This is a genomic window from Candidatus Margulisiibacteriota bacterium (genome assembly GCA_041650855.1).
In the GTDB taxonomy this organism is placed as follows: Bacteria; Margulisbacteria; WOR-1; order O2-12-FULL-45-9; family XYB2-FULL-48-7; genus JALOPZ01.
The window spans coordinates 794,118-851,788 of record JBAZKJ010000001.1; the positions used below are offsets into that span (position 1 = coordinate 794,118).

Consider the following 57,671-nt stretch of genomic DNA (forward strand, 5'->3'; position numbering starts at 1 on the left):
GTTCGCCGCCCGCCAGGGTGGTGCAGATCTTGTAGACCGGATATGAAGGATCGGGGATCAGGGCAACATCGCCCGGATCGATAAAGCAGAGCGGCAGGTGCGCGATGCCCTCCTTCGAGCCGATCAGACAGCAGATCTCGTCGCGCGGGTTCAGCTCGACCTTGAAACGCTTCTGGTACCATTTGGCAACGGCTTTGCGGAAAACGAATTCCCCTTTGGAAGTCGGGTAATTGGCCGCCTCTTTGCTGTCCAGCACCTCGCGCATTTTGGCGATGATATGCGCCGGGGTCGGCAGGTCGGGATCGCCGATGCCAAAATCGATGACGTCGACGCCGCTTTTGACCAGCTCCGCTTTCTTTTCCTCGATCTTGACGAACAGATAGGGCGGGATCAAATCGAGTCTTTTAGCTGTTTTCATAATTCCCCTCAAAGACGGTCTGGGCCGGGCCGCGCATTAAGATATGCTCCTCGTCGTTCAACTCGATGTCCAAATTACCCCCGGGGAGACGGACTAACGCCCGCCGGCCGGTCTTGCCGGCCAGGTGGGCGGCGGCGACGCAGGCGCAGGCGCCGGTGCCGCAGGCGAGCGTTTCGCCAGCGCCCCGTTCCCAGACAATCACCTCGAGCTCCTTGTCGCTCAAGACCTGGACGAACTCGACGTTGGTCCGGTTCGGGAAGTGGGGATCGTTCTCGACCCGCGGGCCGATGACCGGCAAGTCGATCGCGTTGACATCGGCGACGAAAGCGACAGCGTGCGGATTGCCCATGGAGATCTTCTGGAATTTATGGCCGGCGAGGGAGACTTCCCCTTCAGCTTTGGGTATGCCCATGTCGACTTCAACGGCGAGGACCTTGCCGCCGTCCAGGATAACGGCCGGCAGGATCGTCCCGGCCAGCGTTTCGACCGAGATGACCTCTTCTTTGAGCTTATCGGTCTCGTAGACGTACTTGGCGAAACAGCGGATCCCGTTGCCGCACATCTCGGCCTCCGACCCGTCGGGGTTGATCACCTGCATCCGGTAGTGCGCCTTCTCCGACGGCCAGACGATCAGCAGGCCGTCCGCGCCAACGCCGAAATGCCGGTCGCAAACCGCCTGGGCGAGCTGCTTCAGGTCGAGCCCGTCCAGCTTGGTTTTGCGGCTGTCCACGAGAACGAAATCGTTCCCGAGGCCGTGCATTTTAATAAAAGGCAGCATAGGTTGTCGTCGACTCCCAAACGACCACTTTGGCGATCGTTTTAAAACGCTTGCGCAGCTGTTTGAAGATCGTTTCCGCCAGGTTCTCCGAGGTCGGGTTCTTGATCAGGAACGGCGCGACGTCGTTGAGCAGCCGGTGGTCGAACGGCCGGAGAACGGCGGACAGTTCTTTCTTGACCACCTTAAAGTCTTCCATCAGGCCGATCTTGTTCAGCCTGGTCCCGGTCAAAAAGACCTGGACCCGCCAGGTGTGCCCGTGCAGGTTTTCGCAGGCGCCTTCGTAACCCCGGAGAGCGTGGGCGGCGTCAAAAGTGTCTTCCACCATCAGCTCGAACATCACTATATTATAACATGTTTGGCGTGGGTGATCGGTTTGCCAAGCAGCCGGGAACCGACCTCCTGGAACTGCAGGACGGGGCCGGTGACCAGGAACTCATGCTTGGGGGGCGGCGAGTTCTTTCCCTTGACCGTGCCGGCCTTTTCCAGCAGTTTTCTCGCCTCGGCGACCGCCGTCTCCGCCGGGTCGACAAAAGCGACTTCCGGGCCGGTCCGCTCGCGCAGCAGATTGGCCAGGTGCGGGTAGTGGGTGCAGCCGAGGATCAGCGTATCGATCTTTTCGTGCAAGAGCGGCTTTAAGTATTCCTTAACGACCTTCCTGGTCTCGTCCGCCTCGGTAAAGCCCCCTTCGATCAGCGGGACAAAGAGCGGGCAGGCCTGGGCGAAGACGACCGCTTCTTGCTTCAGCTCGGCGATCTGTTTTTGGTACGCGCCGGAGTTGACGGTGCCGGCGGTGGCGATCAGGCCGATCCGGCCGGAGCGGGAAGCGGCGACCGCCGCGCGCGCGCCGTGCTCGATCAGGCCGATCAGGTGGACCTTGTAGCGGTCCTTGAGGAGCGGGTAGGCGATGGCGGACGACGTGCCGCAGGCGACGACGATCAGCTTGACGCCGTGCTTGTCGATCAGGAAGGGGATGATCTCTTCGTTGAACTTGACGATCTCTTCGGCCGGCCGGCCGCCGTACGGCACGCGGGCGGTGTCGGCCAGGTAGACGACGTCTTCGTGCGGCAGCTGGCGGAGGAGCTCGCGGTAAACCGTCAGGCCGCCGACGCCGGAATCAAAGATCCCGATCGGCGAAGAGGGCGGGACCTTGCGGTCCTCGACCTTGCCGGCGCTCTTGCCGACCACCCGGTCGGTCGCCACGTGCCTGATGATCGTTACTTCAGAAATAGTTGATCACTCCTTGCGCGATCGCCGCGGCGACCTTGGCCCGGAACGACGCCGAGTTGACCAGGTCGTTCTCGTCGTTGTTGGACAGGTAGGCCGGTTCCAGCAGGACCGACGGCATCCGGACGTTCTTGACCGTGTAAAAACTGACCCGGTGGAGCCCCCGGTCTTTCCGGTCGATCCCCCGGACGACCGCTTCGTGCATCACGGCGGCAAAACGCCGGCTCAGCGGATTGTAATAGTAACTCTCCGAACCGGAAATGCCGCTCTGATAAGTGGAATTATAGTGGATGGAGACGAAAATGTCAGCGCCGCTCCGGTTGGCGAAATCAACCACGTCGTACAGGTTGGAGCGGCGGTCTTCGTTGCGCGTCAGCAGGACCTTGGCGCCGGCTTCCCGCAGCAGCTCAGCCGCTTTCTGCGCGGTGTCCAGGGTCAGGTCTTTTTCCGGCTTACCGCGGCCGTTCGCCGCCCCGGGATCGTCGCCGCCGTGGCCGGGATCGAGAATAATCGTTTTGCCGCGCAGCTTGGCCGTTGGCGCCGCGGCGGTAGGCGCCAGTTCGAGCGGTTTGAGCGCTTTGGCTTTGCGCCGGAAATAGACCTTTTCCGCCGCCACCTGCTGGGCAAAAATATTGTCGAGCCGGTCGCCGATCTCGATCACCGACTTGTCGCGGCCGAACACGTTGACGATGTCGTAATCGATCGTCCGCTTGAGCGTGACCACGATCCGGGCGGTGCGCGCGTCTTTCCGGACGACCTGGATATTGGCGATCCGCCGGGAGGCCTTTTTCGCCAGCCTCAGTTTCTTGCCGACCGTCGCGCCGGGAAAGTCGAGATAGAGCTTGTCCTCCAGGAGCAGCCCTTTGGCGACGACGTAGCCGGTGGTGTAAACGTCGAGGTAGTCATAGCCGCGGTCGCGCTTCATCTCGACGGAGCAAAGCTCGACCTGGGCGGCGAGCGCGAACGTTTGCAGGCAGAGCAGCGCGAAAAACGCCTTCTTAACCATGCTTTTTGATCAACTTCAGCAAGGTTTGGCGGTCATTCAGCTCGGGGTCGTCGAGGACTTGTTCGAGCAGGGCGCGCAGGACCTGGCCGACCTTGGGCTCCGGTTTGATCTTGAGCGTCTTCATCACGTCTTTGCCGTTAACTTTCAGATCGCCGATGTGGAGGGCGTTCGCCTCGGCGACGATCCGGTCGATCCGCTGCTGCAGCTCCGCCAGGTAGGCGTTGCCGATCGTCTGCCGCATCGCCCGCGTGTCGGCCAGGCGGAGGGCGAACAGGTCGGGGACGTTGGCCGGGCCGCCGATCCGCCGGATAAAGCGGCGGACCGCCGCGTCGCTCCAGGCGCTCTTATAGTCGAACATGTGATTGGCGATCAGGTTGACGGTCTGTTCGATGTCGGCGTTGCTGAACTTCAGGCGCCGCAGCAGTTTCTCCGCCATTTTGGCGCTGACCTGGTCGTGGTCGTAAAAGGTCATCCCCTCCTTGCACGACGGTTTGCCGATGTCGTGGAGGAGGGCGGCGAGCCGGACCGTTAACCGCTCCTGGGGGGCGGCGTCGCAGGCGTAGAGGCTGTGCCAGTAGACGTCGTGCTGGTGATATTCCGGCGGTTGTTCGACCCCGCGGCACTTGGCCAGCTCCGGCAGGAAAAGCGGGAGCAGGCCGGCCTGCGCCATGTAGTCAAAACCGACCGACGGTTTGTCCGCCGCGAGGAGCTTGACCAGCTCGTCGTGGACCCGCTCCAGGGCGACTTTTTTCGCGATGCGCAGCGTCTGGGCCATGCCGGCCAGCGTTCTTTCCTCGAGCCGGAAGCCGAGGGTCGCCGCGAAGCGGCAGCCGCGGAGCGGCCGCAGGCCGTCCTCGGCAAAGCGGGCGACCGGGTCGCCGACCGTCCTGAGCACTTTGCCGGCCAGGTCTTTCCGCCCGCCGAAATCATCGAGCAATTCGCCGCTCTCCGGGTCGTAGGCGAGGGCGTTGACCGTGAAATCGCGGCGCGCCAGGTCGCGATGGATGTCGTCGGTGAACTTGACGTTGTCCGGGTGGCGGCCGTCGACGTACCGCTCGTCCGACCGGAAAGTCGTCACTTCGTAATGGCCGTCCGGCAGGATAACGGTCACCGTGCCGTACTTGAGCCCGGTCGGGACGACCTTGGCGAACAGTTTTTTGACCTCGGCCGGCCGGGCGCTGGTGGTAATGTCCCATTCGTGAGGCGTTTTGCCGAGCAGGGCGTCGCGCACGCAGCCGCCGACCGCGTAAGCTTGATGCCCGCGGGTTTTCAGCTCCCGGATAATAGCGGCGGCGCCGGCCCTGATCTCCATAGCTGGTTTTAGTTTAGCCCAAGGCAAAACTATTGTAAAGGCAAGGGGGGTATAATATAATAACCGGCATGAAGCTCTCTGATTTCCAGAAGGGCCTGGTCATTGTCCTCACAGCTTTTGTGGTCCTGGGCGGCCTGCTTTTTATCAATCGCGTCCTGCTCGGCGACGCTTTCGCCAAAGAAGAAGCCCAGCACGCGCTTTACGGCCTGGCGCTGGCCAAGGATGTCCGGGCGCTCGACCTGAGCGGCTTCTGGTACGACACCCAGCGGCAGATGTTCTGGCCTTTTCTCCACTCCTGGGTGCTGTCGGTCTTTTTTCTCTGTTTCGGCGTCAGCTATTTTTCCGCCCGCTTTCTCAGCTTCGCGATGTTCTTCGCCACCCTGCTGATCACTTACCTCGTTTCGGTCAAATTTTGCGACCGCCAGGGGTGGCGGATCGGGGCGCTGGCCTGCGTGCTGGCCCTGACCTCGCCGCTGATGGCCCGTTTCGGCACCGAGAACACGCTGGAGGGGCTCGGCGCGCTGATCTTTATGGCGGCGTTCTATTTTTACATCCTGACCGAAGAGAAAAAATTGACGGTCAACTACCTGATCCTGGCCGTCCTGCTCGGCCTGTCGATCTACACCAATTACCTGTACGCTTACCTGATGGTCCCGGCCTTTATCGTCATGACGCTCGGCAAGCTCGGACCGCTGGGCGCGGAAGTCGTGACGCTAAGCAAAAAAGGGGAGAAGGCGGCGGTGCCGTTCTTCTGGTGGGCTTACCGGAAACTGGTGGTGATCGGCGTGCTGGCGGTCCTGATCGCCGCCTGGTTTTTTACTTCCACCTTTAACCGGAAGATCATGCTGCTGCTGCAGGCGATCTTCCGCTATTCCGGCGGCGAGCAGGTCGCCGGGATCGGCAATATCCTGCTTTACTACCCGCGGGCGATCATCAGCCACTTCAGTTTTTCTCCCTGGCTCGGCCTGCTGATGGTGATCTCGCTGTTCCTCCCCTGGGTCGCTTTCCGTTTTCCCAAGACCGGCAAGCTTTACACTTTTGTCTGGACGGCGCTGCTCCTGGCGACCCTGACGGTCCCGACCAAGGCGCCGCAGTTCATTTACATCATCGCGCCGTTCGTTTTCATTATTTTCGCGGCGACGGTATTCTACCTCCTGGAAAAATACCAGCGGGCGGCGGCCGCCGGACTGGTCGTGATCCTGCTGCCGGCGCTGATCTGGCTGCCGCAGCTGGGCGGCCTTTACCAATCCGGCCGGTCGGGGGAACGGATGATCCAGGTGCTCGGCTTTTTCCGCGGCAACATCCTGCCGCGTTACCCGATCGCGGCCGGCATGAACCTGCAGCGGCTTAATCCCGAAGGGATCGCTTTCCATTTCTGGGACTGGAACGCGCCGGTGCTGGCCGATCCGATCGTCGGCGAGGCGGAAATGTTCCGCGCCGCCCGGTATTTCCTGGCGGTGGAACTCGATCCGGCTATCCCCTATACCGAAGAGGTGCTTGATGACTCGGTCCACCGCTGGAACAGTTTCCTGAGGGAAAAATCCCAGCTCGGCGAGATCAAAGAGGAGCTGTCGCAAAGTTTTCCGGGTTTAGGGCTGGTAGCCCGGATCTACGTCAAGAGCCGCTAACCGGCGCCGCGCCCGCTATTTGCCCGTTTTTGCTTGAAATTCCCCCCTTTTTTTGCCGATAAATACCCGGAATGGTAACAGGAACACCAAAAGCCGGGGGATACCGGACGCTGGCGGCCGTCAGGGAGCGCCTGCAGCCGCTCGGCATCAGGGCGGGACATGAACTGATCAAGCGGTTTTGCCGGTTGAACGAGAGCTCTTATCGGGAAATTCTCGGTTTAGTCGATACGGCCAAACGGCTGAATCCTAACCTTGATACCATTGTCCTCCCCACGCGCTTGCAGGAAAACCAGAGCTTTGCCGGCATCTCGGAGATGCAGGTCCGCGAACATATTTTCGGCAATACTTTTAACCTGCGGCGCCTGATGGCCGACATGAACGAAGCCATCCGGTTGGCGAGCGTTTTCACCAAGGAAACCAGCCGGAGCCAGCAGACGCAGCTGGTCGACCTGGTCGACGCGCTGGGGATCGCGAAACAATTGTTCCGGACCATGGGGCCGGACGCGACCACCGAAACGGTCGTCGACCGGATCCAGGCGGTGGTCAATCTCCTGAATTTCCGCAACATCCAGATCTATTTCCCGGCCGACGGCGGCAAATGGGAGCGGAAATATTCTTCCTCGCCCTGGATGATGAACGGGCACTCCAAGTACGATCCGGCCGGCGGGGGGAGCGAACCGCAGACCACGCTGAAAAGCGTGATCGAGGCGCCGGGGCAGCGGTTCATCGTCGATATCGCCGAGCCGGGATCGTTCCGCAGCCAGGGGCTGGTCGCCGACGAGCATTCGATCAGGAACGACCTGGAGCTGTCCAAGGGCCCGAGCCAGATGATCTTCATTAAAGTTGTTTCCCCGCTCAGCGGCGAGCTGGTCGCCGTGGTGCAGATCCATAACCGGGTTCAGCTGACGGAAAAAGCCGCGCCGAAGCGGCTGCTCCCCAACCAGGAAACGGCGGCGACCCGGGTGCTGACCCAGCTGGAAGCGATCTTTGACGAAGCGGCGCTGGCGCTGGCGAGCGTCCGTTTGAAAGAAGGGAGCCAGACCAAACCGGAACTGAACGAATTGGAAAAACGCGCGGTGCTGGAACAGGGCGAGCTGCGGGTCTTGCAGGGACAGCGGGTCCGGTTGTATGAAGCGCCGGCCGAGAAGTTCTACACCCGCCTGAACGGCGTGATCAACTGGCTGCGCGACACGATCCTGGGCGTCTATCACGGCACCCGGACAGCCGCGGGCAAGACTAAGCCGGAGCTGATCAAAGCCCTGTCGCTGGAAGACGAGAAAATGAACGAACGGGTGATCTACTCGCGCTATACGGCGCTGATCGAGGGGGCGCCGGGCGAGGAGCACGATCTGCTCGGCATCGTCTCGTACAACCTGTTCGACGTCAAAGTCGGCGATCATAACGTCGGCGTCCTGAAAGTGCCGGAGGCGATGATCAAGAAAGAGGCGCGCGGCCGTAAGATCCTGGTGGGGCTGACCCTGGAGATCGGCCGGCGGCAGCTGCTTAAATACTGGTTCGACAACGGCCTGTTCAAGGGGTTCTGGCTGGCTTTGACCCACGGGATCCCGATCTACGGAACGACGCAGAGCAAGCGGGCGATCAAAGACATGATGCGGCTGGCTAACCTTTCGGTCCGCAACACCGTGGAAGGACGCGGGCTGACGGCCGAGCAGAAAGGCATTATCGAGCACAGTTCCGCCGGCAAGGCTACCAAGGACGGGGTCGAGCCGGAGGCTTACGGCGGACGGATCGCGATCGACGAAGAAGAGCAGGGGATCGTCGTTTTTGGCGGGAAGAAAGAAGCGGCGCTCAACAAACTGCTGGCGGAGCTGGGCGTGAACGGCCGGCTGCACATCGTCGGTTATATGACGATCGGGGTCGGGATCAAGGTCGCGCTGGAACTGCTGTGGACCAGGCTCTTCGGGAGGAAAAAGAGATCATGACCATGACCGGCGGAATTAAAAGGAACTTTTGGCGCGGCTATTTCCACGTCTACGACCGGAACCGGTCCACTCCGTACCTTAAATTGCTCAAGCAAAACGCCGCGCTGGTGGTCAACGACCATCGCTACGGCACTTTTCTTGACCTGGGCTGCGGCACCGGCAATTCCACGGCCGCCGTGGCGGCGGAACTGATGGGCGGGCGCGTCCTGGGGCTGGACAACTCGCCGGAAGCGCTGGAGCGCGCCCGGGACAAGTTCCCCCGGCTGCGCTTCACCTGGGCCGACATGCAAAAGGCGTTGCCGCTGGGCGACGCCAGCGTCAACGGCGTGCTGGCCAATAATTCGCTCTATCTTGTTTCCGACCCGAAACAGACGCTGCTGGATATCCTCCGGGTGCTGAAACCGGGCGGGCGGCTGGTCATGACCAACCCGGTCGACAATGTCGATACCACCCGGATCTTCCGGGAACACATGGCAGACAAACGAGCCGATTACCGGCTGCGCTACGGCGCCGCCATGGGCCGGGTCTTTACCGCCGCGCATTCGGTGGAAGCGATCATGAATTACCTGCTCCTCCTGCCGTTCGAAATGGTCCTGAAATATAACGTCAGGGTCGGTTCCCACTTCTGGCCGCTGGAAAAGTGGGAAGCGGTCATCGACGCGGCCCGGCAGGAAGGCCCGTACCGGTTCAGCGTCCAACCGCCTTTTACCGCTTACGCGGGGACCAACTACACGATCGTCATCGATAGATTGCCGGCCTGATCCGTACTATAATAGCGCAGTATGGATCTTAGTGGCCCGGTACTGCGCCGGCCGGCTTTTAACCCGGCGCTCCTGATCCTGATCGCCGCCGCCGCGCTCGGCACGCTCTGGCTCATTATCAAACAGCAGGACCTGCCGGTCATTTCCAGCTTTTACCTGGTCATTACCCAGCTCTATCTCGGCTATTTCCTGCTGGCCAACAATCCGCGTTCGCCGATCAACGTCTCTTTCGGTTGTTTTTCTTTTTCCCTGGCGATCTGGAACCTTTTTTCGATCCTGGTCATTCACGTTCCCCCGGCGGCGCCGCTTTTCTGGGCGGATTGGTACATTTTTATCCCGGCCGCGCTGATGATCTATTTTCTCTTCTACTTCACGATGGTCTTCCCCAAGCGGCAGGAGTTCTTCCGCCCCTGGGCGCAGGCCCTGTCGATCTTGCCGGCGCTGCTGCTGATCGGGCTGGTCTTGGCCGCCCCGCAGTCGATCATCAGCAAGATGGTGATCGCCAAAGGGGTCCGCTCGCCGGTCTTTGGCCCGGGGTACGACCTGTTCGGGATCTACGGGCTGGGCTATATCTTGATCGGCGCCGTTAGCCTCTGGCATTCCTACCGCCGGGCCAAGGGCTCGGAGCGGGCGCAGATGTTCTATTTCCTCATTGGCGCCCTGTTCTCGGTCACCGGCTTCATGCTGACCAACCTGATCATTCCCTGGACCATGACCTCCGCGCTCGAATGGATGGGGGCCTGGTTCTCGCTCAGCTTTATCGCTTTTACCGCTTACGCCATCACCAAGCACCAGCTGATGGACATCTCGGTCGTGATCAGCCGGACGGTGGCCGAGCTGATGGCGATCTTCCTGCACGGCGCCTTTTACCTGCTCCTGGTCGGCCTGTACCGTACCGTGACCGGCGCGGTGATCGAGCCGCTGTTCCTGATCTTTACGGTGCTGTACGGCGTGATCGTCGGCCAGACGCACCAGCCGATCCGTTTGTTCCTGCAGACAACTTCAGAAAAATTGTTCCTGCGCGGCAAGTACGATTATTATACGGCGCTCTCCGCCGCCAGTTCGCGCGTGGTCGAGAAACTTTCCCTGCCCGACATTCTCCGGGTCCTGTACGAGACTTTCGGCGACGTGATGGAGATTTCCCGGCCGCGGATCATGCTGCCCGAGGCTTTTACCGAACCGGAAAAAGAATCGGGCGGTTACGTCGTGTTCGACCGGCAGGGGAGCCGGTCCCAGGCGGAAAGCGAACGGATCGGCCTGGCAGATCCGCTGGTGCCGCAACTGATCGCCCGGCGCGCCCCCCTGCTTGATCCGCACCACCCGGAACACGCCCTGATCGTTCCCTGCCTGCTCGAAGAGCGGCTGATCGCCCTCTTTGTCTTTGGCCCCAAGCTGTCCGAAGACCCGTACACCGAAGAGGACCTCCGTTTGCTGCAGGCGCTGTCTAGCCAGGCGGCGGTCGCCCTTGACCATACCCATTCGTACGCCAAGATCAAGGCGGACCTGGAGGAGGCGGAGCGGCACCTGGAGCGGTCGCGGCGGCTTGCGTCGCTCGGCACGCTGACCGCCGGCGTGACCCACGAGATCAGGAACCCGCTGACCGTGATCCGGGGGGAAACGGAACGGCTGGCGAACGAAACGCGCGACCTGGCCTATCTCCAGCAGTTCCGCGACCTACTGCTCAAGCACATCGACCGGATCGCCGGGATCGTGGAGCGGATGCTCGGCCTGGCCAAAGAAAAGCCGCGGCACGAAGTCCCGGTCGACCTGAACGAGCTGATCGGCGCGACCGTGCCGCTTTTTACCGCCGAACAAGTAGCCATCGGGACGGAGATGGGGAATATCCCGCAGATCCCGGGGGACCCGACGGCGCTGCAGGAAGTGATCGTCAACCTGATCCAGAACGCGATCGAGGCGATGCCGGGGGGCGGGCAGTTGAGATTGCGGACTTTGGCCGAAGACCATCGGGTGATCCTGGAGGTCAGCGATACCGGCAAGGGGATACCGGAAGAGATCAGGGAAAAGATCTTTGACCCGTTCTATTCAACGCGGCACGAAGGCGTCGGCCTGGGGTTGTCGATCGTTTACCGGATCGTCCGCGAGCACGGCGGCGATATTAAAGTCTCCAGCGAAGTGGGGAAGGGGACGACTTTCCGGATCAGCCTTTCGGCCGCTTGAACTCCTCGCGCTTTTCGATGTGCTTCTCAAAAGTGTCCAGCACCATCTTGGCGTCCTTGCCGGCGAAAAAGTTGTCCAGCGTGGTCAGCAGCTCCTGGGTCTTGAACGGTTTCTTGATGTAGTTGACGACGAAGCCGGAAGTGGCTTTGTCCCATTTTTCCTCGTCTTCCCAGGCGGTCAGCATGGAAACCCCGATATCCTCGCCGAACTCCTTGCGCACCTTCCCCAGGAACGTCAGCCCGTCCATTTCCGGCATCTTGATGTCGAGGAAAATGAAGCGGATCCGGTTGCCGCCGAGGCCGAAAAAGACCTTGTTCTTGGCGAGATGCCCGAGCGCTTCCCCGGCGGAATTGGCCGTGAGCACGTCGTACTTGCCGCTGTCCCGGATCACGCTGTTAATGACATTGGCGACGTCAACTTCGTCATCGACGACCATTACTAAAGGCTTTGCCATGTTGGGTCCCTCCTCTGTTCGGTCGGGCATATTTTCCCACGAAAAGGACGCCGCGTCAACTTTGTGCTAAAATGGGAGCGTGAAAAAAGCGGTTTTACTGGTCATTCTGCTGCTGGCGGCCTTTGCCGCGCTCTCCTTTGATTTCCAGGCCAAGCTCGGCGAGGTCCTGCCTAAACAAAAGCGGACTTCCGACAAGGGGATCTACCTGACCGCCTACACGGTCCAGCTCCCGGTCAAGTTCGGCCGGATCAGGGAGCAGTGCAAGCAGGCGGGGATCAATACGCTGGTCATCGATGCGAAAGAGATCTTGAGCCGCGATTTTTTGGAACTGGCGCGGCAGAGAAAATTGACGCCCGAAACTAAAGCGAGAGTCAGCCCCTGGCTGGCGAAACTGACCGAAGAGCTCCACCGCGACGGTTTTATCGTGACCGCCCGACTCGTCGTCTTTAAGGACGACCATCTCGTTCTGACCCGGCCCGACCTCGGGATCCACCTGGCCGGGGGCGCCCTTTACCGCGACCGGAAAGGGGGGAAATGGGTCGACCCCTACATTGCTGAAGCGCGGCTGTACAACTGCCTGATCGCCGAATCGGCCGCGCTCTCCGGCGTGGACGAGGTCCAGTTCGACTACATCCGCTTTCCCGCCGAAGGGACGGCGAAATACGCCGTGTATCCGCACGCCTCGCCCGAAACGACCCGGGTCGACATCATCTGCCAGTTCCTGAAAGAGGCGCGGCAGCGGGTCGCCAAATACAACACCGCGCTGGCGGTCGATATTTTCGGCGTCACCGCCTGGCGGAGCGAATACGATATCGAGATCCTCGGCCAGGACCTGAAGCGGATGGCGCCGTACCTGGACACTCTGTCGCCGATGCTTTACCCGTCGCATTTCCACAGCGGCTACGACGGCTTTGCCAATCCCGGTTCCTATCCTTATTACTTCATGGGAACGGGGGTCAAGAAAGCGCTCGAGATCCTCTCCGGCGAAAGCACGGTCCTGGTCCCGTGGATCCAGGGTTTTAACATGCGCTCGCCCAATTACGGGCCGAACTATATTTTGGAACAGGTCCGCGCCTGCAAGGACGCCGGGGTCGACCACTTCTTGATCTGGAACGCCGGCAACGTTTACGATGTCTCCTTTTCCGCGCTGAAACGCTGAAATCACGACGTTAAACCGCCGATAATAGGCTATATGGGGGGACTGTCGTGACTACTCTTGCCAGGCTGAAATGGTCGGCGGCCAATCTGTACCGGGCGCTGCCGCGCAGCCGCGCCGAACTGGCGAGCGACCTGGACCGCCGCTGGCAAGTGGCCAAGCAGGCCGGTCTAAAGCAGATCGTGATCGACGCCGGCGTGACCGCCGCGCATCTTTTCCGGCTCGGCCAGGACATCGCGACCCTGGTCCTTCCCGGCAAAGCGGCGCCGCGCTACGGCAGTTTCGCTTTCGGCATCCACCCGCGCGACCTGGCCGACGTCTACCGCCATTATCCTTTCTTCCGCTACTTGCCGGAAAGCCTGACCAAGGAGATCTGCCGCTATTTACCGCCGACCAGGCTCTCGACGATCGAAGGGCTCGTTTCGCCCGTTAACGGCAAGACGCTGATCGGCCAACTTCTCACCACGGCGCAAACGCCCGACCTGATGCTGGAGGATGGCCGCTGGGCGGCGATGCACGCGGTCCTGTTGGCCAGGCTGGCGGACAAGCTGGGGATCGGGATCCTGGGGCTCGGCGCGCTGCTGCCGTCTTTGACCCGTTACGGCACAACGATCAATAAACACGTTCCCGACCTGACCATCACGACCGGGCACGCGTATACCGCGCTGCTTGTCGCGCAAACTGCGCTCAAAGTTTCCGGCCTGGTCGCTCCCAACCGGAGCGAACTGATCGCGGTGGTCGGCGCCGGCGGCTCGATCGGCGCGGCCGCCAGCCTGATCCTGGGCGAGAACGGGGCCGACCGGCTGCTGCTGATCGACCGGGATATGAAACTGGGTAAGGCGCAAACGACCGCCCAGGCGCTGACGGCCAAAGGGGTCGAGGTCGAAGTGACGAGCGACCTGGCGCAGGTCAGCCGGGCCGGCATTATTATTTCGGTCACCAACGCGGATAAGATGCTGATCAGGGAAGAATTATTGCGGCCGGGGATGATCATTATCGACGACGCCCAGCCGGCGAACGTCAGCCAGGCGCTGGCGGCCCGGCATCCGGAGATCGCGGTCCTGAAGGTGCTGGCCAAAGTGCCGGGCCTTAAGCCGAACTTCGATTTCGGGCTCGGCACGCCGCCCGACGTGACCTTTACCTGCCTGGCGGAGACGACGCTCCTGGCCGCGGCCGGCTCGCGGCGGAATTTCGCGACCAGCAATATCGACCCGGCCTGGATAGAGTTCCTGGCGCAGATCGCGCAGGAGCAAAAAGTGGCGCCGCCGGACGTTTTCTACGGCTTCAACGGGCGGGAGATAACCTCAGCCGAGCTGCGCGACAAATTCGGCCGCTTTTTCGACGCAGCCAAGGCATGATAATTGCCGCTGCCCCCTGATCTCTGTGCAGTTTAACGAACCGGCCTGCTCGAGGAAGAATTTTTCCAGGTCCGCGACTTTATCCGGGTAATGTTTGGCGAGGATATCCTTGGCCGCGGCGTAGGCGCCGCAGAGGCCGCCCGGGGCGTTGCCGCTGCCATGACCAAGATATTTGCCGACTTCGGCGTCGCTGAAGCCGAAGCGCTCCTGGAAAGCGGCGACGACCGACTGCGCGCAGTTCAGCCGCCCTTTACCGCCTTTACCGATATAATGTTCGCGGGCTTTTTTGCCGTACATATAAAAATGGTGGAGCTGAGGGGAGTCGAACCCCTGTCCGGAAAGGTAGACACGAGAGCTACTACGAGCGTAGTTTCAATTATTTAGTTCGCTTAAGGTTTGACCCGAAACGAGGAGATCCCTAAGCTATCCGTTCTATTTTTTAGCCCCCCGGCCGGCCGGAGAAACCGAAAGGCGATCCGGATTATAGCGTCCGACTCAAGCTTACCGGAGAGCTCAAGGGACGGGCAACTTAATTAATTAAGCTGCGACAGCGGCGGGCGCGAGCACTGAAGTATTAGTCCAGGCCCACTGCACGCCAGCTAGTGCTTCTTTTACGTCTGCATTTAGGACGTTGGCGACCGTGTTTAACGAGGCTTATCGCACCCTCGGCTCGCAACTCGCGCGGCCACACTCCCCGTCAAAACCCTTACAGCCCCACGCGGATGGTCTCTTTGAGGAGACCGAGAAAACCTTCGACCTGGTCGGCGTTCATGCGGCCGAGGATCTCGGCGAACTCCTGCCAGGCCTCGGCCTCTTCCATCAGTTCCTTGTTGCTCTTGATCTTGACGATCTCGTCCTCGATCTCTTTCTGGAGCTTCCGGTTCGCTTCTTCCAGCGCCCCCTGGGCGTTGGTCATGCCGGTCTCGGAGATGACGCGATCGATGATGTCCTCGAACTTCAGCTCTTTTTCCTTCGCTTCGGTCGCCAAAAGGGCGAGCCGGGTGGCGAGGGCGTGGGTGTCGAGCTCGGGGCCGCGGCCGATGCCGGGCTGCAGCGGCGCCTTGACGGCCGGCTGCGGCACCAGCTTTTCTTCCGGCCCTTTCTGCGGCTTGATCTCTTTCGGGCTGATCGGCGGGGTGAACGGCCGCTCGCCCGGTCCCTTGATGCTCATACCACTCTCATCTCCTTTAACACGGTCTTGGAGATCGTTTTGGCCAGCGCCTGGATCTTCTCTTCCTCGGCCGGAGTGACCGGCTTGGTCTTCAGGGAGAACATCTCTTCCCGGACCATTTTGGCCTCTTCGGCGTTTAGGTCGGCGACGGTATATTTACGGTTTGTGCTGATCTTTTCCACGGTGAGCTTTTCCTTTAAAAGCGCTCGCAATTTCTCTTTCAGCTTCTCGACGTCTAAGGGTGTCACGTTTTTCGTACTTCTTTTTGGCTTTGGCGAGGGCCAGGTCAACCTTTGCCCAATTACCATCAAAGTATACCTTAAGAGGTACGAGAGTCAATCCTTTTTCGGCCGCTTTTGACGACAATTTCACCAGCTCTCGCTTATTCAATAAAAGCTGGCGCTTGCGCAGCGGATCGATCTTGTTCTGGTCGGCCGCGGAGTAGGGGCTTATATGCATATTATGGAGCCAGATCTCCCCTTTGTCCGCCCGGGCGAAACTGTCTTTGAGGTTGGCGTTGCCGAGGCGGATCGACTTGACCTCGTTCCCCTGCAGGATCAGGCCGGCCTTGAAGACCTCGATGATCTGGTAGTCGAAGCGCGCCTTGCGGTTCTCGGCCGCGACCTTAAAGTATTTGCTCAAGGCCGTAGACCAGGCCCTTTAGCCCCTTGATCTGGCGGATCGCCATGATCACGCCGGGCATGAACGATTCGCGGTTCAGCGAGTCGTGGCGGATGGTCAGCGTCTGTCCCAGGCCGCCGAAAATAACTTCCTGGTGGGCGACCAGCCCCGGCAGGCGGACAGAATGGATCGGGACCTGTTTCCCCATTAAATGCCCGGTCTTGATGGCGGTGCCGGACGGTTTGTCCACTTTGCTTTCGTGGTGGAACTCGATGATCTCCGCGCTCGGCATATACTTGATCGCCTCTTTGGCGAAACGCATCATCAGAACGGCGCCGATGGCAAAATTGGGGGCGACCAGGCAATTGACCTTGAAGTTCTCGCACAGCATCTTGATCTCGTGGAGGTTCTCTTCCGTCAGGCCGGTCGTGCCGACCACGGCGTGCGCCCCGCTTTCCAGGATCGTCCGGATATTCCCCATGGCCGCTTTCGGCAGGGTAAAATCGACGACCACCTCCGCTTTGGCCTTTTTGACCGCGCCGGCCAGGTCGTCGCCCAGGTCGGTTTGCGCCACGAGCTCGAGGTCGGACTCGTTTTGCACGGCCTTGACGGCCTCTTGCCCCATCTTGCCTTTGGCCCCGTTCACGATCACTTTAATTTTTGCCATGTTTCACCCCTGTTGATCCGAACCCGCCGGCGCCCCGGTCGGTGGCGGGCAGTTCAGCGACTTCCTCGAACGCGATCCGCTCGATCTTGTTAATGATCATCTGGGCGATCCGGTCGCCCCGCTTGATGACCAGGTCGGCCTTGCTGTGGTTCATTAATATGACCCCGACCTCGCCGCGGTAATCGGCGTCGACCGTACCCGGCGTGTTGAGGACGGAAACACCCTGTTTCAGCGCCAGGCCGGAACGCGGCCGGACCTGCGCCTCAAAACCAGCGGGGATGGCGATCGCCAGGCCGGTCGGCACCAGCTTCCAATCGCCCGGGGCAATGACCAGTTCCTTTTCCACCCCGGCGTAGAGGTCCATCCCCGCCGCGTGCTCGCTCATGTATTTAGGCAGGGGAAGCCCCGCGCCGTGCGGCAAGACTTTAACCTGGACCTTTAACATTTGATCTCCTTGAACGGCAGCTCCGCCAGATCGCCGATGACGGCCAGCGTCAGGTACTCGTCCCGGAAATACTGGTTGGCTAACTTAATTATATCATCATTGGTCACTTTATCGATCTTCGCGAAGAGCTCGTCGATGGTGACGTTCCGCCCGTAATAGAGCTCCGATTTGGCGATGTAGCCCATTCGGGCGGAACTCGATTCGAGGCCGAGGACGGTCGTCCCCTTCAGGTTCTCGACCCCCTTGGCCAGTTCCTCTTTGGTGATCCCCTCTTTCTTGATCAGCCGGAACTGCTGGAGGATCAGGTCGACGACCTGGGCCAGGTTTTCCTTGCTGGTGCCGGCGTAGGTGTAAGCCAGGCCGAAATCGCGGAACGGCGAGGTGGTGGCGTAGATCGAGTAGGCGAGCCCCCGTTTTTCCCGCACTTCCTGGAAGAGCCGCGAGCTCATGCTGCCGCCCAGGATATTGTCGAGGACGGCAAAGGCGAAGCGGTCTTCACCCAGCTGCGACGGTCCCCGGCTGCCGAGGCAGAGATGGGTCTGCTCGGTCTTTTTGTACTTCAGAGCGAGCGTCCCCTCGATCTTAGGCTCCGGCTGGAAATGGGGGACCGGCCCGCCGTTAAAACTTTCCAGGTACGGCTTGAGCAGCTCGATGACGTTCGGCGGGATCGCCCCGGCCAGCGACACGATCAGGTTCTGGGGCGAGTAGAAGCGTTTGACGTAGCTGACGATGTCGTCGCGCCCGGTTGCCCGGATCGCCTCGGCGTGGCCGATCGTCGGCGCGCCGAGCGGATGGCCGTGCAGGATCTGTTCGGCGAAGTAATCGTGGATCAGCTCGTCGGGAGTATCCTCGTACATCTTGATCTCCTCGAGGATGACCCCCTTTTCGGTCTCCATCTCCTTGGGGTCGAACACCGAGTTCATGATCATGTCGCAGAGGACGTCGATCTGGACGTCGAGGTGGCGGTCGAGGACGACGGCGTAGTACATGGTCACTTCTTTGCTGGTGTAGGCATTCATCTTGCCGCCGACGGCGTCTAAGGCGTGGGCGATGTCGAACGCGGAGCGCTTTTTCGTCCCCTTGAACATCAGATGCTCGATGAAGTGGGAGATGCCGGCCTCGGCGGGGAGCTCGTTCCCCGAGCCGACATTGAACATCAGCCCCATGGCGATCGAGCGCATGGTCGGGATCTCCTCGGTCACGATCCGGACCCCGTTGGGGAGGATAAACTTATTAGCATTCGGTAAAGCGTTCATTGGTATAGTCCTTTCGCCTTGATGTAGGCGGCGATCCTTGCCGGTACGAACTTACTGACAGGTTTACCGGCTTTGAGCCGGCGGCGGACCTCCGAAGCCGAGACCGCTTCTTTCAGCTTTAGCCAGTGGACTTTGTCGGTCTCTTTCAGCAATATCCGGCCCCTGGTCCCCGGCCGGGTGGCGACAATGAATTCGCAAAGCGTAAAAAGCTCGAGCGGCTTTTTCCAGCCGCGGATCTCATTCAGCGAATCAAGCCCCATGAGATAAAAGAGCTTTGCCCGCTGACCGTATTTCTGCCGGAGCGCGGAAAACGTGTCGACCGCGTAGGAGAGGCCGGGGCGGTCGACCTCGAGCCGCGAAACGGACCAGCGCTTTTTTCCTTTAATGGCCAGCTTGACCATGGCCAGGCGGTATTTCTTGTCGATCACGGTGCCGGCCGCCTTGTGCGGCGGGTTGCCGGAGGGGATAAACACGACTTCATCGAGGGCGTATTGCGCCTGAGCGGCCATGGCCAGGGCCAAATGCCCCTTATGCACCGGGTTAAAAGTCCCGCCCATGATGCCGATCCGTTTCATGCGCGGACCTGGCCGTTCCCTTCCACCAGGTACTTGTAGGAAGTCAATTCCGCTAATCCCATTGGTCCCCTGGCATGCAGTTTTTGGGTGGAGATGCCGATCTCGGCTCCCAGGCCGAACTCAAACCCGTCGGTAAAGCGGGTGGAAGCGTTGACGTAGACCGCCGCTGCGTCGACCTCCGCCTGGAACCTGGCTGCCGCTTTCTTATCCTTGGTAACGATCGTTTCCGAGTGCTTCGTCCCGTATTTGTTGATATGCTCGATCGCCGCCTCAACGCCGGAGACGACCTTAACCGCCAGGATCAGCGCCAAAAATTCCGTTGACCAGTCTTCCTCCGTTGCCGCTTTAACCATTGGATCGATCTTCCTGACCTCTTCATCGCCGCGGAGTTCCACCTTGGCTTCCTTCAGTCTGGCAAAAAGTGGCGGTATGAATACCGCCGCTACTTCCTGATCGATGAGCAGCGTCTCGATCGCGTTGCAGACCGAGGGGCGGGACACTTTCGCGTTATAGACGATCTCCGTTGCCATCTTGAGGTCGGCGCTCTTTTCGACGTACGCGTGGCAGTTCCCTTCGCCGGTCTCGATGACCGGGACTTTCGCGTTCTTAACGACCGACTGGATCAGGCTCCGGCCGCCGCGCGGGATCAGGACGTCGACGTATTCCCGCGCCGCCATCAGCTCTTCCGCCGTCGCTCGCTCGGTATTCTCGATCAGCTGGAGGCACCCTTTGGGCAGGCCGGCGTCGTGGGCTGCCCCGGAGATGACCCGGGCCAGCTCGATATTTGATTTGATCGCGTCGCTCCCGCCGCGCAGGATGACCGCGTTCCCCGACTTGAGGCAGAGCGCCGCCGAGTCGACCGTGACGTTGGGCCGCGCTTCGTAGATGATGCCGATGACGCCGAGCGGGACGCGGACCTTCTTGATCTTCAGGCCGTTCGGCCGTTTCCCTTCCGCCAGCACTTCGCCGACCGGGTCGGGGAGCGCCTTGACGGCGTTGAGCCCCTCGATCATCCCGGCGATCCGCTTGCCGTCCAGCGCCAGGCGGTCGAGCAGCGCCCGGGATAGACCTTTTTTGTCGCCCGCTTCCAGGTCAAGCGAATTGGCGGCCAGGATCGTCCGGGCGTTCTGTTCGAGCGCCGCGGCCATCCGTTCCAGGGCATAATTTTTCACTTTCGTCGGGGTCACGGCGAGCTGGCGCGCGGCGAGCTGGGCGGCGAGGCCTTTTTGGGCGACTTCCGAAGAGTTCATGGAGAAATTATAGCATAAAAAAAGGGCCCGCCGTGAGGCGGGCCCTTAACAGGCCGCAGGGAAAACGCCGCTTACCGGTTGTTGTCCGGAGGCGTTTGCTCGGTCGGGACGATCAGTTTCAGGATGTCGATGCCCGCAGACGCGCCGCCGTAATTGGCGCCGTTGAGCTGGCCCCAGCTGCCGGTGACCGAGAAGGCGTCGGCGCCGCGGAACCAGGAGGGATCGAAAGTGTAGGTCAGGTTGCCGTAAACGTTCTCGCCGCCGTAAAGCATCGAGAAGTTATCGCTCCAGCCGGCGGTGACGTCGAACTTACCGCCCCGGTAGTTGCCCAGGTTGAAGCCGACGCTGCCGCTGACGTTCTGCTGGTCCGCCCAGTTCTCCCGGCTCAAGGCCGAATAGTTGGCGGCGACGTACCAGGGAACTTGGAGCAGGTTGAACTGCATATTGCCGCCCGCGCTCCAGCCGGTCGCCCCCTCGTAAGAGTAGGCGTCCATGCCCGGCATCAGCTCGGGGACCGCGAACCGGGCGTACGGGCTGTAGGAGCCGTTCGCCGTGATGCTGGGGGCCCACTTGCTGGTGGAGTATTGGGAAACGTCGAGGGTCAGCGAACCGCCGGTCCAGACCGAGTTGTTCCGGCCGCTGAACGAACCTTCCGGCAGGACCCCTTCGTCCCAGGTGAACCAGGCCTGGCGGTATTCGCCGTAGACCCGGCCGAGCAGGCCGCGGGTGCCGAAGTCGGAGTTGGCCGCTAGGCCGCCGGTCGTCTGGTGCGTGATCCCGTCGAAGTACCAGCGGTTCTGCTCGGCATAATCGCCGCCGTTCAGATTATAGCCGCCGTAAATGTCGACCGGGACGTGCGGGATCAGGTGGAGCCGGTTATTGATATTGACGTCGAGCGCGCCGAGGTTGGTGTCGGGCGCGTCGAGCGTGTAGCGGCCCTCGTACTGGGCGCGCAGGTTGAACTGCAGCTCCCAGATCCGCTGGCTCCAATTGACGAGCGGGTTGCTCAGTCCGAAGATGGTGACCCAGTCGTTGGTCGGGTCAAGGTCGTTCGGGTTGCCGAGCCGGAGCGTGACATTAAGGTTCTCGGCGTCGGCGGCCGGCTCCTGGCCGAGCGGGACGGACGGTTCGGTAACGTGTCCCCCTTCAACGGTCAGCGAACCGTGCAGCATGTTGTAAACGACGTCGGCGGCGCGCTGCCAGCCGGTCAGGGCGGTCGATTCGCCGGCCGGGTTCGGGTTAGCTGCGTCGCAATCTTCGTCGGCCGCGTCGGCCTTGTGGTCGCGATCGTTATCAAGACCGTCGGTGCAGTTGGTGTTGAGCGTGACGACCGGGGGCGGGACAACGACCGGGGCCAGGACCCGCAGGGAAGAAGTGAAGACCACCTGCAGGCGGCCGTTGGTGGCGCTGGCAACCCGGATCAGCCGCTGGTTCTCGACTTCGGCGGTGGCCGGGTCGTCGATCGCGGCCTCGGGTTTAACCTCGACCTTCAGGGTGATGGTCTTTTTGTCTTCGCTCAGGACGACGGAACCGGCGACCGGGGTCAGGTTCGGGTCGAGCTGGTCGCCCAGCATGATCTCCACGACCGGATTGGCCGGGAAATTAACGCCGGTAATGGTCATGTCGACCGTGACCGGCGCCGTGCCGCGGGTGATCGTGTCGGGGGAAACCCCGTTGATCGCCGGGCACCAGGCCTCGGTCGGATCGATGTTGCAAAGGGCGATCTTGAGGTCGACGTTGTTGTTAACGTCGGTCAGATAGCTCTGTTCCAGCTGGGTCTGGAGCTGGACCTGGTCGGCGGCGGCGGCCAACCGGAAAAGGGTCCGGACCGCCCGGGCGTTCGGGGTCAGTTGGGTCGGGATGTTGTTTTCCGGGTTGTTACCGTTCCAGATATTGTTGCAAACGGCAACCGACTCGGGCGTGCTGATGCCGTTCCCTTCGACGCATTCCGGTTCGGCGCCCAGGCCCATCATGGCGTTGGCGATGTAGCCGACGACGTCGAGCAGATAGAAGCCGGCGATGGCCTTCCCTTTTCTTTCCGCGCTCAGCGAGGAGCTGGAGAGGGTCGGCAGCACGCCGTTCAGGTCGGTGTTGGAAGCGTCGTCGGTCAGCAGGGTGGACGCGACCGAGTTCGGTGTTTGGTACGCCGTCGCCTGCGGGAAAATATCAGGCAGCTGGCGGCGGACCTGCGGATTGAGATAGGTCGGCAAATTCTGCCTGGCCGGATCGTTACCGTTCCAGACCCGGTCGCAGTTCGTGCCGCGGGCCTCGCACTCGCTTTGGCCGGAGAGATTGGACATCGCGCTGGCGATGTAACTGATGGTATCCATCAGGTACATGCTGGCTTTGACTTGCGCTCTCTGTAATGGAGTTAAGTCTGACATCAATTTTCCTCCTTATTGGCAGCTGGCCGCTGACGGGTTATTGCGGCAGCAGCCGGAGAGCATGACACTGGTCTTGCCGGCACAAGCGTCTTCCCCGACCGGCGGCTCAATTACCCGTGCCGCTTCGCTGTTATCGGTCGCGCTGGAACAATCCGGGTCGTCGCCGTCGATCTTGCCGTCGCGGTCGTTATCGAGGCCGTCGGCGCATTGCGGTTTCCGGACGCCGGTGACGCTGAAGTTCTGCAGGGTCTGCAGGAGGAGTTCGCCGAACTTGATCAGGACGCTGCGGGAACCGGCCGCGGCTCCGCTATCGATCTGGACGGTGACCGGCAGGGAGGTGACTACGCCGTTGCTGGTGACCGGGGTCCCGTAGGTCGGGGTGATGCCGGCGCCGAAATCGATGGCGAACTCTTGGGCCAGAGCGTTGTTCTCGCCCAGGATGCCGGTCATTGACCCGTTAAAGGTGATGGTCAGTTCCTGGCCTTGCTTGCCGCCCGCCGGGGTCATTTCACAGATCTGGGAGAACGGATAGTAAGGGGTCAGGATCTGCTGCCGGGTCGCGGCGTCGATGGTGCCGGAGCTGAGGCAGGAGACGACCGATTCGGCCGAACAAGCCATGGAGCCGGCGTTGGCGGCCGGGAACTTGGTCTTGATCTCGGCGATCAGTTTGAGCAGGCCCTGCTTGGTCACGCCGCTCAGGTTGACCGCTTTCGGATAACCGGGCTCGCTGTACACGATGGTCCAGTAGGCGAGGCCGCTCGGTTCGCTGGAAGAGCAGAGGGTATTGTAGCTGCTCTGGTCGGCGGCCGAGAGATTGCTGAAGAGGACGGCGTCGGCGCCGTGGGCGGCGTTGAGGGCGATGGCGAGCGCCTTGACCAGCTCGAGCCGCTGGTTGTCGTTGAGGCCGGCGACGGCGTCGCGGACCTGCAGGTCGACCCCGGACATGTTGCCGGCGGCCCCGAAAACGGTATCGCCGATCTTGAGCGCCTGGTACTTGCTGTTGACCAGGTAGTTGGCCACGGCAAGCCAGAGATTGGGGTTCTTTTCCTTGAGGCTGCATTCGTTCAACTTCGGATCGATCGAAGCCATCACCGCGTTAAGATCGGCGCGGCCAAGCGCGATCGGCTCCTCGTTCGCCGGGACGACCGCCTTGGAGGTGGCGTCCTTGCTTTCCTGCGAGCAGGCCGAAAGGGACGGGGACGGGGTCCAGAAAATACTCGAAATATAGTCGATAACGCTCATCTTTTTTTCCTCCTGGATTTTCTCATTCCGGATACCCGGATCACCGGATACCCACTCCTATTCCATATATATATCGGCCAGTTGGCCGGGAAATTTCACTTAATTTGGGCTTATTTTCCCCCGAACAAGACCAGTAAAGCGGCCGCGTAAACCCTCTGCCATGGCGGTTTTCTCGGACCGGCTATAGGCGGCAGCCTCACTCCTTTTTATCGTTAAAAACCAAGAGGAATTTCGTTTTAGTGTCGAAATGTACTACACAATATTAAGCGTGAGCGTGGCAATGGAATTGCTGGGGAGGGGAAGTGAGGAGTGAATAGATAGGAGTGAGGGGACAGAGCGTTAGCATCTTCCTTCTCCTTACTCCTTACCATTTACTGCACTAGGCATGCACAAGGAGGATTCCCATGTTTTTGTTTGAAAAATTGGCGGTATACCAAAAAAGCGTTGATTTCGCGGACAAAGCAATTTTCGTCTGTGATGAGGTCCAAGACAGGGCTTACGCGCCGCTTAAAGACCAATTGCGAAGGGCGGCTTTGTCGGTTCCGCTTAATATTGCTGAATCCAACGGGCGCACCCATTACCGTGAAAAAAAGCAGTTCTATTTCATCAGCCGGGGATCGCTGCATGAATGCATACCGATAATCGAGATCTTATTAAGGAGAAAAAAGATTGGCCCTGATGTTTTTCGCTCTCTTTACGATCAGGCAGAAGAAATCGCCCGCATGTTGGCCGGTCTGATCGATAGCCTGGAAGAGCGATAGCCACTCCTTACTCCTAACTACTTACCGCGTAGAGCATGCGCTAGAGAGTAGTGAGTAGTGAGGAGATGTTACGCGTAGAGGAAAAGAAAAAGGGGGCGACCCTGAGGTCAACCCCCTTTGTTTGACTAAACTAGGCTCGGTTTACGGATTGAGAGCGACGTTGTCGACCGCGCCGCGGATCGTCGGCTGGGTCTCGGTGCCTGGCTTGAAGCCTTTTTCCCAGGTGTAGAGATCCTTGATCTTGCCGCCGGCGAGATTGGTCTTGCCGAGCATCTCGACCGATTCGGAACGGACCAGGGCGTCTTTCGGCCGCAGGCGGTTCCGTTCGACGTACTTGAGCATGCCGTTCTCTTTGGCTGCCTGGATGTACTTGGCCGCCCAGTGGCTGGTGGAGACGTCCCAGTACGGCTTGCTGTCGACTTCGGCTAACTTGGCCTGGTCGAAGCGGACGAGGACGGCGATCCCCTCGGCCTTGTTGATCTTGTTGTTCGGGCGGAAGGTCTTGTCGGGATAACCCTTGATCAGCCCTTCGCGCTGGGCGATGTCGATGTACTTGGCCGCCCAGAAATCGGGCTTCACGTCTTTGAACGCCTGCCGGGCGCGGCCGTCGGGGATCTTGATCCCTTTGGCGCGGACGAGCAGGGTGGCCAGCTCGGCGCGGGTCAGCGCCCGTTCCGGCTTGAAGTTGCCGTCGGGGTAACCCTGGACCAGGCCGACTGTGGCGTTGTTCTCGATCGGCGACTTGGCCCAGTAACCATCCGGGACGTCGGCGAACGAGTTGAGGCGGACCAGCCGGGATTCCATCAACGCCGTGGTGCCGGCGCTGTCGGAGGCCTCGACCTGGACCAGCTTCTTGCCGTAGTTATTGACCGGAGCGACGGCCGAGAAAGAGCCGTCCGGAGCGACGGCGACGTTGGCGCCGTTGACCTTGATCGTCAGCGGGCCGGTCGGTTTCCCTTCGTCACCCTCGATCACTTCGACCTTCCCCTTGACCGGGACCTGGTCTTCGTAAATGACCTGTTTGTCCTTCGGCTCGGTCAGGGTGATCTTGAGCTCGCGCTTGCGCGGTTCGCCCAGGTACCCGATCGAGAAGTAATGGGTGGTGTTGTCGCCGATCCCATTATAAGGATGGTAAGCGTAGTCGAACGAGACGCCGGAGACCTTGACGCCGACGCCGGCCGTCAGGCTGCTGTTGTCGCTGCCGACGCGCAGGGCCAGGTTATTGACCGGCCAGAACTCGACGCCGAGGTGGGTCTCGCCGTTGCGCGCGCCGCCCGGGAAGTAATCGTAATCCGCCAGGGCGTAGAGCTTGCGGGCGTTGTTGGCGTAAATGGCCGTGCCGTCCTGGCCCAGGACGTTGACCTTGGTGCCGAGCTTGATCGTGGCTGGCAGGTTGTCCGACTGGCCGCTCGACTTGGTGATCTTGCCCCCCATGGAAGCGGGGATGATGTTCTGGGCGTTGACGCCGACCATGATCGATTCGGTGACCGGGACCAGGGCCGCGACGTCGGCATCATAACCGGAGCCGGCCGCCGTGCTGACGCCGGTGCCGTCGCCGCCGACGCTGTAATACTTGAAGCTGCCGCCGACCAGAACGTCGCGGTCCAGCTTGAGCCCGAACTGGCTTAAATATGTACCGTAAGAGAGGAACATGATGTTGTTCCCCCAGCGGCCGGAACCGAGCGAGGCGCCGGTCGCGTCGGTCAGCGGGATCTCCGCGACCGAGGAGCCGATGTAGCCGGCCCCGATGGCCGCTTTCTCGCCGTACGGGTAAACGCCGCCGACGACCATGTAGCTGACGTCGCCCATCAGCGACGAGTACATGCTGGACAGTTTGGGGGTGGCGATGCGGCCGAGGCCCGCCGGGTTCATGAAAATGGTGTCGCCGTCTTCCGCCATGGCGACATAGGCCTTGCCCATGCCGAGCGCGCGGGCGCCGACGCCGATCGACATCGGGTCGTTAACGTACCCTTCGGCCAGCGCGGCGGTAGCGACGGAGAGAGCGATGATGATGAGCGCAATAAGTTTCTTCATGTTTATCATTCCCGTATATATATCGTAATATTTCTTCATGAATTTCACCTTACTGCTTGACCACGAGGATCTTGCCCCTCGCGATCATGGTCTTGGTATCTTCGTTGATCACTCTCAGGATGTACGCGCCGTCGCCGACGAGGGCGCCGTTCAGGTCCTTGCCGTCCCAAGTGGTCTGGTTGGTGCCGGTGAGCGCCTGTTTCGCCACCTGGTGGGCGGTCATATCGAAGATGTAGACGCCCAGGTTCGTCGCGCCGGTCGGGTTATTGACCGCGATGGTGACGACCTGCGCGTTCGGGTTGAACGGGTTCGGGTAGATGGTGGCGATATCGCCCCCCGCGACAGCCGACGTGACCTGGAAGCCGGTCGTGTTCGACTGCTGGGCGGTGACGGCGCCGGCGACGACCGCGATCCTGGTCGCCTTAACTTCGTAGGTGCCGGCGGCTGCCAGCCGCGGGATGATGGCGATAATTGCCGTGTCGCTCCAGCTGACGATCTCCGCGTTGTAGGAGACATTGCTGACGATGTTCTGGAACGCCAGGTAGCTGGAACCCTGGGCCGCGCCGAAGCGGACGCCGGTCACGCTGACCCGGGTGCCGGCCGGGGCCGCGCTCGGGCTGATGCTGACGATGATCGGGGCCGAACCGGCCGTGCTGACGGCGAAGGTGGCCGAGCCGCTCGCGCCGTCGACCGTGACGGTGGCGTCGCCGGTGGCGGCGCTGGTCGCGATCGTGATATTGGCGCTGATGCTGGTGCCGCTGCCGGTCGCCGAATTAACGGTGATGCCCGGGTTACTGAAGTGGACGGCCGAGACCATGTCGCCGCTCCAGGTGACGTCGGCGCCGCTGATGGTGACGTCCATGGTCATCCCCTGTTCGCCGGCGGCCGGCGCGATGCCGGTCACCCGCGGGCTGACTGTCCCGGCGACGGTGAAGACGACCTGGCCGTAAGGCGCCCAGTCGTAATTGGCATTGGAGCTCTGGCTGTTGACGTTGACCAGCAGCTGGCCGGTGGTCGCGCCGGTCGGGACGGCGACAGTGAGCGTCTCGTTGGACGACGTCTGCGCCAGGGCCGAGGCCGCGGCGCTGGTCCCGTTGAAGCTGACGCTGTTGCTGGCGGCGGTCCCATGGAAGCCGGTGCCGGTGATGGCGACGCTGGTGCCGACCGAGCCGGAGTTAGGCGTCACGTTGTAGACCTTCGGCAGGATCGTGAAGGTGCCGGTGCCCGAACCGCTCGGCGTAGTGACCCGGATGGTCGCCGTGCCGGCGACGGTGTAGGTCGTACCGACCACGTGCGGGACCAGGACCTGGATCTTGCCGGCATCCCACCAGAAGACGATGTCGCTGGTGCCGGAATCGGGTAGGGTGACGTAGGAGCCGCCCTGCGACATCAGTTCAACCGAACAACCGGACGGCGCGGAAGTCGAGCCGCTGCCGGTGAAGTTCGTCCCGATGATGTCGATCGTGTCGTAGACGTAACCGGAGGTCACGGTCGTATCTTTAACCACGATGCTGGTGATGGTCGGGGTCACGACCGGCGTGGAGCTGACCGTCAGATTATAGGTTGCGGTCCGCGTGACGCTGCCGCCGACACCGGTAATGGTGATCGGGTAGGTGCCGACCGGGACGGAGCCGCCGACCGCGATGGTCATGTTCGAGGACGCGGTCGGGCTGATGCTGGTCGGCGCGAAACTAACGGTCACGCCGGCCGGCTGCCCGGTGGCGGACAGGGCGACCGAGGTGGTGGTGCCGCTGGTCAGGGTGGCGGTCACGACCGGGGTAGTGCTGTTCCCCTGCTGGACCGTGCCGCTGGCCGGAGCGACCCCGAGCGTGTAATTGAAGGCCGCCGGCGGATTGACGGTCAGGGTGACCGCGATGGTTTGCGGGTTATTGGTCGCGTTGGCGTCCGTGATCGTGATCGTGTCGTTATAAGTACCGGCCGCCAGAGCGGAGGTATTATAAGTGACGGTGATCGTCTGGTTGGCGCCGCCGACGGCGATCGCGCCGCTGGCCGGAGCGACCGAAGCGATCCACGTTTGGGTCTTGCTGATGGTATAGTTCAGGGCCGCGGTGCCGCTGTTGCCGACCGTAAAGGTCTGGCTGGAAGCGTTGCTCCCCTGTGTCGCTGAAGGCGACAGGGTGGTGACCGACTTGGTGATGGTCGGCGCTAAACGCTGGCTGGTGGCAAAACCGGCGGGAGTATATGTATTGGAATAGCCGCTGCTGTAAAGTTGAGGGCTAGTAGGATTCCCATAATAAGTCCCCGTAGCCGGCGAGCCAGAGCCATTCCATGTTTCCCACACGCGAACATATAAATAAGTGCCGTTTGTAATGCTAAAACCGGAAGAAAAAGTGCCTGCTGGATTAATAGTTCCCGTGCCAACAATGGTGTCATTGCCGGTAGGAAGACCATTGGTTCCAGGTGCGCTAATGGTGCTGTCAGTTGATTGGATAACTTGCACGTAGGCGCCAACTGGCAGAGCAGCCCCAGAATGGTTAGTGATCCCAGTTATAGTGATAGAGCCAGTAGCTGCCATCGCTTCACTTGACAGCAAAACCACACTGAGAAGGGCGATGATCGTGAGCGCTCCTAACCTTTGAATATTTTTCATTTTGTTTAACATTTTTCCCTCCTTACCTAGTATGGCCTGGCCATTTGCCAGTTGGTAGACGAATTGACAAGATCTCTCAAATAATACCCTTTGCCTGGCTTAAGCATAAGAGAAGACGCATCCATAAAGCTTCCATCGGTCCATAAGGTTTCTTCTTTGTGGAATGCAAGTCCTGCAGCTCCCCCTTCGGCTTCCGCATTGCCTTTTAAGCGGAACACCCTAGATGCTTCAGCAATGTTCGTTGAATAATTTGTGCTGTTCAAACCAGCGCTAGACAAAGCGACCGGTACAGGATATGGCTGGCCGATCCAGTTAGGGTTAGCAGAAGGGCCGCCAGAGACTGTCATTGAGAAGTTGGCTTCCGGTAATCTACCTACCACGGTCATGAACCTTGAGGTGGAAGTAAAGTATCCGTAACCATGGCCGAGCTCAATGTTGGTAACTTTCGGAACAGCGGGCACAACCGGGAAGTCTTGCCAGCTTCCACTCGTAAACATTGACCCTTGCACGATCTCTTCGGAGTCATTAAACTTGCCGATCCAGTCATTGTTCTGAACTTGCCCTCCCAGAGCACTTTCTAAGGAATAATCAGTTAATTCCAGAGGGATAGACACAAAGAACCTTTCCGGTTCAGTTCCGACCGCGATATCGAATTTTCCGACCACTTCGGTTGTTAGATCGCTATTGACCAAGGTTGCACCGTGCGTGATGAGTTTGTAGTACTGGGCGGTTCCTGTGCCGACGGAACTCGGGATGGAGTACGTCCCAATTGTAACATTGTCGGCGACCTTAGTCCACGCGGCGGCGTCGGTCGTAAAGTAGCTGCTATAGTCGCCGGTGCCCGTATCGGCGGTGCAGGTGAGCGCGTAAATGTCCACGCCCAGGCCGGCCGGGTCGGTCGTCCAGGTCACTTTGATGCCGCTGCCGGCGGCCTCGCCTTCGCGGGTGATGCTGATGCTGGAGATCGGGTCGACAGGGGCCGTTCCCGGCAGCGCCGTGTCGGCGTTGACGCCAGGGGTCGTGTAGTCGACGATGCTCCAGTTATTGGAAGTATCTTTAATGAACGCGACATAGTAATAGGTCACGCCGTCGATCAGGCCGGTGTCGACAAAGTTGCGCGTCGCGCCCGGTTCGACCGGACCTTCGCTGTAAACCGCCGGCGAGGTCGGATCGTAGGCGAGCGGATAGGCGCCGGTGTAGCGCCGGACTTCGATCGTCGCCATGTCGTTGTCGACCGGGTTGGTCCAGGTCAGGGTCGACTGGGCGCTCTCGCCGTCGGCGGCGTTGAAATTGAGCACCTGCGCCTGGGTGGTCGGGTCTTCGTTCCCGTTCATCACCTCAAAGGTGTCGACCGCCGTCTGGGCGGAAGTGCCGCCGCCGGTGGTCACCGTAATATGATAGGTGCCGGCAATTAAGCTGGCCGGAACGGTCGCCAGGATCTTGGTGGCGGAAATGATGCTGGTTCCCGTCAGCGCGGTGGCCGGCGAGGTCTGGATGTTCGCGACCGCGCCGCTGACGAAGTTGGTCCCTTCGATCACGATCAGCGTGGCGGCGGTGTTCGGCGCGCGGCTCGGATAGATCCGGGTCACGGTCGGCACCGGGAGAGAATCCTTGACCAGCGTTTCGACCGTGCTGTTCTGGCCGAGCGGGCCGACGTTCGGGACTTCATCGTACGCCTTGATGGCGACCCAGATGTAGGTGGGCATGATCGGGCTGGACGGCAGGCCGGTCAGGACCCGGCTTTCGGTCGCGCCGCCGGCCACCAGACCGCTCCAGGCGGCGGTGTCGTAGGTGGTACCGGTCGTCGCGAAATTGTCGTTGGTGAACGGATTGGCGAACGGCGAGTTACTGGTCGCGTAGCGGACCTGGTAGCCGGCCACCGTGCCGGCCATGTGGTCGTCGCCGGGGGCGGTCCAGGTCAGGCTGACTTCGCCGGCGGAAGCGCCGGGGTTAGCCGTCAGGTTGCTGACCGCGTCCGGCGAAATGGTGTCGGGGATCACGACCCCGGGCGTACCGGTGTCGGCGTTGACCTCGGGAGAAACGTGATCGACCGCGCTCCAGTTGCCGGAAGTATCTTTAATGAAAGCGACATAGTAATAGGTGGTGCCGTTGACCAGGCCGGTGTTGACCTGGTTGAGAGCGGCGCCCGGGGCCGGGATGTCGGAATAGACCAGCGTGCCGGTCGAGCTGTAAACCGTCGGATAACTGCCGGTGAAGCGCCGGAGCTCGATCAGCGCCATGTCGCCGTCGGCCGGGTTGGTCCAGGTGACGGTCGACTGGGTGTTCTCCCCGTCGGTCGCGTTCAGGTTAACTACCTGCGAAGGCGTGGCCGGGACTTCGGTCCCGCTCATCACTTCAAAGGTGTCGGCCGCCGTCGGCGCGGAGGTGCCGTAGGTGTTGGTCACGGTAACGTGCCAGATGCCGACCACCGCGGTCGACGGGATCGTCGCCGTGATCATGGTCGGTGAATTGACGACCAGGCCGGTCAGGGTGAGCGCCGTCGGCGACTGCAATTTGGCGATATTGCCGCTGGCAAAGTTGGTGCCGATGATCTTGATCGTGTGGGCCGTCCCGGTCGGGCCGCGCCGCGGATAGATGTTGGTGACGGTCGGCACGGCGGAGAGGTTGTCCACGATGCTGAAGGCGTTGGTCAGGGTGCCGGTCTGGGTGTCGGGGTTGGTCACAACGACGTTCCAGAGGGCGACCGCGGCGGTCGGCGGCAGGTCGAACGAACAGTTGATCTGCGTCCCGGTGACCGAAGTCACCGTGCCGGTGATGGTGCTGGAGCTGCGGGTCAGGGCGACCGCGGCGCCGGTCTGGAAGTTGGAACCGGTGATGACCGCGCCGACGGTGGTGCCCCGCTGGCCGATCGACGGCGTGATGCCGGTGACGACCGGGGCGGTGCCGGATTGCAGGACGGTGAACCCGTTGGTCAGGGTCCCGGTCTTGGTGTCCGGGTTGGTGACGGTGACGTTGCGGGCGCCGACGGCCGCGCCGGCGGTGATCGTGACCGAGCTGATGGTCAGCTGGGTGGCGTTATTAAATGTAACAGTGCCGGCGGTGACGCCGCTGCCGCTGAAGCCGACGGTCGCTCCGCTCTGGAAATTGGTGCCGTGGACCTTGACGTTGGTCAGGGTCGTCCCCTGGACGCCGACCGCCGGTTCAAGGCTGGTCACGGTCGGGGCGGGCTGGACGTTGATGACGAAGTCGGCGCTGGAGCCGTTGCTGCCGTAGCCGACGACGTCGCCGTTGTTCCCCTGGCCGATCAGATCTTCGTAAGAGACGCCCCATTCGTAACCGCCGTTCTCAAAGGTGGCGGTGGCGGTGGGGAGGACCGCTTCCGCGACGGCGCCGGAGGCGACTTCCACGGTCGGGCCGAGCGTGAAAGTGGCGCCGGTCCCCGCCGAGCGGTAGCGGAAAGTGATCTTAACGTTGCCCCCTTCCGGATCGACGATCGAGGCGCGGGTCCGGACCTGGGCGGTCTTGGCGGTCGCGCCGGTCGCCAGCGCGGTGCTGTCGTAGTTGTACTGCGACATGGTCAGCGTCGAAACGTCGGGCGCGTCGTTGGCGACGTCGGCGTCGGTGGTGGCGGTGCCGTTAAAGAGACCGGTCGGGCTGTCGCTCATCCCGATCTGGTAAAGGTTCCGGTTCAGGACCAGGCCGTCGGACTTGAAGGCGGTGGTCTTCATCAGCGCGGCGGTGGTGGTCCCGGAGATGCCGGCGACGGCCTGCTTGTAGAGGCCGTTGGTCGTCTCGGCCGAGTTGTGCGCTTTCTTGAAGATAAGCCAGGCGCCGTCGGGCGAAACGAAGAACGAGTTCCAGCCGTAGCTGCCCGTAACCCCTGATTTAACGGTGCCGACCAGCGATTCGTCGCTGGTGCTGTAAACCTTGAGATCGGCGCCGTCGGTCCCGTTGACCGCGACAAAAAGCTTGCCGTTGACCACTTTCATATAGGTCGGGTAGGTGAGGCCGGTCAGCTTTTTGCTGTAGGTGATGGTGCCGCTATTATAATTGTAGACGTAGATCTCGCCCGCCTCGGTCTTGCGGGAGACGTAGATCTTGTACGACGCGGTGCCGGGGGTCACGGCGATGTCGAACAGGTTCGTTTTGCCGGCCAGTTGGTCGGTGACGTTGCCGAGCCAGGCGTTGGTCGACGTGTTGTACACGCGGAACCAGCCGACCCCTTTGTCCGCCACGAAGAGCCGGTTCTGGCCGCCGACGGCGAGGCCGGCAGGCGTGGAGGAAGTCGGGCTCCAGTAGGCGCCGGTCAGCTTGACCGGCGAACCGGTCGGCAGGCCGTTGCTGGTCAGGGAATAGGCCCGGACCTCGGAGGTGCTGCCGCTGACGCTTACATATAACTTATCGGCCGCGTCATTGAGCGCCAGGCCGTAGCAGGTGGCGCCGGCCGGCAGGGCGGAATTGGTCGAAGCGGTCCAGCCGACGGAAACGTTCTTGGTGTAGAACCGGACCCGCGCGTTGGCGTTGTCGGCGAACGCGACGGTGAAGTTATTCGGGTTGATCACCGAATTGGCCGGGGTGACGTCGGTAATGGCGGACGCCGCCACGGACAGGGCGGCGCCGAGCAAAACCAGCGCGACGGCCAGTATCCTGGAATATTTCATGTTTTACTCTGCCTCCTTGATCCTGACACCGAGCTTGGTCTGGAAAGCGGCGCTCTGGTCCGCTTCGCGCGCGTCGACGATCAGGTTGAACCGCAATTTAAGAAAGAGGTCGCCGTTCTCGTTGAACGAGGCCGGGATCGGGATGATGAACGGGGTCGGGCTGTCGCCGCAGACCACGGGGAGGGTCTGACCGGCGTCCAGGTCGGCGAACAGCTCTTCGACGTTGGTCAACGTTTCGGTCACGGAGTCGACCATCTGGTACTCGCCCCCTACATAAGTGTACCCTTCTATTGTGTAACCTGCAACATAGACGCGGAGCCGGTTGCTCTCATCGCTGGGGCAGGCGGTGAAGGTCTCGTACCCGTCTTCCGGGCAGCCGGGGACGCCGTTCGCGATATCCTCGTCGCTGAGCTGGTTGATGTTGATCATCCCGTCGAAGCAGCCGTCGGCCGGCATGGTGTCGATCAGGGTGGAGTCGGTGCCGAGCTCGACCCGCAGGGTCAGGTCTTGCAGGTTCTGGCCGGTGATGTAGCCGGATTCCATCAGGATCGCCGGGGTTTCCTGGAAGAAGCTCCCCTGGCCTTCGATCGAGAACCAGATGTCGTCGGGGAGGATCGGGTTGCCGTCGGTGTCGGTCGGCAGGATCACGCCGCCGTCGTCGGTGATGCAGGCGCCGCTTTCGGTGCACTCGTCGTCGCCGTCGGTGTCCGGGGTGTCCATGGGGATGCCGCCGTCGGGCCATTCGTCGCCGACGGAGCCGGTCCCGTTGTCACAGGCGGAAAGCGAAGGGGCCGGGGTGCTGAAAATGCTGGCGACGAAATCGACGGCGTCGGAGAACCACGAAGAGCCGGCATTGGTGTGGCCGGTCACGGTGGCGGCCAGGGAAATCGTATCAGTGAACCGCGGTTTCACGACGCCAAGCGGCGCCGGCCCTTCCGCCGGGAAACTGGCGCCATAGCCCGTTGCCGGATCATAAACTTCCCGACCGACCGTCTGTCCGTTCCGATTGATATAAGTAACTTCCGTCATTTTATTTCCTCCTGGGGACGGTCCTGGAACGGACCGTTCCTATCCATATGATTATCGACAGGTATACCGGGAAATTTCACTAAAACTCGAGGTTTTTTAAGATATCTTCCACTTGCCCAACCAGCTCTTTTTTATCGTTCCCAGCAGCTGGTTGGCCAGATTGACAATCTCCGGTTTCTCGTCGGGCGATTTGACGATCCGCTCCTGCAGGAGCTCGCGGACATACCCGATCTCGACCGGCGAAAAGGAGCGGATTTCTGCCTTCAGCTTGTCGAGATCGCTGTCGCCGCGGGCGATCTCCTCCAGCCAGAGGTGGAGCCGTTTGGTGAGAACTGTCCAGGCGGCATTGCTGACCGGTTCGCAAGGGGAATAGACGGCATCAAGTATCTCATGGGGGTGAAGCAACGCCATCCGTCCGATCGCCTGCTGCCGGACGTCGGCGCTGAGCGGGTAGCTCAGCGCGGCCAATTGTTCCGGGAACGGGAGCTTAGCGATCTCCTCGTCCTGCAGTTCGGTCTTTTTCAAAGTGGAAAAGAGCCACTCGCGCTGTTCCGGCTGGAGGTCGAAAAAGCGGTTGAAGAATATGCCGAACTCGAACAGGAGCTGATTGGCCTCGGCTGGCTCCAACCCCGAAAGGGAGGCGATCCGTTCCCGGTGGTCAAGGAGCTCGTCGATCTGCTCGATCGTCAAGCCGTGGAAATCGAAGAAAGCGCGCAGGTCGCGCAGGATCACGTCGGCCTCTTCCGGCTGATGGGCTTTGTACGCCTTATCGAGGGCGACATAGGCGGTGAACATGATGTTCCGGATCATGTCCGGCTTCATTGCTTCGGCCAGCTTCGGATCGGAGCGGACGTTATTGATTAGCTGTTGCATCATCAGGCGCATGGTGTCGACCAGGACCGGATCGAACCCCTCCCAATATCGTTCCAGGCGGTTAAGTTTGGTTTTGGCTTGGTCGAGCTCGAGCCGGAGGACTTCGGCCTCCTGCCGCAGCTGTTCCAGCTCGACCACCGCCTGGTCGGCGACGCTGACCGGATCGAGCTTTTCCAGTTGGAGATGTTCCGCGGTGAAGACGGTCAGGTCGCGCGCCGCGCGGCGGAGCTCGAGCGGGCGGGTTTCGTCATAGGGGAGGGCGGCCAAACGGCCGAGCGCCAGCCGTTTTTCGGCTTGCCCGCCGGCTCGCTGTAAGAACGCCTTGATCCGGCCCAATCTTTCGACGGTAGGCATTAGTGAGGATCCCTTATCAGACCTGGAACTCCGGCAAAAGCAGGGCGGCGGCCGCTTCCTTGTTCCCCTGGCCGGCCAGGATGCCGAGCACTTTGGCTTTTTCGGCGATGGTGATAGTGGTGTTTAAGATCCGGATAACGTCCGGGTCTTTCCATTTCGTGATCGGCATTACCGTGGTCGGCGCGTCTTCTTCCGCCGCCGCTTTGGCCGGTATGTTCCGGACGGCGGTCGGCGCGTCTTCTTCCGCGGCCGGCACCGGCGTTAAAGCGGTAAGAAAATCCTTGATCGAACCGGCCAGGCCGGCGGCTTTGGCCAGCCGTTCGCTGATCTCCGTGAGGGCGCCGCGGGCGGCTTCGTAGTCGTGCATCTTGTCCGCGATCGCGCCGGCGACGGTGTGCGCCGCTTCGACCAGGGCTTCCTGTTCTTTGATCTCGGCCGCCAAGGAACCGACCACGCGCCAGATCGGCGAGGATTGGTTGGACAGCAAGGCGATGGAATCCGCCGCTTCGGTGGTCGTCGCCGCGATCTTCGACTCGTAGCGGGCGCGGATCGAGATGATCTCGGGATCTTCCTGGTCGATGACGGAGACCCGCTTGGCGAGTATTTCGGGATCGATCTCCTGCCAGATCCCGCGGAGCTCCTCGATCACTTTGGCGCGGCGCTCGTCGATCGCTTTGGTCATGGCGTCTTTCAGGTGCTTGATCCGCTGTTCCGCGTGTTCGCGCGCCAGGGTGACCTGCAGCTCGATATTGTCGAGTTTGAGCTGCCGTTCCTGCTGCAGACCGAGTAAATATCTTTGCTGTTTTTCCAGGGTGTTTCTCGCCACGGTCTGTTGCTGCAGGAGCGGTTCGGCGACCTGCAGGAGATCGCTCCTTAAGGCGCCGATCTGTTGGGCCAAAGGGTCGGCGGCGGCCGCTTGGGGGGGCGGGGGAGCCCAGCTCTCTTCGCGGACCGGCGGCAGATCGACCGGTTTTTGGACCGGCACCGGCGCCGGCGGAGCGGCCGGCGGCTCGTGAATTTCCATCGATTCGGAAACTTCCAGGACCACTTCCCCGTGCCGGTAAATGGCGATCGTCTGGTTGTCGGACGCCTGTTTCTGGGCGGCGGCGTTGATCAGGTCGGCCAGTTCGGCCGGGGCCTTCCCCTGGTTCTGGCGGATGATTTCGGCCAGGGCGTCGAACGACGGAACCGCTTCGAACGCGCCGTCGGTCGCCAGGATAAGCAGGTCGCCGGTTTTCAGCTCGAGCGCCGTTTCGGGCAGGATAACGAACGGCTTGCTGGCGCCGACCGCGTTGTTGATCAGCGAACCGGCAAGCGGCGAGCGGGAATCGCGGAAGTCGCGGCTGGCGGCGTCGATCAGGCGGGCGAGCTGCGGCGCGAACGGCGCCCGCAGGGCGTCGAAACGGCCGAGCCCTTCGCCGGCCAGGTGGGCGTACAGGGCGGCGATGTTCGGGTAGTCCTTGGCGAAACCGGGCTGATCTTTCATCGCCTGATAAAAATTGTCGAGGTTGATGCCGTCGCGGGTCAGCAGGTAGAGCTCGCCGTCGCGGAACAGGTACGCACGCGAATCGCCGAGCGAATTGACGACGGCCCGGTTATCCGTGGCGTTGATCTGGATGGCGGCGACGGTCGTGGCGGCCTGTTTGTCGGTCAGCCCTTCGGCTTTCTGGGTGGCCAGATTGTTGGCCGCGGCATTTAGGCCGTCGACAAAACGGAAATCAGGGGCCAGAGCGAAGGCGGCGCGGAACGACGCGGCGGCGGCTGCTGAGGCCTTTTCCCCGTCGCCGTGGCCGCCGAGACCGTCGGCGACCAGGAGGAGGAATTGGTCCTTGTCGGCGGTGGAATAGCGGGCGACCAGGAGGGCGTCCTCGTTATTGGACCTTCCCCCGTTACCGGTCAAACCGGCGGACGCCGCATTCCCGGCGCTGATCTCGGCAACGCGGCCTTCAGCGCCGCCGCCGATCATCTCGCCGACGAACGGTTCGCCCAATATCTCGCCGCCCGTTTTTTCGGGCGTCTTGGCCTTGACGACCAGGGCCGGCCGTTCGAGCGGCAGTTTGCGCATGGCGGCGTTGATCTCGGCCTGCAGCCGGAGCGCGTCGAGCTTGATCTCCCGGGAAACGGCCTGTTGGCCGGTCGCGATCGGTTTGAGCACCCGTTCGGCGATCCGCAGAAGCGGCCCGCGCCAGGTGGCGTGGGCAAGGGTCCGGGTCCTGACCCCGGCCAGGAACTTGCGGTCGATCCTGTCAAATTTGACCGGCATTATATTGTACCTCCGCTGATCAGTTCGGTCAGTTTCGCCTGCTGCATGCCGTACTGGAGCTGAATATCGCCGTTATCGGGATAAGCTTCCAGGACCCGGAGCAGATCGAGATTGATCTGGTCCAGTTGGGTTCCCGTCAGAGATTTCCCGTCGACATACAGGAGCGTGTTGATCACCGAAAGGTAAACCAGCGCGTCGCGCACGGTGGCGGTGTTCGGTTGCGGAATGCCGGTGGCCACCGGCGGCAGCGGCGGCGGAACGTTGGGCACAGGCGGGAGCGGAGGCACGCCCAAGCCGTCATCCAGGCCGGTCGGTCCCTTGGGAGCCGGGCCGCCCGTGGTGGAATCGGCGAACTCGGTCTTTTCGTGCGCCAGTTTTAAGCCCTCGAACGCCGCGACCACTTCGGCCATGGAGGCGTAGTTATCCTCCGGCTTGGTCGCCAGCATTTTCGCCAGGATCGCCTGGAGCGCTTCATTGGGGACGCCGCTGACCATCTGTTTCGGATTGGCTTGCAACTGGACCAGCTCTTCCAGGCTCTTGCCGCGGAGCGGATTGGTCCGGGTGATCGCTTCCAGTATGACCAGGCCCATCTGGTAGATGTCCCATTTATATGAAAGGGTGGTGTCGGTCTTGGCCGGGACGCTGTAATGCTCCATCGGGGGCATGTAGGCGAAAGTCCCCGGCAGCTTGTCGGCGCTGGTCAGCTGGGTTTCGCGGGCGACATCCTTGGCGATCCCCCAGTCGATAATGACAAGCATCTCCTTGCCGTACAGGTTCTCCGTCAGCAGGATATTTTTCGGCTTCAGGTCGCGGTGGGCGGCCTGGTACTCGGTGTGGACCTGGCCGAGCGCTTGCAGCACCGGCAGGAAGAGCTCGATCGCGTCGGCCGGGTCAAGTTTCCGCTTAAGCGCCATGCTCAGTTCGGGCGCCCCCTTGTCCGAGCCCGGTTTGTCCGGGACCAGGTGGTTGACGATGAAGATCTCTTTTCCCGTAGCCCGTTCCGGCGCGAAAGAGGCCTTGAACTTGTCGGAGGTCCGCGCTTCCACCGAAGAGACCTGGGCTAACTCGGGGAACAGGGTATAGATATTGGTGTCGACCGACGGGCAAAGATGCTGATTGACCGGCGGTTTGGAGAAATTGGCCTGGATCCGGTATTCCTGCTCGAAGCGGAGGATCAGGTCGATCAGCTCCTTGCGGATGACCTCGCCCGATTTCCCCTCGGACTTGAGCTCGGCGATCTTCTTGTCGAAATCGATCACTTTGACGACGAACGGTTCGTTGGTGACGACGTTCTTGACCAGGTAGACGGCGCCGAAGCCGCCCTGGCCGATCTGCTTGACCCGGGTGTAACCGCCGACCTTGCCGGTAAAATCGACCGGCGGCGCGGGCGGGGCGGACGGGCCGACCGGCTTAATGTCGCCGGTATCCAGGTTCTGGGTCCCGTCGGTCGGGTCGGTTTTCGGGGCTGGAGCGGGCGGCGGCACGACCAGCTTCTGCTTGATGATATTGTCGATCAGCTGCCGGAGCTGCGGATTGGCGGCGGCCAGTTTATCCTTGAGCGGGGCGAGGTTTTCGGTCTCGACCAGCCGTTTGGCCAGGAGCTCGGCGGTATGGGGATCGGCCAGCAGTTTTTTTAACTGGCCGGCGGCCGAGGACCTCTTCACCCCGCGGGCGATCAGGTGGATCGCGACGCCGAGGAGCAGGCCGAGGCCGACGCCCGGGATGGCGTTATTGGCCAGGACGCCAAGAGTGATCATGGCCTTGCTGCCGAGGCCGACCAGGGCGACGTTGGAGAAGAACGGGACCGCCAGGGTCAGCGGGAGCAGGGCGGTCTTGGCCGCCGTTACCAGCAGGGCGGGCAGCCCGTACATCAGCCATTTCTTGCCGACGCCCGGTTTGGTGGTTTTTTCGAGATAAGTATCGATCTGCTTATTGGCGAGCTGGAGGTCGGCGACCTGGGCTTGCACGCCGGCCACGGAAACTTTCGGCCCGACGTTGCCGCCGTTATTGCCGAGCGCTTCCAGCATCATGGCTTGCGGATTGAGCTCTTCGATCTTGAGGCGGCCGTTGGGGCCGAGCGGGATCATCCCGCCGTAGGACAGGCGTTCACCGAGGCGTTCCGCGCCGTTACCGAACATCCTTCTGCCGACGCGATCCACGAGCCTGAGGGCGGGATGCTGCGACGTCATCAGCCGGCTCATCCCCCTGTCTATTTGCTTTAACAATGGCATGGTCTCCTCCTTGAATATCTTGACGAACAGGCAGATTACACCTGCCTCATATTATTATCGGCAAAGAACGGGGGAAATTTCAGTCAATTTACCGGTTTTCGTAGAGGAGAATAGTGACGTTATCGGCGGCTATGCCGGCGGCGTTGAGCGGCTCCATGACCGTCCGGACCGCTTTCATCAGGGCGAGGACCGTCTGTTTGGGATTCATTTTCCCCTGCAGGATCATTTTCAGCTCCCGGTAGGGGAGGTAGTTAAGTCCGTCGGAAGCGAGGAGCAGCCGGGCCCCGACGGGAAAACCATGGTCGGCGGTAAAGACTTCGGTGTTCAACAGGCCGAGATAGCTATAGATCGGGTTAGAGCGGCTGTGGGTCCGCAGGATCTCGTAGACATTTTCCGGATCGCGGCGCGGCAGGGCAAAGCCGGGGGTAAAGAGCTCATACATCTCAAAGCTGGAGCTGTGGTCGCGGGTCAACAGGTCGATGGTCCCGTTCCGGTCGACCAGGTAGGCGCGCGAATCGCCGACGTGGCAGAGCCGGAGCGATCCGCCGGTGATCTGCGCGGCGGTTAGCGTTGAGCCCATCTTGGCCAGCGCCGGGTCGGTTTTCGCCGCGTCGATGACTTTAAGGTTGGCGAGGTGCAGGGCGTTGTCCGGGGTGGAACCGGCCGCGAGAGAGTGCTGCAGCGTCTGGAGGGCAAACTTGGAAGCTTCGCGTCCGCCGGCGTGTCCCCCCATGCCGTCGGCGACGGCGAGAAACAGCTCTGGACCGCGTTTCAGGGCGAGGAACCCGTCCTGGTTCTCGGCGCGGCCGGCTTGGTTGGTATAGGCCGCCAGGGCGCCGCGGCGGGCGGTATAGACGCGTTTTGAGTTCGCGCCGCCGCAAACCAGCCGGTTGATCCTCAGGCCGAACATACCGGGCTTATGGCTGCCAGGTGCTGACCGTGGCGGTGATGTTAGCGATACCGCCGTAGCTGTCGGTCACCGTGACCCTGACCGTATAGGCGCACGAGCTGCCGGAGCAGCTGAACAGGTGGCTGAGCACGCCGGTTGCGCTCGACTCTTCCGCGCTGCCGTCGCCCCAGTTGAACAAATAATTGGTGATCGCCGCGCCGGCCGCGGTGGCGTAGCTGTCGGTCGCGTCGGCGGTGACGGTGAGCGGCGCCGCCCCCATCCCCGGGCTCAGCTCCAGCGACGGGACCGGGTCGCCGTGCGGCACGATCGTCATGATGTGGGAGATCGTGGAGCTGATCGTCGGATCGTCGTTATAGGCGGCGGTCAGCAGGACCGTGTATTTACCGGCCGCGGCGTAAGTGTGGTTGACCATGGTGGCGGTCTGCGCGGCGCTGCCGTCGCCCAGCTGGAAGGTGTAGGTCCAGTGCGCCGTGTCCGGCGAGACCACGCTGAAGGCGACGCTGGTGTCTTCTTCGGCGGCGTACGGGGCGAGCAGGGAAAGGGCCGGCAGCGCGACGCTGATCGGCACGATCGCGATCGCCTGGGAGATATAGGTGCTGATCGACGGGTCGGCCAGGGAAACGGCGGTCAGGCGGACGGTGTAGGTCCCCTGATCGGCGTAAGCGTGGGTGACGCTGGTGCCGCTGACGGCCTCGCCGTCGCCGAACTGCCAGGAATAGCCCCAATTCGCCTCGTCGGGCGAAGCGACGCTCATCATAATGGTGCTGCCCACCTGGGCGGAATAGGGGACGACGCAGGAGAGGGCCGGCAGCTCGATCTCGACCGGGACGATCGAAATGCTCTGGGTCACGTTGTACTGGAGCGCCGCATCGGCCGTGCTGGTGGCCGTCAGCTGGATGGTGTAGGTCCCCTGCTCGGCATAGGCGTGGCTGGCGCTGATGCCGGCGGCGATCGCCGTGCCGTCGCCGAAATTAAAGGCGTAGTCCCAGTTCGCCGTGTCGGCGCTGGCGATGTTCAGTTCGACCGCCTCGCCGACGTGGGCGGCGTAAGGGGCGATCAGCGACAGGATTGGCGGCGTAACCGCAGGCGGGGCGATGGTCACCTGCTGGGTAACGGTATTGTAGACCTCCGGATCGTCGAGCCGGGAAACCGTCAGGCCGACGGTATAGGTGCCGGAGTCGGTGTAAGCGTAGTCGACCAGCGAACCGGCGGCGCTGTTGCCGTCGCCGAAGTTCCAGACGTAAGCGTAGGTCCCCTCATCGGCGTCGCCGGCGATAAAGGTGATCGTTTCGCCGGTGCTCCCCGAGAACGGGGCGATGATCGAAGCGGCGGGGATAACCGTCTCCGCCGGGTAAACGCCGACCGACCGGATCTCGTGGTTCTGGGTGACGCCGTCGCCGGCGGTCACTTCGCAGTGGAAATCGTAATCGCCTTCCAGGTCAAAAGTGTAGGAGGCGATCGTCGCGCCGTCGAAATACTGGACCACTGCTTCGTCTTCGTCGGGGCCGGGGCGGGTGACGGACCAGGCGAAGGTCGCGTCCGGATCGTCGGAATAGCAGGTGATGTCCGTCGCCGTCTCGCCGGCGTGGTAGCTGTAGGCCAGGTTGGACGAAATGGTGGCCGACGGCAGGTCGGTGCTGCTGCCAGCGCTCTGGACGTAGATCGAGATCTCGTCGCTGTAGACCGCCTGGCTGCCGCTGTGGAGCGGGTTGTTGTCGATGACCCTGACCGCTGCTTTATAAGGGACGCCGGGCAGGTTGTCGGCGAGCGTGACATCGGCGTAATACCGGTCGCCGTCGATCGCCGGCGCGTACTCCGCGCCGTCGACGATAATGGCAACGGCCAGTTCATCGGCGCTGCCGTCGCACTCGGTGATGCCGGCGACAGGGAACGAGAGGCGGACGGTGTCGCCTTCATATATTTCTTCGTGCTCGGCCGCCAGGTTCTCGACGTCGAGGCTGTAGCCGGGGACGATGATCGGCGACGGGTTGTAATAGCACTGGTCAAGGTTGGTCTGGGAATCGTCGATCACCCGCGGGCCGTACAGGGTGACGGCGTCGCGCAGGGTCTTGCTGTTGCCGTCGCAATCTTCGTAGACCAGGTCGCACATGACCGGGCTGGAGAGGGGGGCGCTCAGCGTGTGGCTGATCGCCAGGTTGCCGTTCTCGTCGGGCACGGCCTCGACGTTGCCGGTGCTGAACTTGCAGATCAGCTTCATCCCGGCAAAAGAGTCGTCGGCGTTGATAATGGCCGGCTGCGATTCGGGCGTCCAGGTCAGGGTGACGCCCTCCGCGAACGCGGACAGGTAAACGTCGGCCGGGGACGGGTTGATATAGGTCGGGTAGGTCGGCAGGCCGTTGCGGGCCAGGCAGGAATCGGCCGGGGCGACGCAGGCGGAAACCGACGGCGACGGGGTCGAAAATATGCTCCCGATGTAATCCAGAATATCGCTCATAAATTAACTCCTCTCTTGTTCAGTTTGGCGGTCAGCCGCGCTTGCAGCGCCGGCGAGTATCCTTCGTCTTTCATCAGCTGTTTCAGGTTCTCCCTGTCCTGGTCGGTCTTGACCAGGGCGGCCAGTTTCTTAACGTGGCCGTTCTCCCGGATCGTTCCCCAGATCTTAGCTGCGCCGAGCATGACGCCGGTCAGCAGCGAGCAAAAGACCAGTCCGGCGGAGAGCGGCTGGGTCCCCAGCAGCACCGGCAGCATACCGGCGCCCCAGGCGACCCCGAGCCAGACCTTGTTAACGATCTGGCTGCCGGCGCCGAGCGACCAAAGGCGCGGCTTGCCGAACAATTCCCGGTAGCTTTGCACGGTCAGACCGAGATCGCGGATCGCGACCCCCTGTTTCTCCAGCTTAATGGTCAAACGTTCCTGCTGAGCAACGTCCAGCAGATCGTTCATTCCTGCTTTCAATTCCGCCAGGCCGTTCGGTTGTTTGGCCAGTTCAATGATCTCGCCGACAAGCGCCCGTTCGCCCCTGACCCCCACGACCTTGCCGAGGGCGTAGGCGGCGGCGGTGAAACCGACCAGGCTCGGGTTCGGGATGCCGACCATGGTCAGCAGGCCAAAGCCGAACGCTTTCTTGCCGGAGCCGAGCGAGTGGGAATTGGTCAACGCCCTGGTCCGGAAATCGTTAACGGCCGTCCTGATCGTCCGCGGTTGCGTGATTGGAACACTCATGGTTCTCTCCATTGCCATTAGCTTTGCCTCCTATGGGCCTGACTTTCCATATATATATCGTCACTTTACGGAGGGAATTTCAGTTAAATCAGAATTGCCAGGTCAGGCCGAGGTCGTACTGGTTCAAAGGGTAGAGGGCGTTCTGCTGGCGGCTGTAGTCCATCTCCAGGATCAGGGATTTCCAGATCCGGATATCGACGCCGACGCCGAGGTCGAGGCCGAAAATGTCGCGCTGATGGGGGGCCGCGGCCGGCGTAGAGAGATACTGGCCGGAGAGGCGGGCGTTGAGCCTGATCCAGTCGGCAAGTTCGACGTCGTAGCGGATGCCGAGCCCGACCTGGTCGCGCTGCATCATTTCGCCGTTATAGCCGAAGCGGAAGTGGTTGTACTCCAGGTACGGGAAGCGGAAACCCTGCGTCCACCGGGAATCGGTCCAGCCGTAATTGAACGCGGCCGAGAGGTAAACCGAGCTCTGGTCGACATTGTCGGTGTAGAGGCCGGACGCCAGATCGGCGGTGAAATATTTGTTCCAGAACGAGCCGGTCAGGCGCAGGTCGGGCCGCTGGAAGAAGAGCATCCCCGGCGCGCTGCCGTCCGTGTAGACTTTGCCATCGAGCCCCAGGGTCAGCGGCAGGTCGGGGACGTAAGCGTCAAAATAGAACTTGCCGCCGAGGTATGACGCGTACAGGTTGCCGCCGCCCGGGCCGAAGTCCATTTGCTCTTCGGCGGTCAGGTGGAGCCCGCGCATAACGCGGCCGAAGCTGCCGCCGAAAACGTCGAGCGGCAGTTCGCCGTTCAGGGTCAGCTGGGTTTCGCCGCGCCCGTCGTAGCCGTCGATCATGGTGGTGTGCGCGGCGAGGCGCGGGTCGGTCCGCTGAGCGACGTTGAGGTGCGAGGCGTTGAACTCGCTCTGCAGTTCAGCGGTCGGGTTCTCGACCTTGGCTAATTCCCGGTAGGCGGCCGCCAGGTAGCCGGCCGAGCTGTCGATATGCCCCTCGGTCTCCTCGAGCTTGGCCAGGGCCAGGTTGATCCGGGTCAGCAGCAGGCTCCGGTCGTCCGATTGTTCCGGCACGGTTTCCGCGGTCCGCAGCGCCGCCTGGTAGAGCTGGAACGACTGGTCGTAATCTTTCAGCCCTTCGCCGTAGCGGCGGACTTCGCCCAGGCCGAAGAGCGACCAGGCGAGGGCGATCCGGGTCTCTTTGCGGAGCTCGGAGCCGCCAACGGAGATGATGGTGTCGGCCAGTTCGGTCGCGGTGCCGTTGAAGAAGCCGCTGATCGCCGCGGATTGCAGGTCGGAGGCCAGCAGCGCGATGGCGGCCAGATAGTGGTCACGGGCCTTGGCGACGTCCTTGCCGTCCCAATCGTAGCTGTAGAGATCGCCAAGGGCGACATGGGAGCGCGCCCGGACGTTAGTGACGAAAGTCTCTGGCAGGCCCTGTCCGCCGATCACTTCCAAGATCCGGGTGAGTTCGCCGGCGGCCGCCGCGTAATCCTTGTTCCAGCTGAGCGCGTCGGCCAGTTTCTGCCAGAGGGTGAATTTGAACTTCTCAAAGCTGACCAGGCGGCCTTTCAGCCGGAAAATCTCCCGGATCGCCGCCAGCTTAGCGCTCTCATAATTCGCCGCGGCGTCGGCCGTCAGGTACTGCCGGGCAAAAGCGACGATCCCGGCGAAATCCTTGGTGTAGGCGTAACCTTCCGCCTGGTCGATGATCAGCCGGGCGATCAGGTCCGGTTCGCCGCTGGCCATGATCTCGTTCCAGAGGGGGCTGGTGGTCTCGGTCAGGATCTTTTCTTCCCGGCGCATCGCCAGCTCCGCCAGCAGGAGCCGCCGGAGCAAGCCGAGTTCCCGGTCGCCGTCGATCACCGCAGCCAGGTCGGTGGGGATGCTTCTTTCGATCAGGTCAACGGCTTCCTGGTAACGTTTTTCCCATTGCCCGCCCACTTTGACCTTGGTCCAGGAGACGACCTCGGCCAGTTTGAGGTAGAGTTTGGCCCGGAAGCGGAGCGGCAGCCGCTCGCCGGTGAACGGCTCCAGCGCCGCCGCAAGCACTGCCCGCGCGGCGTTCTCTGGCGCCTTATCCTCGTCTTTTTCCGGGATGCAGTCCGGATCGACCGTCAAACCGAGGAGGGTGTTGGCGATAACGATGATCCGCCCGTGCAGGCTCTCGTCGGTGCTGTAGGCCTCGATCAGGTCTTCGATGGCGCGCGGGATCAGGAACGAACCCGGGGTTTCCCGGTTCAGGACCCGGGTGAGGACAAGTTCTTCCAGCTTGGCGATGTCCGCCGCGGAATATTTTTCGCCGAGCCGCATGTTCGCCTCGAGCCGGCCGAGCTCGACCCGCAGGGTGAGCGGATGATGGGGATAGGTCAGCAGGATCCGGTCATAAAGGGCGATCGCCCCGTTAGCGCCTTCCTGGATGCCGCGCCAGTTGCGGATATCCGCCTGGGCGGCCAGCGCCTCGACGTTATTGGGGTAGGCGGCCAGGGCGAGCTCGAGCTGCGCCTCCGCGCCGTCCATGTCATCGAGGGTCGACAGGATGTCCGCGTAGGTCTGGCGCGCCGAAGAGAGGACGATGCCGAACAGCTTGCCGCCGTCGATCGCCGCTTTAATATGATCGGCGGCGCCGCTCTTGTTATCGTTCGCGGCGAGCACGGCGGCAATGGTGGTGCGGGTCGGCTTGCCGCCGGCCTCGACCAGCAGGATCTTGGCCTGCCAGAGATGGGCAACGGCCACGGTCTGTTCGCTGGACAGGACTTCGCCGGAGAGGATCTGGCTGATCAGCTCCTTGGCCTTGGTGAACAGGTCGGCGTAAGCGGCGTCGCCCTGTTCTTTCAGGATGAACGCCTGCCGGACGTAATTTTCCGTCAGCGTGATGTTGATGTCCGCCAGCGCTTCGTCCCGGAAGAGGGAGGTCGGCGTGCCGCCCGGGAAACGGTATTGTTCTGTGGCCAAAGTTTTCAGCCGGTTGGCGGCCAGGCCGAGCAGCTTGAGCTGGAGCTGGTTCAGGCGGACAAGGGAGATGCCCGCCGGCTGGTTAAGCTCTTCGATCTCGGCCGGCGTCAAGGCGCCGGCAAGCAAGGCGCTGACCGGCGCGGCCGGTTTTAGCGTCAGTTCCCCGGCCAGCACCATGGAAAGCTTGGCCTGCAGGAGCGCGGTGGAAGCGCCGATCTGCGCCGCCCAGAGCGAACCGATCCGCTGCTCCGGCGCGACGGCGTAGCTTTGCGCCCGGCCGCGGAAAGAGATCCGGCCGGTGGCGCCGTCGTAAGCGGCGGTCGAATAATTCCGGTAATCCAAGGGCTGAGCGTTGTAGCCGGCTAGCCGTTCGGCGATGCCGGCGAACAGGTCGTTGGCGGCCGTGAAATAACCGAGATAGTCGCCGCCGGCGTTCTTGCGCATGTAACCCTGCAGCTGCAGGTTCTCGGCCAGCGCCTTGGTCCCTTCCAGGCGCTGGAGGCCGTGCAGCGGCGCGATATTTTCCAGATAGGGGCGGGCCTTTTCCATGACCGCGAGGACCGCGGCCGAATCGGTCAGGTCGCTGGCCTGGAGCATGTAGGCCTTGCCGAGCATCATGTTGGCGCCGGCGATGTATTCGCGGGTCTGCTGCAGGGCGAGCTGGTCGTTGATCCGGTCCTTGCCCAGCCCGGTCTTCATCAGCGGCGGGAGGTAGTCGGCCCGGTTGAAATCGCGGCTGCCGTCATTGGTCTGCAGGCGCCGGCATTTTTCGCTTGCCGAACCGCTTCCCTCGAACGCGCTGAACTGCCGGGCGTCGGCGATCTTTTCCAGTATCTCGATGGCGGCCGTCAATTTGGCCTGGTAGTCTTCCGGGTCGAGCGTTTTGGCGAGCTCCGCCTGGCGGAGCAGGTTCTCCGCCTGCATCAGGCCGAGTTCGCGGTGGCCTTCCAGGAACTGGGCGTAGATCTGCTGCAGGGCGAGGTATTCCCGTTCCTTGCCGCTCTTTTCCTGCCAGTGGTTGCCGTTGGCCAGCACGTTCTTGAGCTGGGGGAGCAGGGCGGGATTGTCCATTTCGTTGACCAGGACCATGGCGATGTGCGGCAGCCAGTACTCTTCGCGGTAGTGGGGCGACTGGTCCCTGCCGCTGGCGACGCCGTGGTCGCGCAGATTGACGATCGCGCGGCCGAGCAGGTCGAAGTTGGCGCGCTGCGAGGCCGGGATCCCGATGATCTCCAGCAGGCGGTTGTCCGGTATGCCGAGCGTCCGGCCGAGGAGCCAGGCCAGGATATATTTTTCGCCCAGCGCGTTCCGCCGGTTATCAAGCCGGGTCGCGTTGCTGTCGCCGGACTGGACCGCTTCGTACAGTGCGGCCAGCGAAATATTCTCGCCCAGGTTGATCGTGTTGACGATGTTCAGCTGGGTGAAGTAGTGGTTGATCGACTCGGCCGGCTCCTCGAAACCGAGGGAGACGACGACCGGGGTAGCCGCGCCGGTGACCGGCGGGTTGATCGCGCCGGCGGTCGCGCCGTCGGCTCCGGCGGCCGGCAGCGGCTGGCCGGCCTGCTTCTGTCCGGCGGCGGCGGTTGCCGCGGCCGTCAGTGAAGCGATCAAATTTATGCTATTTATTGCCATGGTCTTTCCGCCTATCGTACCACATACTGCTCGTACCTGTTCAAGTACGGCTTGAATGCGGTGATGATCTCCTGCATCCGGAGCGTCCGGTCATAAGGCGAATTGGAGAGCCGGCACATTTCCAGGGCTTTCGCGCCCATTTGCTGTGCTCTGGCCAGGTTGCTGTCGCGGATCAGGGTCGACCATTCGTGATAGAGCTCGGCCTTGAACGAGTAAGGCTGCCAGGAGAGTTGCGGGCCGCTGGTTGCCAACTGGTCGGCAGCTTTTTCCAGCTCGGCAAAAACCTTGGTCAAGTTGCGTTTCTCGGCCGGGCTGCCGATCTTGGCAATGATCTCGGCCAGTTTGAGCCGGGCATGGAGCTGGAAGTAAGCGCGATATGGCTCGGCCAGGCTGTTGGCCGACCAGAGCACTTCGTTGAGCAGGTCGCGGGCTTCCTGCAGGCCGCCGGACCGCTTGGTCGAGACCAGGAGGAGCGCTTTCAGGTAGTTCATCTGGATGTACATGAATTCGTTCTCCGGGATCGGCTGGCTGAGCAAAGCCGGATTGGTGTAGAACGGCCGCAGGAGGCTGAATTCCCGGTTGATGAAGTCGCCCCGCCGGATGGCGATCTCCATCTGCTTGACCTGCGCGGTGGCGTAGAGGTAGGAGTAAGTGTCGGGCACCTGCCGGTAGAGCTCCGCGGCTATTTCCACCAGGCGGTCGGCGTTCTCCGTCACGGCGTCGATGTCGCCGCCGGTCAGCATGGCGAGAGCGAGCTTGATATCCTCTTCCTGACCGGGGAGGAACCCCGCCGTCTGGGAGAGGTATTTGACCCGGTCGGAGAGCGAGAGGAGCAAGTCGGCTTTGGTCGCCTGGGCGAAGGCCAGGTTAAAGTTCTGCGGGTCGCCGCCGGCCAGCTCGAGCTGGGCAAACGCTTCGTCGGTCCGGGCGATCTCGGTGAACAGCCGGTCGATCTCCTTGGCGCCGGTTTCCCGGAGATAGATGGCCGCGCCCTTGGCCAGCGCCGCGCCCCGCAGGTAGTGGACCGCCAGTTTGGCTTCGGTCAATTCGCTTTCGGACAGGTATCCTTTGTTCCAGTTGACCAGCAGGGCGTTGAGGTAATCGGCCGGCTCGATCGTCTGGAAAAGTCCGGCGTCGGGGTCGAAAATGTTGACCCGGTTTTCGCCGATCTCCGCCGCCTGGTCGTAATAGAAACCGGCCATTTCCCGGTAGTAGCTGAGCGGCACGGTGGAGCAGACCGACTGGCGCTCGCTGTCGAGCTGGAGATAGAGGTCGCCGATGATCAGCAGCGCCTTGCCGATCAGGTAATAGTCGGGGGCCGCGGTCTCGCGGTTGACGGCGAACATCGCGTTGATCGCGCCGGCGGCGATCCGCCGGCCTTCTTCGTAGAACGCGAGCCCCTCGTTAGGCAGGCGGGAGCGGAGCTCGGCCTCGGTCAGGTCGAGCGTGACTTTGCTGTAGTCGTGCGGCGCGTAGATCTTGGCCAGGCCGGTCAGCGGGGCGATCTGCTGCCGGAAGAGCCGGCATTGCTCGACCGCGGCCAGCGTGCCGGCCCGGTCGTTCGCCTCGGCCAGTTTCTGCGCCGCGGCGGAGAGCAGGGTGATGACGTTGTTCCAGTAGGAGGTCGGGCTGGTGAAATAAGCGAGCAGCTTATGCGGATATTTCTGGTCGAGCTGGTTCAGCTTGATGAACTGCGCGAACCGGTCATTCGACCGGTCGAGCGGCGAGTACGGCTGTTGGGCGATCGCCGCGAGCAGTTCTTTGATCTGGCAAACATCGAGCAGGGCGATCGCCGCTTCGCGCGAGAGGACCGGCGTCCGGTCGGGGGTCAAGTCGCCCAGGGCGAGATCGACCTGCAGGGTGTAACCGGCGGGAACTTCCACCACCGGCGGGTTGATCTGCCGGTCGGCTTCCGCTTTGGCCGTCTGGAGCGCGGCCAGCACCGGATCGGCTTCCGGCAATCCGTTGGTCAGCATCAGGCCGAACCAGAGCCAGTTCTGGTTGTAATAGTCGCGGCTGTCGGCGCCCCAGTAGCCGTCCCGGCTGTAAGCCTGGTCGAGGCGGCTGATGATCGACCGCGCTTTGGCCTGTTCGCCGGCGTAATAGAGGAACGGGATGTAGCCGCCGTAGAAGGCGAAATGCTCCTGGTTCAAGCCGACGGTTTGCTCCACGCCGTTGGGGCTGACGCTGGAGCCGTCGTGGTGGAAGCCGGCCGGGATCACCATCCCCTGGTCGTTTACCCGAGACCGGAGGAAGGCGAGCGGCCCGACCTGCGGGTCGGTCAAATATCTCTTCGCCGCCGGATCGCCGAACCAGGCGTAATCCTGGGCGACGGCGAACAGGGTCCGGAACGCGTCGCGGCCGAAGAGCTCGCCGGCGACGCCGGGGAACAGGACGCTGGTGGTGTAGTTGCCGTTATAATCGAGCGCGACCCAGTTGGGCGGCAGATTCTTGCTTCCGCGCTTACCGCCGAGGGTGAGGTCGCCGCTCGCTTCGAGCGTGTCGTAAACGGTGTCGGTCAGGCTGGCCCAGGGATGGGTGCCGTCGATCTGCTGGAAGAGAGAGCGGAAAAAGGCCGGCCGGAAATAGCTCGGGTTGATGTCGCCCGACCGGGCGAACTGGTCGCCGGCGAAGAAGTAGTTCCGGTCGCCGACCTTGACGACGTATTTTTCCCAGGCGTCGCCCAGGATGGCTTTGGCCTCGGCGGCGTATTCGCCGGCCGGGTCCCAGCCGCGGGAACCGGCCAGGGCGAGCGCGGCGGCGATCTCAATATCATCGGAAGCGGCGCTCAGGCCGCTCAGGTCGACGACCTCGTCGCCGACGCCGCTTTTGTAAACGATCACGCCGCCGGGGTGGTCGCCGCCGTTGAGCGACGGGACATAGCGCCAGGCGAAAAGGTGGTCCTGGTATTCAGGGCTGGGTTTTATCTGCCACCAGTTGCTGGCGCAGCCGGCCGGTTTTTCGGCGGGGCAGGTATAGACGTAGTCGAGGTTCTGCCGCTGCAGGTTATCGCGGGTCCACTGCCAGACCTTGACGAAGGTGTCGTGGTCGCCGATCATGACGGCGCGGAGCATGACGTAGGCGGCCGCTTCGGAAAAGGTGACTTGCTCGCTCGTGTTGCCGTCGCGGTCGATGTCGCCGGTGTCGGGGAGGGCGAGCGGCCGGCCGGTCTCGTCGATCATGTTCTTGGCGTAGTACTCCCAGGACTGCCGGAGAACGGCGGAGTAATCAGGGTTACCTATCGGTCTAATGGCTTCGCTCATATATATACTTTTCCCGTATATATATCGTTACTTTTAGGGGTTAATTTCAGATAAAATCGCGGTCCGGATGAGCGCGGATTCCTGCAGCATCTGGTAGTGGGGCGGGAGCGGTTCGCCGGCGGCCAGCTGTTTTTCGGCGGCGGCGATGTTGTCCAGCACCAGCCGGTAGTAGCCGAGCGCTTCGCGCTTTTTACCGTCGAGAAGAGCCAGTTCGCCTTTCAGGAGGATCGCCCGCAGGTACGGGATATCGAGCGGTTCGCTGGCGCGCTGGCCGGCGACCTCGTCGGCCAGTTCGCGGGCCAGGGCCAGTTTGTCGGCGAACTTGCCGCCGCCCAGCGTGTAGAGGCTGAAATTCAGGTCGGCGTAATCGGCCAGCACTTCGTAATAGGTCTGTTTTTCCTCGAACATGCCGGTGAAGAAGCGGAAGATGTCGTCGCGCTGGATGGCGCGGACGATCTCGAACGCCGACTTCAGGTGGAGCAGGGCGGACGTCAGCCGCTCCAGCTGGTGGTCGCGGTCGGTCTTGGCTTGCTTGATCTCGATCGCCGCCAGGCCCTGGTACGCCTGGGCCTTGAAGACCTTAAAGAAGGTCGGATCGAACTGGTTGGTGAATTTCTTGAGCGGCGTGTCGCCCCGCAGCAGGCGGCCGACCTCGCAGCGGGCGGCGAAAGAGAGCAAGCCGGACGGCTGCCCTAAAGTATCGCCGATCCCCCGGTCGACGTCGGCCATGTACGGGCTGTAGAGCCGCCAGTTGCGGTCGGTGTCACCGCCGGTGATATTGCCGCAGCCGTCGATCAGGTCGACGAGCGCCAGCGCTTTTTGGTATTCCTCCCGCGCGGCGGCCAGTTCGCCGCCGGAGTAAAACAGGCTGCCCGACTGCAGGAAAGTGCGGACGCCGAGGAAGTTGTCGCTGAACGTCGGCGAATACCGGTTATGCCCGAAGGTCGCGGCCTCCGCGTACCGGGCGGTCGCGGCCGGCGAACACGCTTCGTTGCCCGCCCATTCGCCGCGCGGGAAAAATTGCCGGGCAATGGTGCAGGTCTTGAGCAGTTCAAAGGCGTAACGGGAGAGATAGCCGTTCTCTTCCGGTTTCAGTTGGCCTTGATGCTGCTGCAGCAGCCGGACCGCCTGGGCGATATGGGCGTCGGACCAGCTCTTCATCGCCTTGATCCGGTAAATGTCGGCCTGCAGGAAGACCGCTTCGTCGGTGAACGGGGCCCGCGCCGAAGTGACCGCCAGGCGATTGTCGATGATCTGCTGGCTCAGGTCGAGGGCGCGGGGGTAATCGCCGAGCTGCATGGAGAGCGAGGCCAGCTGCAGCTTGGTGCTGAGGCGGACGTCGCGCCAGAGCCGGAAATCGAGCTGCCGCTCCAGTTTCTGCAATTCGAATTCAGCCAGCTCCCGGCTCGACGGCATGATGCCGGACGACCAGAGGCCGTTGTAGAAAGAGACCAGGCGGTTCTGCCGGGCGTCCCCGGTCAGGCCTTCGGCCGAGATATCGATCACTTCGGTCGTCGAGAACGGGACCCAGGCGGGCAGCCAGTTGTCGGTGACGATGATCTTGTCCCCTTCGGGGATGATCCCGCCCTGGAAGAGGTCCTGTTCGTTGATGACCTCCTGCAGTTTTTCCGCGCTTTCCCGGGCGCGGCCGGCGGCATCCGGTCCCTGGTAAGCGAAGACCGTTCCTTCGCGGCAGGCGCCCGCGTCGCAAACCTTGGCCCGGATCTCGTTGTCGACGCTGGTGACGGCGATGTCTTTGTTGTTGGTGTAGCGTGGGTATTGCCGCTCCTTAATGGCGAGGATGCCGGTGAGCAGCAGGGCGCCGAGCGAGACGTAGAACAGCCGGCGGAAGAACTTGCCGGTCGAAAAAGCGGGGTTCAGCCAGCGGCCGACGACTTTCGCCGCGGCGGTCAGGGCCAAGCTGACGCCGGCCAGGGCGGAGAACGACGGGCCGGCCAGCGACAGGCCGATCACGGCGGCGGTGCCGGCGCCCAGGGCGAAGGCCAGGCTCAGTCCGGCGCCGAACTTGCCGGTCCCGGTCGGTTGGCCGGCCTTGTAGATCAGGCCGGCGAGCCGGTTCGTGAGCAGGTCGACGCTGTCGACGCTCTTCCGGTAGTCGGCGTCCGTTTTCGTTTCGTCCCGGATAATGGTCAAGTCGATCTCCCGGGCGAAATTCGCGTATTGCTCCCGGGCGATCGTGCCGAAGAACATGTGCGGCTGCAGCTTGTCGAGCGGGGTGCCGGCGAAGCCCTTTTTCAGCAGGTTTTCGCTGACCAGTTTGTCGATGACTTTTTCCCGGTCGTACTTATTGTTCTTCTTGTCGAATTGCAGGCCGCGCAGGTTGGCGGCGAGCAGCTCGCGGTTGGCGAAACCCAGGCGGGCGTAAAACCGCGTCAGCCGCGGCGAGAAGTTTTCGCGCACCAAATTCCTAGTTGCTGTAATGATTCCCATGGTAGTTGCCTTCCGGATATATATCGTCAAAAAACGGCGGTAATTTCAGGTTTATTTGTTCAGGTCTTCGAGCAATTCGCGCAGCCAGCGGACGGGGTGCCGCACGGCCTGGGAGAAGGTCTTGGGGGTGCCCAGGTCGAGGTTCAGGCGCCGGTAGAACTTGGCGGCCATGTCGACGACCAGGTATTCGCGCGATTCGCGCAGCAGCCAGAGCAGGGCTTCCCGGGCCGGCCGGTCGTTCTTGTCGACGGCCAGTTCGCGGCAGGCCTTGACGCAGATCGCCATTTCCAGGGCGGCGTACTGGTCGATCACCTGGTGGGAGAAGAGCCGGTTGGTATGCTGCACGCCCTGGACGATCCGGCCCGCTTCGTCCATGACCTGTAATTTGCGGAGCAGGGCGGCCAGTTCGCCGCGCAGCAGATAAAGATCTTTGTAGCCAAGGGCCAGTTTGTCGGCGGCAAGCTTGGCGGCCACGGCCGCCAGCTTAGCCTGGTCGGCCTTATCGACCGCACCCTGGTGGCGGTTGCCGGCCTTGATCAGTTCGTCTTCGCGCGTGGCCTTCTTCATTGCCGACTGCGCTTTGACCAGCAGGCCGAGCGAATAAAGCCCGAACCCGATATTGGCGATCAGGGCCAGGCTCAGCGGGGTAGCCCAGAGGACCGGGGCGCCGAAGATCGCCAGGCCCAGTCCCGCCGCCGCGGTCGCGGCGCCGCCGGCGGCGACCAGCCCGCGCTTCCAGCCGCGGAAAGCGTTAAACCCTTTGGCGTAGAGCGAAAGACCGAGCGGGATCGCCGCGATGCCGAGCGGCAGCGCCAGCCAGGAGGCCAGGCCGCCAAGGCCGAGCATGACGCCGGTCACGACGGCCGACACGCCGGTCGCCCAGGCGTTGCGGCGGATCAGCGCCTTGTAGTCGTCAGGGATGGCCGCGCCGGAGCCGCTGACCGTTGGAACGAACGTGCCGTACTGGTAGCGGCGGAGGAACTGGTCCATGGCCGCTTTATAGTAGCCGCGGAGCATGGTCAGTTCTTCGGCCGGGTTCTTCCAGAAACCGGTCTTGAAACCGTAACCGAGCGACAGCAGGTGCCGCGTGTAGTTGACCGACGAAGCGACCGTCCGGAAGAGCCAGGCGCCGACGAAATAGGCCAGGTCGACCGGGTACCAGAGGACGTGCCCGAACGAGAGGAGGTAGGTCGGGATGGCCGCCAGCTCCGTCAGCTTGGCGAACGGCATCTTGTACCAGGTCCGTCCGGCGGTGATCTCCGACATTTCCGCCCACTTCATCAGGACCGGTTTTCGGCCGAGGAAGCGGCCCTGGACGATGTCGGTCTTGGCCAGCAGGGCGGAAAGGTTGAACAGGACCTCGGAATAGTCGTAGCGTTTGGTGTTCTGGATGTCATAGCGGCCCCATTCCTTTTCCGCCGACATCAGCGCCACCATTTCTTTGACGACCCACATCTTGATCCCCTTCAGCCAGTAAGCCATCTCCATCTGGGTGTCTTCGGACACGCCCGGGCCCCAGATCTCTTCGGCGAAGTTGGAGAGCTTGCGCAGGTGGTCGCCGTTCGCCTCGAAGACGTCGGCGAATTCCTTGTAGAGCAGCTCCCACGGCATGACGTGGGTCCGGCCGCTCTGGATGCCGCGGAAAGCGCGCACGGCCTTGGCCCGGTTAATGGCAAAATTTTCGCCCCATTTTTCCACGCTCCGGTGCAGGGCGAAGATCATCAGCCCGTAGAAGTACGGGTCGCGCGGATAATTCGAAGACAGATTGTCGCTTTCCCCGAAACGGGTCTGCGGGCCGATCGCCGATTTGATCTGGCCTTCCTGGACCTGGGAGAGATTGGGGTCGATCATCTCCTGCAGCTGCTTGGTCAGCGGTTCGCCGACGGTGAGCGGCACTTCCCGGCCGGCGACGGTCGCGACCGCGTCGACCCCGGACGGGAAGATCTTGACCGTTTCCCCGGCGGCGATCTGCAGGCCGGCCGGCAGGTCGATCTCGTAGCGGTCGACCTTGTGGACGATCAGCCGGAGGTTGCCGTTGAAGTAGTCAAGTTCCGGCCGGAACCGTTCGGTCTCGGTCGTGTAGAACCGGCTCTGGTAGACGTCGCCGGCGCCGGCAACTCTTGCTTCCGGGTTGCCGAACAGCGGCTTCCCGGCGTTGTCGCGGAAAGCGGCGGCCGGCAGGCGGACGGTCCGTTCGGTCGAAGCTTCGACCCCCGGCGTAACGAACTTGACCGTTACTCCGTGCTGGTCGAGGGCGATGTCCTTGATCCAGGCCAGGTCGATGACCTCGGCCTCGATCAGTTTAGCCGCGCTGTCGGTCAGGGTGTAGACGTATTTGGACCGGTCCTCCGACAGGCCGGTGGTGTCGAGCCGGCGTTCGATCACGGTCAGCTTGCCCGCTTTGTCCGACGGGACGATCTCGACCACCGCTTCGATGTGCCGGGCGCGGTCGAGCACTTTGTAATGGCCGAGCTCGACGATCGCCTGGCCGGCCAGTTCCTGGCCGTCGGCGGCGTAGCGGAAGACCATCCCCATCATCCGGTCGTGGCCCTGCAGTTTCAGCTGGTCGATCTTCAGCCCTTCGCGCAGGGTGCGGTCCCAGCCGCGGGCGACCAGGATCGAGGTGCCGCGCGGGATCCGGACGTCGTCGATCCTGATCCGCCGGTTATGCTCC

Annotated in this window: 39 protein-coding genes and 1 other RNA gene (2 of these 40 cut by a window edge); 7 read left to right on the forward strand and 33 right to left on the reverse strand. The window is 62.1% G+C overall.

What is annotated here, in order from left to right:
* The 6 genes in view from WC529_03895 to WC529_03920 are tightly spaced (at most 19 nt apart) and all read right to left on the reverse strand, a layout consistent with a single transcriptional unit that may run on beyond the window.
* On the reverse strand, positions 1-418 hold the start of the coding sequence (locus tag WC529_03895) for an LL-diaminopimelate aminotransferase (protein ID MFA5113424.1). 755 nt of this gene lie to the left of the window's left edge; the window shows 418 of its 1,173 coding nt (coding positions 1-418); it begins with the start codon at positions 416-418; its stop codon lies beyond the left edge, outside the window.
* A complete protein-coding gene (gene dapF / locus WC529_03900; GenBank protein MFA5113425.1) occupies positions 405-1,178 on the reverse strand; it encodes a diaminopimelate epimerase in 774 nt (257 codons plus the stop codon). The genes WC529_03895 and dapF overlap by 14 nt, the downstream gene beginning before the upstream one ends.
* Position 1,179: 1 nt before the next feature.
* Positions 1,180-1,533 carry a 6-carboxytetrahydropterin synthase QueD gene (gene queD / locus WC529_03905; protein MFA5113426.1) on the reverse strand — a complete coding sequence of 118 codons (354 nt, stop codon included), beginning with the start codon at positions 1,531-1,533 and terminating at the stop codon, positions 1,180-1,182.
* A 2-nt stretch (positions 1,534-1,535) separates the two neighbouring features.
* Positions 1,536-2,396: a glutamate racemase gene (gene murI, locus WC529_03910; protein ID MFA5113427.1), complete on the reverse strand. Its 861-nt coding sequence runs from the start codon at positions 2,394-2,396 to the stop codon at positions 1,536-1,538.
* 19 nt (positions 2,397-2,415) lie between these two features.
* Positions 2,416-3,426: an N-acetylmuramoyl-L-alanine amidase gene (locus WC529_03915; GenBank protein ID MFA5113428.1), complete on the reverse strand. Its 1,011-nt coding sequence runs from the start codon at positions 3,424-3,426 to the stop codon at positions 2,416-2,418.
* Positions 3,419-4,738: a CCA tRNA nucleotidyltransferase gene (locus WC529_03920; protein MFA5113429.1), complete on the reverse strand. Its 1,320-nt coding sequence runs from the start codon at positions 4,736-4,738 to the stop codon at positions 3,419-3,421. Before WC529_03920 ends, WC529_03915 begins: the two co-directional genes overlap by 8 nt.
* Before the next feature lie 68 nt (positions 4,739-4,806).
* Here WC529_03920 and WC529_03925 point away from each other — a divergent pair, with 68 nt between their 5' ends.
* The 4 genes from WC529_03925 to WC529_03940 all read left to right on the forward strand — a co-directional run bounded on the left by WC529_03925 (position 4,807) and on the right by WC529_03940 (position 11,248).
* The gene (locus WC529_03925) at positions 4,807-6,366 is read left to right on the forward strand and encodes a glycosyltransferase family 39 protein (protein ID MFA5113430.1); all 1,560 of its coding nucleotides are present in this window, start codon (positions 4,807-4,809) and stop codon (positions 6,364-6,366) included.
* 71 nt (positions 6,367-6,437) lie between these two features.
* A complete protein-coding gene (locus WC529_03930; GenBank protein ID MFA5113431.1) occupies positions 6,438-8,309 on the forward strand; it encodes a hypothetical protein in 1,872 nt (623 codons plus the stop codon).
* Complete coding sequence (locus WC529_03935) at positions 8,306-9,070, forward strand: class I SAM-dependent methyltransferase (protein MFA5113432.1); 765 nt, start codon at positions 8,306-8,308, stop codon at positions 9,068-9,070. The genes WC529_03930 and WC529_03935 overlap by 4 nt, the downstream gene beginning before the upstream one ends.
* A 21-nt stretch (positions 9,071-9,091) precedes the next feature.
* Entirely contained in the window at positions 9,092-11,248 is a 2,157-nt protein-coding gene (locus tag WC529_03940; GenBank protein ID MFA5113433.1) for an ATP-binding protein, read from the forward strand.
* Here the strand turns inward: WC529_03940 and WC529_03945 are convergent.
* Positions 11,229-11,702 (reverse strand): response regulator, encoded by a 474-nt coding sequence (locus tag WC529_03945; protein ID MFA5113434.1) that lies wholly within the window; start codon positions 11,700-11,702, stop codon positions 11,229-11,231. The genes WC529_03940 and WC529_03945 overlap by 20 nt on opposite strands.
* Positions 11,703-11,781: 79 nt before the next feature.
* On the opposite strand from WC529_03945, the gene WC529_03950 reads away from it, so the two are divergent.
* Complete coding sequence (locus WC529_03950; protein ID MFA5113435.1) at positions 11,782-12,861, forward strand: putative glycoside hydrolase; 1,080 nt, start codon at positions 11,782-11,784, stop codon at positions 12,859-12,861.
* A gap of 47 nt (positions 12,862-12,908) precedes the next feature.
* Positions 12,909-14,216 (forward strand): hypothetical protein, encoded by a 1,308-nt coding sequence (locus WC529_03955; protein ID MFA5113436.1) that lies wholly within the window; start codon positions 12,909-12,911, stop codon positions 14,214-14,216.
* On the opposite strand, the gene WC529_03960 is transcribed toward WC529_03955, so the two are convergent.
* From WC529_03960 to WC529_04015, 12 genes are all read right to left on the reverse strand, one after another.
* Positions 14,163-14,513, reverse strand: a complete 351-nt coding sequence (locus WC529_03960; protein MFA5113437.1) for a C-GCAxxG-C-C family protein — start codon at positions 14,511-14,513, stop codon at positions 14,163-14,165. The genes WC529_03955 and WC529_03960 overlap by 54 nt on opposite strands.
* A gap of 7 nt (positions 14,514-14,520) precedes the next feature.
* Positions 14,521-14,932, reverse strand: a transfer-messenger RNA (tmRNA) gene (ssrA, locus tag WC529_03965).
* Positions 14,923-15,387 (reverse strand): hypothetical protein, encoded by a 465-nt coding sequence (locus tag WC529_03970; protein MFA5113438.1) that lies wholly within the window; start codon positions 15,385-15,387, stop codon positions 14,923-14,925. Before WC529_03970 ends, ssrA begins: the two co-directional genes overlap by 10 nt.
* On the reverse strand, positions 15,384-15,569 hold the full coding sequence (locus WC529_03975; GenBank protein MFA5113439.1) for a hypothetical protein: 186 nt from the start codon (positions 15,567-15,569) through the stop codon (positions 15,384-15,386). Before WC529_03975 ends, WC529_03970 begins: the two co-directional genes overlap by 4 nt.
* Positions 15,544-16,029, reverse strand: coding sequence for an SsrA-binding protein SmpB (smpB, locus tag WC529_03980; protein MFA5113440.1), 486 nt, complete (start codon positions 16,027-16,029; stop codon positions 15,544-15,546). Before smpB ends, WC529_03975 begins: the two co-directional genes overlap by 26 nt.
* Complete coding sequence (gene dapB, locus WC529_03985; GenBank protein ID MFA5113441.1) at positions 16,013-16,675, reverse strand: 4-hydroxy-tetrahydrodipicolinate reductase; 663 nt, start codon at positions 16,673-16,675, stop codon at positions 16,013-16,015. Before dapB ends, smpB begins: the two co-directional genes overlap by 17 nt.
* Positions 16,662-17,120 carry a dUTP diphosphatase gene (gene dut / locus WC529_03990; GenBank protein MFA5113442.1) on the reverse strand — a complete coding sequence of 153 codons (459 nt, stop codon included), beginning with the start codon at positions 17,118-17,120 and terminating at the stop codon, positions 16,662-16,664. The genes dapB and dut overlap by 14 nt, the downstream gene beginning before the upstream one ends.
* On the reverse strand, positions 17,114-18,376 hold the full coding sequence (locus WC529_03995) for a pitrilysin family protein (protein MFA5113443.1): 1,263 nt from the start codon (positions 18,374-18,376) through the stop codon (positions 17,114-17,116). Before WC529_03995 ends, dut begins: the two co-directional genes overlap by 7 nt.
* On the reverse strand, positions 18,373-18,951 hold the full coding sequence (gene nadD / locus WC529_04000; GenBank protein MFA5113444.1) for a nicotinate-nucleotide adenylyltransferase: 579 nt from the start codon (positions 18,949-18,951) through the stop codon (positions 18,373-18,375). The genes WC529_03995 and nadD overlap by 4 nt, the downstream gene beginning before the upstream one ends.
* On the reverse strand, positions 18,948-20,201 hold the full coding sequence (locus WC529_04005; protein ID MFA5113445.1) for a glutamate-5-semialdehyde dehydrogenase: 1,254 nt from the start codon (positions 20,199-20,201) through the stop codon (positions 18,948-18,950). The genes nadD and WC529_04005 overlap by 4 nt, the downstream gene beginning before the upstream one ends.
* 71 nt (positions 20,202-20,272) lie before the next feature.
* Positions 20,273-22,585, reverse strand: coding sequence for a hypothetical protein (locus WC529_04010; protein MFA5113446.1), 2,313 nt, complete (start codon positions 22,583-22,585; stop codon positions 20,273-20,275).
* Between the two features lie 12 nt (positions 22,586-22,597).
* The gene (locus WC529_04015) at positions 22,598-23,827 is read right to left on the reverse strand and encodes a hypothetical protein (GenBank protein MFA5113447.1); all 1,230 of its coding nucleotides are present in this window, start codon (positions 23,825-23,827) and stop codon (positions 22,598-22,600) included.
* A 422-nt stretch (positions 23,828-24,249) separates the two neighbouring features.
* On the opposite strand from WC529_04015, the gene WC529_04020 reads away from it, so the two are divergent.
* Entirely contained in the window at positions 24,250-24,588 is a 339-nt protein-coding gene (locus WC529_04020) for a four helix bundle protein (protein ID MFA5113448.1), read from the forward strand.
* A 141-nt stretch (positions 24,589-24,729) separates the two neighbouring features.
* On the opposite strand, the gene WC529_04025 is transcribed toward WC529_04020, so the two are convergent.
* From WC529_04025 to WC529_04090, 14 genes are all read right to left on the reverse strand, one after another.
* Positions 24,730-26,622, reverse strand: coding sequence for a PorV/PorQ family protein (locus tag WC529_04025; protein ID MFA5113449.1), 1,893 nt, complete (start codon positions 26,620-26,622; stop codon positions 24,730-24,732).
* A 49-nt stretch (positions 26,623-26,671) separates the two neighbouring features.
* The gene (locus tag WC529_04030) at positions 26,672-28,924 is read right to left on the reverse strand and encodes a T9SS type A sorting domain-containing protein (protein MFA5113450.1); all 2,253 of its coding nucleotides are present in this window, start codon (positions 28,922-28,924) and stop codon (positions 26,672-26,674) included.
* Between the two features lie 335 nt (positions 28,925-29,259).
* Complete coding sequence (locus WC529_04035; protein MFA5113451.1) at positions 29,260-33,855, reverse strand: IPT/TIG domain-containing protein; 4,596 nt, start codon at positions 33,853-33,855, stop codon at positions 29,260-29,262.
* Between the two features lie 3 nt (positions 33,856-33,858).
* Positions 33,859-34,884 carry a hypothetical protein gene (locus WC529_04040; protein ID MFA5113452.1) on the reverse strand — a complete coding sequence of 342 codons (1,026 nt, stop codon included), beginning with the start codon at positions 34,882-34,884 and terminating at the stop codon, positions 33,859-33,861.
* A gap of 96 nt (positions 34,885-34,980) precedes the next feature.
* Positions 34,981-36,111 (reverse strand): hypothetical protein, encoded by a 1,131-nt coding sequence (locus WC529_04045; GenBank protein MFA5113453.1) that lies wholly within the window; start codon positions 36,109-36,111, stop codon positions 34,981-34,983.
* Between the two features lie 16 nt (positions 36,112-36,127).
* Positions 36,128-38,374, reverse strand: coding sequence for a protein phosphatase 2C domain-containing protein (locus tag WC529_04050; protein ID MFA5113454.1), 2,247 nt, complete (start codon positions 38,372-38,374; stop codon positions 36,128-36,130).
* Entirely contained in the window at positions 38,374-40,575 is a 2,202-nt protein-coding gene (locus WC529_04055) for a protein kinase (protein MFA5113455.1), read from the reverse strand. Before WC529_04055 ends, WC529_04050 begins: the two co-directional genes overlap by 1 nt.
* Positions 40,576-40,693: 118 nt before the next feature.
* Positions 40,694-41,515: a protein phosphatase 2C domain-containing protein gene (locus WC529_04060; protein ID MFA5113456.1), complete on the reverse strand. Its 822-nt coding sequence runs from the start codon at positions 41,513-41,515 to the stop codon at positions 40,694-40,696.
* A gap of 7 nt (positions 41,516-41,522) precedes the next feature.
* Entirely contained in the window at positions 41,523-43,970 is a 2,448-nt protein-coding gene (locus WC529_04065; GenBank protein ID MFA5113457.1) for a PKD domain-containing protein, read from the reverse strand.
* Positions 43,967-44,698 (reverse strand): hypothetical protein, encoded by a 732-nt coding sequence (locus WC529_04070; GenBank protein MFA5113458.1) that lies wholly within the window; start codon positions 44,696-44,698, stop codon positions 43,967-43,969. Before WC529_04070 ends, WC529_04065 begins: the two co-directional genes overlap by 4 nt.
* Positions 44,699-44,786: 88 nt before the next feature.
* Positions 44,787-49,262 (reverse strand): hypothetical protein, encoded by a 4,476-nt coding sequence (locus WC529_04075; GenBank protein ID MFA5113459.1) that lies wholly within the window; start codon positions 49,260-49,262, stop codon positions 44,787-44,789.
* Positions 49,263-49,294: 32 nt separating this feature from the next.
* On the reverse strand, positions 49,295-52,546 hold the full coding sequence (locus WC529_04080) for a glycosyl hydrolase family 8 (GenBank protein MFA5113460.1): 3,252 nt from the start codon (positions 52,544-52,546) through the stop codon (positions 49,295-49,297).
* Between the two features lie 33 nt (positions 52,547-52,579).
* Complete coding sequence (locus WC529_04085; protein MFA5113461.1) at positions 52,580-54,967, reverse strand: hypothetical protein; 2,388 nt, start codon at positions 54,965-54,967, stop codon at positions 52,580-52,582.
* Positions 54,968-55,048: 81 nt separating this feature from the next.
* Positions 55,049-57,671: the 3' portion of a hypothetical protein gene (locus WC529_04090; GenBank protein ID MFA5113462.1), read on the reverse strand. Its footprint extends 59 nt past the window's final position; the window shows 2,623 of its 2,682 coding nt (coding positions 60-2,682); the start codon falls outside the window, past its right edge; its stop codon occupies positions 55,049-55,051.

Coding starts and splice junctions, on each gene's coding strand:
- dapF (MFA5113425.1), bottom strand. CDS start 1,178: ATGCACGGCCTCGGGAACGATTTCGTTCTCGTGGACAGCCGCAAAACC.
- queD (MFA5113426.1), bottom strand. CDS start 1,533: ATGTTCGAGCTGATGGTGGAAGACACTTTTGACGCCGCCCACGCTCTC.
- WC529_03915 (MFA5113428.1), bottom strand. CDS start 3,426: ATGGTTAAGAAGGCGTTTTTCGCGCTGCTCTGCCTGCAAACGTTCGCG.
- WC529_03920 (MFA5113429.1), bottom strand. CDS start 4,738: ATGGAGATCAGGGCCGGCGCCGCCGCTATTATCCGGGAGCTGAAAACC.
- WC529_03925 (MFA5113430.1), top strand. CDS start 4,807: ATGAAGCTCTCTGATTTCCAGAAGGGCCTGGTCATTGTCCTCACAGCT.
- WC529_03930 (MFA5113431.1), top strand. CDS start 6,438: ATGGTAACAGGAACACCAAAAGCCGGGGGATACCGGACGCTGGCGGCC.
- WC529_03935 (MFA5113432.1), top strand. CDS start 8,306: ATGACCATGACCGGCGGAATTAAAAGGAACTTTTGGCGCGGCTATTTC.
- WC529_03940 (MFA5113433.1), top strand. CDS start 9,092: ATGGATCTTAGTGGCCCGGTACTGCGCCGGCCGGCTTTTAACCCGGCG.
- WC529_03945 (MFA5113434.1), bottom strand. CDS start 11,702: ATGGCAAAGCCTTTAGTAATGGTCGTCGATGACGAAGTTGACGTCGCC.
- WC529_03960 (MFA5113437.1), bottom strand. CDS start 14,513: ATGTACGGCAAAAAAGCCCGCGAACATTATATCGGTAAAGGCGGTAAA.
- WC529_03970 (MFA5113438.1), bottom strand. CDS start 15,387: ATGAGCATCAAGGGACCGGGCGAGCGGCCGTTCACCCCGCCGATCAGC.
- dapB (MFA5113441.1), bottom strand. CDS start 16,675: ATGGCAAAAATTAAAGTGATCGTGAACGGGGCCAAAGGCAAGATGGGG.
- dut (MFA5113442.1), bottom strand. CDS start 17,120: ATGTTAAAGGTCCAGGTTAAAGTCTTGCCGCACGGCGCGGGGCTTCCC.
- WC529_03995 (MFA5113443.1), bottom strand. CDS start 18,376: ATGAACGCTTTACCGAATGCTAATAAGTTTATCCTCCCCAACGGGGTC.
- nadD (MFA5113444.1), bottom strand. CDS start 18,951: ATGAAACGGATCGGCATCATGGGCGGGACTTTTAACCCGGTGCATAAG.
- WC529_04005 (MFA5113445.1), bottom strand. CDS start 20,201: ATGAACTCTTCGGAAGTCGCCCAAAAAGGCCTCGCCGCCCAGCTCGCC.
- WC529_04010 (MFA5113446.1), bottom strand. CDS start 22,585: ATGTCAGACTTAACTCCATTACAGAGAGCGCAAGTCAAAGCCAGCATG.
- WC529_04015 (MFA5113447.1), bottom strand. CDS start 23,827: ATGAGCGTTATCGACTATATTTCGAGTATTTTCTGGACCCCGTCCCCG.
- WC529_04025 (MFA5113449.1), bottom strand. CDS start 26,622: ATGAAGAAACTTATTGCGCTCATCATCATCGCTCTCTCCGTCGCTACC.
- WC529_04035 (MFA5113451.1), bottom strand. CDS start 33,855: ATGAAATATTCCAGGATACTGGCCGTCGCGCTGGTTTTGCTCGGCGCC.
- WC529_04040 (MFA5113452.1), bottom strand. CDS start 34,884: ATGACGGAAGTTACTTATATCAATCGGAACGGACAGACGGTCGGTCGG.
- WC529_04045 (MFA5113453.1), bottom strand. CDS start 36,111: ATGCCTACCGTCGAAAGATTGGGCCGGATCAAGGCGTTCTTACAGCGA.
- WC529_04050 (MFA5113454.1), bottom strand. CDS start 38,374: ATGCCGGTCAAATTTGACAGGATCGACCGCAAGTTCCTGGCCGGGGTC.
- WC529_04055 (MFA5113455.1), bottom strand. CDS start 40,575: ATGAGCCGGCTGATGACGTCGCAGCATCCCGCCCTCAGGCTCGTGGAT.
- WC529_04060 (MFA5113456.1), bottom strand. CDS start 41,515: ATGTTCGGCCTGAGGATCAACCGGCTGGTTTGCGGCGGCGCGAACTCA.
- WC529_04065 (MFA5113457.1), bottom strand. CDS start 43,970: ATGAGCGATATTCTGGATTACATCGGGAGCATATTTTCGACCCCGTCG.
- WC529_04070 (MFA5113458.1), bottom strand. CDS start 44,698: ATGAGTGTTCCAATCACGCAACCGCGGACGATCAGGACGGCCGTTAAC.
- WC529_04080 (MFA5113460.1), bottom strand. CDS start 52,546: ATGAGCGAAGCCATTAGACCGATAGGTAACCCTGATTACTCCGCCGTT.